Source organism: Peribacillus sp. SIMBA_075, assembly GCF_046534585.1.
In genome coordinates this window covers 57,672-106,611 of the sequence record NZ_JAWRYN010000015.1, presented here as the reverse complement: position 1 = coordinate 106,611, position 48,940 = coordinate 57,672, and the positions used below count along the sequence as shown (strand labels likewise).

At 40.6% G+C, this 48,940-nt stretch carries 54 protein-coding genes and 3 pseudogenes (1 of these 57 running past the window's edge); 42 read left to right on the top strand and 15 right to left on the bottom strand.

What is annotated here, in order from left to right; genetic code table 11:
• Positions 1-35: 35 nt before the first annotated feature.
• A complete protein-coding gene (locus tag SB775_RS13620) occupies positions 36-212 on the bottom strand; it encodes a nuclease-related domain-containing protein (protein ID WP_410861892.1) in 177 nt (58 codons plus the stop codon).
• A 336-nt stretch (positions 213-548) separates the two neighbouring features.
• Here SB775_RS13620 and cymR point away from each other — a divergent pair, with 336 nt between their 5' ends.
• The 14 genes from cymR (at position 549) to SB775_RS13550 (ending at position 14,125) form a co-directional block, all read left to right on the top strand.
• Positions 549-968 carry a cysteine metabolism transcriptional regulator CymR gene (cymR, locus tag SB775_RS13615; RefSeq protein WP_089361582.1) on the top strand — a complete coding sequence of 140 codons (420 nt, stop codon included), beginning with the start codon at positions 549-551 and terminating at the stop codon, positions 966-968.
• A gap of 60 nt (positions 969-1,028) precedes the next feature.
• Entirely contained in the window at positions 1,029-2,174 is a 1,146-nt protein-coding gene (locus tag SB775_RS13610) for a cysteine desulfurase family protein (RefSeq protein WP_410861886.1), read from the top strand.
• Positions 2,175-2,203: 29 nt separating this feature from the next.
• Positions 2,204-3,319: a tRNA 2-thiouridine(34) synthase MnmA gene (gene mnmA / locus SB775_RS13605; RefSeq protein WP_317777383.1), complete on the top strand. Its 1,116-nt coding sequence runs from the start codon at positions 2,204-2,206 to the stop codon at positions 3,317-3,319.
• A gap of 124 nt (positions 3,320-3,443) precedes the next feature.
• Positions 3,444-4,109: a tetratricopeptide repeat protein gene (locus SB775_RS13600; protein ID WP_410861885.1), complete on the top strand. Its 666-nt coding sequence runs from the start codon at positions 3,444-3,446 to the stop codon at positions 4,107-4,109.
• Between the two features lie 36 nt (positions 4,110-4,145).
• On the top strand, positions 4,146-6,554 hold the full coding sequence (gene recD2 / locus SB775_RS13595; protein WP_410861884.1) for an SF1B family DNA helicase RecD2: 2,409 nt from the start codon (positions 4,146-4,148) through the stop codon (positions 6,552-6,554).
• Positions 6,555-6,669: 115 nt separating this feature from the next.
• A complete protein-coding gene (locus tag SB775_RS13590; protein ID WP_410861883.1) occupies positions 6,670-7,236 on the top strand; it encodes a LemA family protein in 567 nt (188 codons plus the stop codon).
• Positions 7,236-8,006: a TPM domain-containing protein gene (locus SB775_RS13585; protein ID WP_410861882.1), complete on the top strand. Its 771-nt coding sequence runs from the start codon at positions 7,236-7,238 to the stop codon at positions 8,004-8,006. The genes SB775_RS13590 and SB775_RS13585 overlap by 1 nt, the downstream gene beginning before the upstream one ends.
• Positions 7,933-8,607, top strand: a complete 675-nt coding sequence (locus SB775_RS13580) for a PRC-barrel domain-containing protein (protein ID WP_410861881.1) — start codon at positions 7,933-7,935, stop codon at positions 8,605-8,607. The genes SB775_RS13585 and SB775_RS13580 overlap by 74 nt, the downstream gene beginning before the upstream one ends.
• Positions 8,608-8,623: 16 nt before the next feature.
• Positions 8,624-8,812: a hypothetical protein gene (locus tag SB775_RS13575; protein WP_089361771.1), complete on the top strand. Its 189-nt coding sequence runs from the start codon at positions 8,624-8,626 to the stop codon at positions 8,810-8,812.
• A 227-nt stretch (positions 8,813-9,039) separates the two neighbouring features.
• A complete protein-coding gene (locus tag SB775_RS13570) occupies positions 9,040-10,116 on the top strand; it encodes an AI-2E family transporter (protein ID WP_089361577.1) in 1,077 nt (358 codons plus the stop codon).
• Between the two features lie 308 nt (positions 10,117-10,424).
• On the top strand, positions 10,425-13,061 hold the full coding sequence (gene alaS, locus SB775_RS13565) for an alanine--tRNA ligase (RefSeq protein WP_089361576.1): 2,637 nt from the start codon (positions 10,425-10,427) through the stop codon (positions 13,059-13,061).
• A 66-nt stretch (positions 13,062-13,127) separates the two neighbouring features.
• Entirely contained in the window at positions 13,128-13,397 is a 270-nt protein-coding gene (locus tag SB775_RS13560; protein ID WP_034311358.1) for an IreB family regulatory phosphoprotein, read from the top strand.
• Positions 13,397-13,822, top strand: a complete 426-nt coding sequence (gene ruvX, locus SB775_RS13555) for a Holliday junction resolvase RuvX (protein ID WP_061464156.1) — start codon at positions 13,397-13,399, stop codon at positions 13,820-13,822. The genes SB775_RS13560 and ruvX overlap by 1 nt, the downstream gene beginning before the upstream one ends.
• A 12-nt stretch (positions 13,823-13,834) precedes the next feature.
• Positions 13,835-14,125, top strand: a complete 291-nt coding sequence (locus tag SB775_RS13550; protein WP_034308630.1) for a DUF1292 domain-containing protein — start codon at positions 13,835-13,837, stop codon at positions 14,123-14,125.
• A 56-nt stretch (positions 14,126-14,181) separates the two neighbouring features.
• Here the strand turns inward: SB775_RS13550 and SB775_RS13545 are convergent, their stop codons facing one another.
• Positions 14,182-14,337, bottom strand: coding sequence for a hypothetical protein (locus SB775_RS13545; protein WP_176431779.1), 156 nt, complete (start codon positions 14,335-14,337; stop codon positions 14,182-14,184).
• A 337-nt stretch (positions 14,338-14,674) separates the two neighbouring features.
• On the opposite strand from SB775_RS13545, the gene mltG reads away from it, so the two are divergent.
• From mltG to udk, 5 genes are all read left to right on the top strand, one after another.
• Complete coding sequence (mltG, locus tag SB775_RS13540; protein ID WP_410861880.1) at positions 14,675-15,811, top strand: endolytic transglycosylase MltG; 1,137 nt, start codon at positions 14,675-14,677, stop codon at positions 15,809-15,811.
• A gap of 284 nt (positions 15,812-16,095) precedes the next feature.
• On the top strand, positions 16,096-16,761 hold the full coding sequence (locus SB775_RS13535; RefSeq protein WP_176431778.1) for an O-methyltransferase: 666 nt from the start codon (positions 16,096-16,098) through the stop codon (positions 16,759-16,761).
• Entirely contained in the window at positions 16,748-17,677 is a 930-nt protein-coding gene (locus tag SB775_RS13530) for a peptidase U32 family protein (RefSeq protein WP_410861879.1), read from the top strand. Before SB775_RS13535 ends, SB775_RS13530 begins: the two co-directional genes overlap by 14 nt.
• A 32-nt stretch (positions 17,678-17,709) precedes the next feature.
• The gene (locus SB775_RS13525) at positions 17,710-18,981 is read left to right on the top strand and encodes a peptidase U32 family protein (protein WP_061464151.1); all 1,272 of its coding nucleotides are present in this window, start codon (positions 17,710-17,712) and stop codon (positions 18,979-18,981) included.
• 1 nt (position 18,982) lies between these two features.
• Positions 18,983-19,618: a uridine kinase gene (gene udk / locus SB775_RS13520; protein WP_061464150.1), complete on the top strand. Its 636-nt coding sequence runs from the start codon at positions 18,983-18,985 to the stop codon at positions 19,616-19,618.
• A gap of 128 nt (positions 19,619-19,746) precedes the next feature.
• On the opposite strand, the gene SB775_RS13515 is transcribed toward udk, so the two are convergent.
• The 3 genes from SB775_RS13515 to SB775_RS13505 all read right to left on the bottom strand — a co-directional run bounded on the left by SB775_RS13515 (position 19,747) and on the right by SB775_RS13505 (position 21,679).
• Entirely contained in the window at positions 19,747-20,139 is a 393-nt protein-coding gene (locus tag SB775_RS13515) for a tyrosine-type recombinase/integrase (protein WP_410861891.1), read from the bottom strand.
• Between the two features lie 622 nt (positions 20,140-20,761).
• Entirely contained in the window at positions 20,762-21,259 is a 498-nt protein-coding gene (locus tag SB775_RS13510) for a hypothetical protein (RefSeq protein WP_410861878.1), read from the bottom strand.
• Positions 21,260-21,265: 6 nt separating this feature from the next.
• The gene (locus tag SB775_RS13505; protein ID WP_318681110.1) at positions 21,266-21,679 is read right to left on the bottom strand and encodes a hypothetical protein; all 414 of its coding nucleotides are present in this window, start codon (positions 21,677-21,679) and stop codon (positions 21,266-21,268) included.
• A 1,454-nt stretch (positions 21,680-23,133) separates the two neighbouring features.
• Here SB775_RS13505 and greA point away from each other — a divergent pair.
• The 3 genes from greA (at position 23,134) to SB775_RS13490 (ending at position 26,260) form a co-directional block, all read left to right on the top strand.
• A complete protein-coding gene (greA, locus tag SB775_RS13500; protein ID WP_056528546.1) occupies positions 23,134-23,610 on the top strand; it encodes a transcription elongation factor GreA in 477 nt (158 codons plus the stop codon).
• 121 nt (positions 23,611-23,731) lie between these two features.
• A complete protein-coding gene (locus SB775_RS13495) occupies positions 23,732-25,483 on the top strand; it encodes a peptidoglycan D,D-transpeptidase FtsI family protein (protein ID WP_410861877.1) in 1,752 nt (583 codons plus the stop codon).
• Between the two features lie 87 nt (positions 25,484-25,570).
• The gene (locus SB775_RS13490) at positions 25,571-26,260 is read left to right on the top strand and encodes a YrrS family protein (protein WP_410861876.1); all 690 of its coding nucleotides are present in this window, start codon (positions 25,571-25,573) and stop codon (positions 26,258-26,260) included.
• A 67-nt stretch (positions 26,261-26,327) separates the two neighbouring features.
• On the opposite strand, the gene SB775_RS13485 is transcribed toward SB775_RS13490, so the two are convergent.
• Positions 26,328-26,540 carry a DUF2536 family protein gene (locus SB775_RS13485; protein ID WP_061464144.1) on the bottom strand — a complete coding sequence of 71 codons (213 nt, stop codon included), beginning with the start codon at positions 26,538-26,540 and terminating at the stop codon, positions 26,328-26,330.
• Between the two features lie 623 nt (positions 26,541-27,163).
• Here SB775_RS13485 and SB775_RS13480 point away from each other — a divergent pair.
• From SB775_RS13480 to SB775_RS13450, 7 genes are all read left to right on the top strand, one after another.
• Positions 27,164-27,289 carry a hypothetical protein gene (locus SB775_RS13480; RefSeq protein WP_410861875.1) on the top strand — a complete coding sequence of 42 codons (126 nt, stop codon included), beginning with the start codon at positions 27,164-27,166 and terminating at the stop codon, positions 27,287-27,289.
• A 40-nt stretch (positions 27,290-27,329) separates the two neighbouring features.
• Entirely contained in the window at positions 27,330-27,968 is a 639-nt protein-coding gene (locus tag SB775_RS13475; protein WP_410861874.1) for a class I SAM-dependent DNA methyltransferase, read from the top strand.
• Between the two features lie 16 nt (positions 27,969-27,984).
• A complete protein-coding gene (mtnN, locus tag SB775_RS13470) occupies positions 27,985-28,680 on the top strand; it encodes a 5'-methylthioadenosine/S-adenosylhomocysteine nucleosidase (protein WP_410861873.1) in 696 nt (231 codons plus the stop codon).
• Between the two features lie 94 nt (positions 28,681-28,774).
• Positions 28,775-29,701 carry a PLP-dependent cysteine synthase family protein gene (locus SB775_RS13465; RefSeq protein ID WP_089361566.1) on the top strand — a complete coding sequence of 309 codons (927 nt, stop codon included), beginning with the start codon at positions 28,775-28,777 and terminating at the stop codon, positions 29,699-29,701.
• 1 nt (position 29,702) lies between these two features.
• Positions 29,703-30,839: a bifunctional cystathionine gamma-lyase/homocysteine desulfhydrase gene (locus SB775_RS13460; protein WP_089361565.1), complete on the top strand. Its 1,137-nt coding sequence runs from the start codon at positions 29,703-29,705 to the stop codon at positions 30,837-30,839.
• Positions 30,840-30,954: 115 nt separating this feature from the next.
• On the top strand, positions 30,955-31,221 hold the full coding sequence (locus tag SB775_RS13455; RefSeq protein ID WP_284470189.1) for a YrhC family protein: 267 nt from the start codon (positions 30,955-30,957) through the stop codon (positions 31,219-31,221).
• A gap of 73 nt (positions 31,222-31,294) precedes the next feature.
• On the top strand, positions 31,295-31,453 hold the full coding sequence (locus SB775_RS13450) for a dihydrodipicolinate synthase family protein (RefSeq protein ID WP_410861890.1): 159 nt from the start codon (positions 31,295-31,297) through the stop codon (positions 31,451-31,453).
• 886 nt (positions 31,454-32,339) lie between these two features.
• Here the strand turns inward: SB775_RS13450 and SB775_RS13445 are convergent.
• Positions 32,340-32,639 (bottom strand): spore coat protein, encoded by a 300-nt coding sequence (locus SB775_RS13445; protein WP_410861872.1) that lies wholly within the window; start codon positions 32,637-32,639, stop codon positions 32,340-32,342.
• A complete protein-coding gene (locus SB775_RS13440; protein ID WP_192204848.1) occupies positions 32,639-32,842 on the bottom strand; it encodes a hypothetical protein in 204 nt (67 codons plus the stop codon). The genes SB775_RS13445 and SB775_RS13440 overlap by 1 nt, the downstream gene beginning before the upstream one ends.
• 189 nt (positions 32,843-33,031) lie before the next feature.
• Between SB775_RS13440 and SB775_RS13435 the strand changes: the two genes are divergently transcribed.
• From SB775_RS13435 to SB775_RS13425, 3 genes are read left to right on the top strand one after another with little or no spacing between them, the layout of a single operon-like run.
• A complete protein-coding gene (locus SB775_RS13435) occupies positions 33,032-33,247 on the top strand; it encodes a spore coat protein (protein ID WP_410861871.1) in 216 nt (71 codons plus the stop codon).
• Between the two features lie 12 nt (positions 33,248-33,259).
• Complete coding sequence (locus SB775_RS13430) at positions 33,260-33,622, top strand: spore coat protein (protein WP_241589722.1); 363 nt, start codon at positions 33,260-33,262, stop codon at positions 33,620-33,622.
• Positions 33,623-33,637: 15 nt separating this feature from the next.
• A complete protein-coding gene (locus tag SB775_RS13425; protein WP_410861870.1) occupies positions 33,638-34,774 on the top strand; it encodes a zinc-dependent alcohol dehydrogenase in 1,137 nt (378 codons plus the stop codon).
• Positions 34,775-35,354: 580 nt separating this feature from the next.
• On the opposite strand, the gene SB775_RS13420 is transcribed toward SB775_RS13425, so the two are convergent.
• A complete protein-coding gene (locus SB775_RS13420; RefSeq protein WP_410861869.1) occupies positions 35,355-35,606 on the bottom strand; it encodes a hypothetical protein in 252 nt (83 codons plus the stop codon).
• Complete coding sequence (locus SB775_RS13415) at positions 35,584-35,685, bottom strand: transposase (protein ID WP_410861889.1); 102 nt, start codon at positions 35,683-35,685, stop codon at positions 35,584-35,586. Before SB775_RS13415 ends, SB775_RS13420 begins: the two co-directional genes overlap by 23 nt.
• 352 nt (positions 35,686-36,037) lie before the next feature.
• Between SB775_RS13415 and SB775_RS13410 the strand changes: the two genes are divergently transcribed.
• The 7 genes and pseudogenes from SB775_RS13410 to SB775_RS13380 all read left to right on the top strand — a co-directional run bounded on the left by SB775_RS13410 (position 36,038) and on the right by SB775_RS13380 (position 42,852).
• Positions 36,038-36,535: an LURP-one-related/scramblase family protein gene (locus tag SB775_RS13410; protein ID WP_063236216.1), complete on the top strand. Its 498-nt coding sequence runs from the start codon at positions 36,038-36,040 to the stop codon at positions 36,533-36,535.
• Positions 36,536-37,020: 485 nt separating this feature from the next.
• Positions 37,021-38,118 (top strand): L-dopachrome tautomerase-related protein, encoded by a 1,098-nt coding sequence (locus SB775_RS13405; protein ID WP_410861868.1) that lies wholly within the window; start codon positions 37,021-37,023, stop codon positions 38,116-38,118.
• A gap of 216 nt (positions 38,119-38,334) precedes the next feature.
• Positions 38,335-38,613, top strand: a pseudogene (locus SB775_RS13400) (VOC family protein); the annotation flags it as partial.
• Between the two features lie 359 nt (positions 38,614-38,972).
• Positions 38,973-39,309, top strand: a pseudogene (locus tag SB775_RS13395) (IS110 family transposase); the annotation flags it as partial.
• An 81-nt stretch (positions 39,310-39,390) separates the two neighbouring features.
• On the top strand, positions 39,391-40,719 hold the full coding sequence (locus tag SB775_RS13390; RefSeq protein WP_410861867.1) for a spore germination protein: 1,329 nt from the start codon (positions 39,391-39,393) through the stop codon (positions 40,717-40,719).
• Entirely contained in the window at positions 40,712-41,776 is a 1,065-nt protein-coding gene (locus SB775_RS13385; RefSeq protein ID WP_410861866.1) for a GerAB/ArcD/ProY family transporter, read from the top strand. The genes SB775_RS13390 and SB775_RS13385 overlap by 8 nt, the downstream gene beginning before the upstream one ends.
• Positions 41,773-42,852 (top strand): Ger(x)C family spore germination protein, encoded by a 1,080-nt coding sequence (locus tag SB775_RS13380; RefSeq protein WP_410861865.1) that lies wholly within the window; start codon positions 41,773-41,775, stop codon positions 42,850-42,852. The genes SB775_RS13385 and SB775_RS13380 overlap by 4 nt, the downstream gene beginning before the upstream one ends.
• Before the next feature lie 482 nt (positions 42,853-43,334).
• Here SB775_RS13380 and SB775_RS13375 read toward each other — a convergent pair whose 3' ends face one another.
• Entirely contained in the window at positions 43,335-44,048 is a 714-nt protein-coding gene (locus SB775_RS13375) for an FCD domain-containing protein (RefSeq protein ID WP_410861864.1), read from the bottom strand.
• A gap of 36 nt (positions 44,049-44,084) precedes the next feature.
• Positions 44,085-44,285: pseudogene (locus SB775_RS13370) on the bottom strand (GntR family transcriptional regulator); the annotation flags it as partial.
• 439 nt (positions 44,286-44,724) lie between these two features.
• Here SB775_RS13370 and SB775_RS13365 point away from each other — a divergent pair.
• Positions 44,725-44,865: a YrzI family small protein gene (locus SB775_RS13365; protein ID WP_081108862.1), complete on the top strand. Its 141-nt coding sequence runs from the start codon at positions 44,725-44,727 to the stop codon at positions 44,863-44,865.
• Positions 44,866-45,246: 381 nt separating this feature from the next.
• Here the strand turns inward: SB775_RS13365 and SB775_RS13360 are convergent, their stop codons facing one another.
• A complete protein-coding gene (locus SB775_RS13360; protein WP_141133596.1) occupies positions 45,247-45,435 on the bottom strand; it encodes a hypothetical protein in 189 nt (62 codons plus the stop codon).
• A gap of 188 nt (positions 45,436-45,623) precedes the next feature.
• Here SB775_RS13360 and sigK point away from each other — a divergent pair, with 188 nt between their 5' ends.
• The gene (sigK, locus tag SB775_RS13355; RefSeq protein ID WP_061464138.1) at positions 45,624-46,346 is read left to right on the top strand and encodes an RNA polymerase sporulation sigma factor SigK; all 723 of its coding nucleotides are present in this window, start codon (positions 45,624-45,626) and stop codon (positions 46,344-46,346) included.
• A 193-nt stretch (positions 46,347-46,539) separates the two neighbouring features.
• On the opposite strand, the gene SB775_RS13350 is transcribed toward sigK, so the two are convergent.
• The gene (locus tag SB775_RS13350) at positions 46,540-46,842 is read right to left on the bottom strand and encodes a hypothetical protein (protein WP_410861863.1); all 303 of its coding nucleotides are present in this window, start codon (positions 46,840-46,842) and stop codon (positions 46,540-46,542) included.
• A 160-nt stretch (positions 46,843-47,002) separates the two neighbouring features.
• Here SB775_RS13350 and SB775_RS13345 point away from each other — a divergent pair, with 160 nt between their 5' ends.
• Positions 47,003-48,793 carry a M3 family oligoendopeptidase gene (locus SB775_RS13345; RefSeq protein ID WP_410861862.1) on the top strand — a complete coding sequence of 597 codons (1,791 nt, stop codon included), beginning with the start codon at positions 47,003-47,005 and terminating at the stop codon, positions 48,791-48,793.
• Between the two features lie 66 nt (positions 48,794-48,859).
• Here SB775_RS13345 and pssA read toward each other — a convergent pair whose 3' ends face one another.
• Positions 48,860-48,940, bottom strand: partial view of a CDP-diacylglycerol--serine O-phosphatidyltransferase gene (pssA, locus tag SB775_RS13340; RefSeq protein WP_061464135.1) — the 3' end only. The gene runs 459 nt beyond the window's last position; the window shows 81 of its 540 coding nt (coding positions 460-540); its start codon lies beyond the right edge, outside the window — the gene reads right to left on this strand; the stop codon is at positions 48,860-48,862.

The window sequence follows — 48,940 nt, the reverse complement described above, 5'->3', positions numbered from 1 at the left end:
AGCGAGCATCTGGAGGGGAAATCAACCACAACTCACTACCTGGTAAATAGCAACAAAGTATGTGAAAACAGCCTTAATAAAAAATAAGAAGTGACAATGAGGATGTCGATTTGGAAGGGGAAGGGTGATCCAATTAGACGGAGGTCATGAAAAAATAGATACTCTTTTTCAGGAAGGGTATTTAGAGAGGATAAGACTCTATATTCCCCTATATCCAGCTTTGATTTTTTTGATGTCTTTAGTTTTCTATTAATGATAGGTTTCCTGTATTTTTAGTAAAAGTAAATGTGTCAAAGAACAGAACTTTCATTTGGAAAATGTACGTTGTCTTACAAAGAAGTTAATTCGTCCCTTGATAGATAATAATTCGTCCTTGGCGTAGATAATTCGTCCTTGACACTGGATAATCCGTCTTTTAACAATATATTCCCCACCTCTCCAATTAGGATAATTTGACAAATGAAGGGAGGTTGAATGCATTTCTGGCGGGAATATGCTATAATTTCAAAAGAATTTAGAAACGGATAAATAATTTGAGGTGTATATGTATGAAGATATCTACTAAAGGCCGTTATGGTTTAACGATTATGATCGAGCTTGCTAAACACTATGGAGAAGGCCCGAAAAGTTTGAAATCGATTGCCCAGACGCATAATCTGTCGGAGCATTATTTGGAGCAGTTGATTGCGCCGCTACGTAATGCAGGGCTGGTGAAGAGTGTCCGTGGTGCGTATGGCGGGTATGTCTTGTCTAAAGATCCTCAGGAGATTACTTCGGGTGATGTCATTCGCGTATTGGAAGGGCCGATTACCCCTGTTGAAGGCATTGAGGATGAAGAGCCGGTGAAGCGCCAGCTTTGGATCCGGATCCGCGATGCTGTGAAGGATGTATTGGATAATACGACGCTTATGGATTTGGCGAACTATAAGGATACGGGTGAAATCAACTCTTATATGTACTATATTTAAGTGATCAGCAATGCGCCTATTATGTGGGCGCTTGCGTTTTTTAATGGAGGCGACAATAAAGTGGACAGAATATATTTAGATCATGCTGCGACTTCACCGATGCATCCGAATGTGATCGATAGAATGATGACAGTCATGAGCCATGACTTTGGTAATCCGTCGAGCATTCATGCTTTCGGGCGGGAGGCTCGCCATGTTTTAGATGAGGCGCGTTCGAGTATTGCAAAAAGCATCGGTGCCGGGCGGAATGAAATCATTTTCACGAGCGGCGGAACCGAGGCGGATAATACGGCGATCATTGGTGTTGCGAATGCTTATGAAGAAAAAGGAAAGCACATCATAACGACGGAGATCGAGCATCATGCGGTTTTGCATACATGCCAATTCCTTGAGAAGTCTGGCTTTGAAATCACATATTTACCTGTGAATGAAGCGGGGCTTATTTCCATTGCCGATTTAAAGGCGGCATTGCGGGACGATACGATTTTGGTTTCGGTCATGTTCGGCAATAATGAGGTCGGAACGATCCAGCCGATTGCTGAAATTGGACAATTGCTCAAAGGTCATCAAGCCATTTTCCACACGGACGCCGTTCAGGCATATGGTTTGATCTCTATCGATGTTCGTGAATTGGGTGTGGATTTGCTGAGTGTAACAGCGCATAAAATCAACGGTCCCAAAGGAATCGGCTTTCTATATATACGTGAAGGCTTGAAGCTGAATCCGCATTTATATGGCGGGGAACAAGAACGCAAACGCCGAGCGGGTACGGAGAGTGTGCCGGCTATTGCCGGTTTTTCAGAAGCTGTTTTAATTGCACAAAGCATGATGGAAAAGAAAAAGGAGCAATACAAGCAATATAAAGACGTATTGCTTGCCGTCCTTGATGGGGCGGATGTACAATATGAAATTAACGGATCAATGGAACAGTCGCTGCCACATGTGCTGAATATTAGTTTCCCGGGTACGAATGTGGAATCGATGCTCGTTAATATGGACTTGGCAGGTGTTGCGGTATCGAGCGGATCCGCTTGTACAGCAGGGTCAATCGATCCGTCGCATGTGCTTGTGGCGATGTTCGGGAAAGATTCGGAGCGGACGAAGAATTCGATTCGTTTCAGCTTCGGTTTGAACAACACGGAAGAGGAAGTCAGGCATGCTGCTGAAACCATCGTGAAAATCGTTAAAAGATTAGTTGGAAGATAATTCCTTCTTTAAATAAATGAGGTGACAGAATGAATAAAGCACCACAAGATACACGCGTCGTCGTGGGTATGTCAGGAGGCGTGGATTCTTCTGTGTCAGCCCTGCTATTGAAGAATCAAGGCTATGATGTGGTCGGGATATTCATGAAGAACTGGGATGATACAGATGAAAACGGAGTCTGTACGGCAACGGAAGATTACAATGATGTAATTGCCGTTTGTAATCAAATCGGCATCCCTTATTATGCGGTCAATTTCGAAAAGCAATATTGGGATAAAGTATTCACTTATTTCTTGGATGAGTATAAAGCGGGCCGCACCCCGAATCCGGATGTAATGTGCAATAAGGAAATCAAATTCAAGGCATTTTTAGAACATGCGGTAAGCCTTGGTGCCGATTATGTGGCTACAGGCCATTACGCACAGGTTGAATACCGGGATGGCGAATACAAGATGCTTCGCGGTATTGATAATAATAAGGATCAAACCTACTTCTTGAACCAGCTTACTCAAGAACAATTGGAAAAAGTCATGTTTCCGCTTGGACATATTGATAAGAAGGAAGTCCGAGAGATTGCGAAAGAAGCGGGTCTTGCTACGGCAACGAAAAAAGATTCAACAGGCATCTGTTTTATCGGTGAACGCAATTTCAAAGAGTTTTTAAGCAATTACCTACCAGCACAGCCCGGTGATATGGTCACGATGGATGGAAAGGTCATGGGCAAGCATGACGGATTGATGTATTACACGATTGGTCAGCGTCACGGTCTAGGGATTGGCGGAAGCGGCGAACCTTGGTTTGTTGCGGGAAAAGACTTGAAGCGCAATCTATTATATGTGTGTCAAGGCTTTGATAATGATGTGCTGTATTCCAATTCCCTTCGTGCAGTGAATGTCAGCTGGGTAGCGGAACATATACCTGCTGGTGAATTTACATGTACGGCAAAGTTCAGGTACCGTCAAGAGGATAGCGGTGTTAAGGTGAAGGTTCTGGAAAATGGTGATGTCGAAGTCATCTTTGACGAGCCAGTCCGCGCGATCACACCTGGACAGGCAGTCGTATTCTATGATGGAGAAGTGTGCCTGGGTGGCGGTACGATTGATGAAGTATTTAAAAAAGGTGAAAAACTGACTTACGTAGGGTAAAATAAGCATGTCCCCAGCTGTGTTTGCGGTTGGGGACTTCTTTTGGATTAAGGGTGTGCTGTCTGAATTCGACCGATGGCTTATGCTATACTTTTTAATATGAAAAATGGAGTGTGAAATGATCATGGATAAGAATCAACAAGGAATTGAGTTTATGCAGCAAGGAAAATACGAAGAAGCGGCGAAAGTTTTTAATGAGGCAATCGAGGAAAATCCAAATGAGCCTGTTGCCTACATAAACTTTGGGAATGTACTGACTGCCGTGGGTGAAACGGATAAAGCGGTCAAGTTTTACAAAAAGGCGATCGAGCTGGATGAAAATGCAGCTGCGGCATACTATTCATTAGGAAACTTATACTATGAAACCGATACTAAATTAATCGAAGCGAAGGATATGTTTGAAAAGGCTATTCGTTTGGGACTGGAGAACAGCGATGCTTACTTTATGCTTGGATTGACATTGATGGCGTTAGATCAACCTAAATTGGCGATGCCTTATTTACAGAGAACGGTGGAGCTGAGCCCTGAGGACGTTGATGCGAGATTCCAATATGCGCTATGTCTTGCAAATGCGGAATTATATGATGAATTGATCAATCAGCTGAATTTAGTCGTGGAACAAGATCCAGGCCATGCGGATGCTTATTATAATTTAGGTGTTGCGTTTGCCGGGTATCGTGAGGATGCGCAGGCGGCGATGGCTTATTTTGATAAAGCTTTGGAAGCACAGCCTGAACATATGCTTGCGGCACATGGTAAGAAACTGATGGAAGAAATGAATGCTGAGTAAATAGACTGCATATGCATGGAAAGGTGGGGAGAAGCGTTGAGCCAGCAAGATTCATTGGATTTGTTTTCAGAAGAGAAAATGTTCATGAAAGGAAGTCATTTGGTGACGATCTTTCATAATGAAGAAAATATGTACTCGGTTGTAAGAATTCGTGTGCATGAAACGAATCTGAATTATGAAGAGAAGGAAGCTGTCGTGACAGGTTACTTTCCGAGGATGCATGAGGATGAGATCTATATTTTTTATGGGGCGATGAAGGAACATCCGCGTTTTGGCCTCCAATTTCATGTAGAGCATTTTCGCAAGGATTTGCCCCAATCAAAGGAAGGCATCGTCAGTTATTTATCCGGTGACCTGTTCAAAGGCATTGGGAAAAAAACAGCCGAGAGCATTGTTGATACACTAGGGGAAAAGGCAATTTCCAAAATTCTGGCTCAGCCTTCGTTACTTGATGATATCCCGAAGCTATCCGGGGAAAAGGCAAAGGGCCTCTATGATACATTAGTCGAGCATCAAGGTCTGGAGCAGGTAATGATCGCCCTGAATCAATATGGCTTCGGTCCGCAGCTGTCGATGAAGATTTATCAATTGTATAAACAGGATACGATCACGATGGTTCAGGGAAATCCATATAAGCTCGTAGAGGATATTGAAGGGATCGGTTTTGGACGGGCGGATGAGCTTGGGCATCAGCTTGGCATTTCCGGCAGCCATCCCGACCGAATCAAGGCTGCGTGCTTGTATACACTTGAATCACAATGCCTTCAGGATGGAAATATCTACATAGAAGCCGAGCAGCTATTGGAAGCGGTCAAGCGATTGCTTGAGGAAAATAAACGGGATCGCATAGAGTTCACGAACATTTCCTCGGAAATAATCGAATTGACGGAAGAGGGGAAAATCGTTGTCGAGGATCAACGAATTTATCCGCCTTCACTTTACTATTCTGAAAAGGGAATTGTTACGAACATCAAGCGGATACTCGCACAAACCGAGTATGAAGACCAGTTCCCGGAATCGGAATTTTTACTGGCCCTTGGGAAGCTGGAAGAGCGTCTAAATGTTTCTTATGCCTCAGCTCAAAAAGAGGCGATACAAACAGCCCTGCAGTCGCCCATGTTGATCTTGACGGGGGGACCTGGTACTGGTAAGACGACGGTAATCAAAGGGATTGTTGAGCTATATGCAGAGCTGCATGGTGTATCCATGGACATTAATGATTATAAAAAAGAGGGAAGCGATCCATTTCCATTCGTTCTTGCGGCTCCTACTGGCCGTGCAGCGAAACGAATGGCCGAATCGACTGGACTCCCCGCTGTTACGATCCACCGTTTGCTGGGGTGGAACGGGAGTGAAGGCTTTTCCCATGATGAGGATAATCAGTTGGATGGCCGGATCGTGATCATCGATGAGGTTTCCATGGTGGATACATGGCTGGCCAATCAACTGTTTAAGGCTTTGCCGGAAAATGTCCAAGTGATATTGGTAGGTGATGAAGATCAACTGCCATCGGTTGGCCCTGGGCAGGTTTTAAAGGATTTGCTTGCATCGAATTGTGTGCCTACTGTCAGTCTGGAACATATTTATCGTCAAGCTGATGGCTCATCGATCATTGAATTAGCCCATGGTATCAAAAAAGGAAAGCTTCCGGATGATGTGACGAAGCAGCAAGAAGATCGATCGTTCATTCGCTGCCAGACCGGGCAAATCGCTCAAGTAATCGAGAAAGTGGTTGCGAATGCGAGGACGAAGGGTTTCACCGCCAGGGATATACAGGTGCTGGCTCCCATGTATAGAGGGCCTGCCGGGATTGATGCACTGAATAAAATGCTTCAGGAAGTGTTCAATAGCAATGCGGATGAAAAGCGGCGGGAAATTAAATTCGGAGACGTGATATACAGAACGGGAGATAAGGTGCTTCAACTGGTTAACCAGCCAGAGGAGGGTGTCTTTAACGGCGATATGGGTGAAATCGTGTCCATATTGTTCGCTAAGGAAAATACCGATCATGTCGATAAAGTAATCATATCGTTCGAGGGAATCGAAGTGACATACACGAAACAGGACTTGAACCAGATTACACATGCGTATTGCTGCTCCATCCATAAGTCGCAGGGAAGCGAGTTCCCCATTGTCATTTTACCTGTAGTGAGAAGTTATTATCGGATGCTCCGCCGTAATTTATTGTATACGGCGATTACCCGCAGTAAAAATTTCTTGATCCTTTGCGGTGAAGAAGATGCATTCCGTCTAGGGATCGAGCGTAATGATGAGATGCGCCGGAAAACGACTTTGCATGAAAAGCTGCGGGAGATTTTGAGTGAAGAGGATATGCCGGTGGAAAAGGGAGAGGTGCAAGAGCGTGAAGCAAGTTATCTTGAAATCTTCACGAATGCTGACCCGATGATCGGGATGGAGGATGTCACGCCTTATGATTTTATGTAGCTGATGATCAATGTTTGGTTCTTCATTTTGATAAATTTTGTTTGAAATTCATAGTTTTGGTGGAACTAATATAGAATATAACTTATATGAATGTGAAAGAGCAGGGGGGATTTGGATGAAAAAAGGTTGGATAATAGGAATAGTCGTTGTCGTTTTACTTGTCATTTATGGGGCATCTTCTTACAACGGTCTTGTAAGCGCCAATGAAGACGTAGACAATAAGTGGTCACAGGTGGATAACCAATTGAAACGCAGAGCGGATTTGATTCCGAATCTTGTCGAAACGGTGAAGGGTTATGCTTCGCATGAAACGGAAGCCATTAAAGCGGTGAGTGATGCACGCTCGAAGTTGGCAGGTGCCAATTCGACTAAAGATGCTATTGATGCGAACCAAGAATTGAGTGGGGCTTTAAGCCGTCTTTTGGTGGTTGTCGAGAACTATCCGGATCTAAAGGCCAATGAAAACTTCAAGGGTCTCATGGATAGCTTGGAGGGGACGGAAAATCGCTTGGCGGTAGCACGGAAAGACTATAATGATGAAGTTACCAACTATAATAAGACGATTAAACGTTTTCCAAAGAATATGATGGCAGGCGCGTTCGGGTTCGATACCAAACCATATTTTGAAGTGACCGATCAAGAAAAAGAAACGCCAAAGGTTGATTTCGGGAGCGATAAATAATGAAAAGACTCGCTGTGTTTGCGCTATTTTTCATTCTCACGTTCAGTTTAGCAAACGTAGTCGCAGCACAACCTAAAATTCCTGAACCAGTTGGGGATATATATGTCCAGGACTTTGCCGGAGTCCTGGATGATCAGGAAAAATCCGAACTCATCGAGCTTGGGAAACGGTTGGATGATGCCACAAAAGCACAAATTTCCGTTTTGACGGTGGATTCGTTGGAAGGATCTGAGATTGAAGAGTACTCGGTACAGGCATTTAGGTCATTCAAGCTTGGTGATGCAGAACTGAACAATGGAGTCCTCATCGTTCTGGCCAAGAAAGAACGGAAAATCCGTATTGAAGTGGGGTACGGTTTGGAAGGTGCCATTACCGACATAAGATCGGGACAGATTTTGGACAATGTGGCTATCCCCGAGCTGAAGGCGGGTAATTCCGACCTTGCCCTAACTGAAACCTATAAGGCCGTATATAACGATGTCACGAAAGAATATAACTTAGGTGACGAGTTTCATCAAGATCTATCCGTTCAGCCCGAGTCAGAAACTTTTCGGCCATCAGGTTTACAGATTTTTCTCATTATCATCGTTGTCATCATCGTATTCATCATCGATGCGAAGTTCTTTAAAGGGTTTTTCCTTCAAATATTACTCAATATCCTCTTGATGTTCATCAGTCGCGGAGGTGGCGGTGGCCGTGGAGGCGGCAGCGGTCCACGGGACGGCGGCGGCGGAAGTTCCGGCGGCGGAGGTTCCAGCAGAGGATGGTAAGGTGGATCTGACCGGGAAACCGGTCTTTTTTTATGCCCGCTCACTGGATATCGGTAAGGTCGAGCAACAATGGAAAACCTTTCAGCACATCTATTTTCATGATGAAAGAGATAATAAAAATGTTCGGAAAGGCGGGATGACCTTGCGGACGTTTTCTTTATTGAAAGGGCTGCCGGTTTTTACAACCAAAGGAGAAAGGATCGGCACGGTCCACGATTTATCGATATCTGAATCGGGTCAGGTAACAGGCTTGGTCATTCATCAACAGGCATTGTTCAAAAGAGCTTTTCATTTAAAACTGGACGAAATATCTTCTTTCGGTCCAGATGGGATCTTCATCGTCCATCAGGATTCAGCCCTAGGGAAAGTGCCTGCGGATTCCATGTGCTTAACGAAGGACGAATTATTGGGACGCATGCTTTTTTCAGAAATGGGTGAGGAGCTTGGTTTACTGCAGGATGTATATTTCAGGGAAAAAATGGGCACGATTATAGCGTATGAAACAACGGATGGGTTTTTCTCGGAGTCGACAGTGATAGAATCAAAACAGCCGCCTGCATTTGGGAAGGATACCATCATTGTTTCAGTTTATGAACAGTGAGGTGTCCATTTTGGAAATGAAATGTCCGAATTGCCGCAGTAAAGATGTTGGGAAGATTGGCGTTAATCAATATTATTGTTGGAATTGCTTTATTGAAATGACCTTATCCGAAGGGATCATTAATACGCACCAAGTCGAGGAAGATGGAAGTTTAAGCTCTTTGGACGATTTGTTTGATGAAAATGACCGCCGCTTCAGTATGTAATTAACGGAAGAGGTGTTTGCAATGGCTAGACGTTCACGCAATAATCTAATGAATATGGGTTCGGACTTGATGAACTCGAAGATGATCAAACGGAATATGAAGAAAATACGCAAAAGATTAAAATCATTATTATAATCCGAATGGGTGTCCTGATAATGAGGGCACTCTTTTTTATGTATGAAAACCTTCCGCCTTTCGAAGAATAAATGAGCGGGAGGTGTTTAATTGTGAGTATTCGTCTAAAGTGGTTTTATCGCCTGGGTTTTTTATTGCTCTTATTTTTCGTTATCTATATTTTTATGAAACTTAAGCCCATGTGGGGACCTGTCGTTACTGTTTGTGTGACGGTACTGCTGCCTTTTTTTGTTGGTGCGTTCATCAGTTATTTGCTGCACCCGGTAGTGGAATATTTAAATGAGAAAGGGATGCGTCGCTGGCTTTCGATTACGATCATCTATTTGCTGTTTTTCGGAGGGGCTGGTTTTGCTGTTTATAAAGGCATTCCTGTAATGGTCAGTCAGGTTCGAGAGCTGTCGGAAAGCGTACCGGAACTGGTTGAACAGTACAGGAGCCGGATAGATAAGCTTAATCATCAAACGGCAGCTTGGCCGTTCGGAATTCATGAAAGATTCGAAGAAGGTGTCATCCTTTTTGAAGCCTGGCTGAAGCGTATGCCCGAAAAGGCAATGGAGTATGCAATGAAGATGATTGATTTCATCTTACTGATTGCGTTGATTCCATTCATTGCTTTTTATATCCTGAAAGATTTCACGGCATTAAAAAAAATGGCATGGTATATGACACCGAAAAAATGGCGAAAGCAGGGACGGGCATTCGTTCGTGATGTGGATGCGTCACTTGGAGGCTATATCCGCGGACAAATCATCGTCTGTGCCGTGATCGGTTTAATTTCCTCGCTGCTTTTCTGGATAGTCGGAATGCAATATCCGCTGCTTTTGGGGGCGATAATCGGAATAACGAATGTCATTCCCTATTTCGGTCCCATAATCGGGGCCATTCCTGCAGTGATTATCGCCGCGACAATGTCAGTGAAAATGGTATTGATCATTGCGGTCATCGTGCTTGCACTCCAATTCCTTGAGGGGAATATCCTGTCGCCGCTAATAGTCGGTAAAAGCCTTCATATGCATCCGCTGTTCATCATGCTTGCATTATTGGCCGGTGGTGAAATAGGCGGGATCGCGGGCATGGTCCTTTCGATTCCCATTTTGGCAGTGTTGAAAGTTTTTGTTCTGCACGCCCGCGTTCACTTTAGAAAGAAGCCGTCCCTTGTTGACAAATAAAAGTCTTGTGAATATAATCCATTACATAAGATAATTCGTTGAAGGATGAAGTATGCTGAAGTCCATCTAAAAGAGAGGGGTCCCCTAGGCTGAAAGGGACTGCAAGGTGAAGAGCAGCAGAAAGCTAGTCCTGAGAGCAGCTAATACCTGCCGTCATGCCGCGTTAAGGCTTTTATGAAGGTGATGGACATGGGATTTCCCTGCGTCCATAATCAGGGTGGTACCGCGAGTCAACTCTCGTCCCTGTTTTTGGGATGGGAGTTTTTTGTGTGCTCAAAATTACATAATTTTAAAAGGAGGATATATATATGAAGTATTTAACTGGTGCTCAAATCCGCCAAATGTATTTAGATTTTTTTAGTGAAAAAGGCCATAACATCGAACCAAGTGCGTCATTGGTTCCTCATGAAGATCCATCACTGCTTTGGATAAATTCAGGTGTCGCTACTTTAAAGAAATATTTTGATGGACGGGTGATTCCTGAAAATCCAAGGATTACAAATGCACAGAAGGCAATCCGTACAAACGATATTGAAAACGTGGGGAAAACTGCACGTCATCATACGTTTTTCGAAATGCTCGGTAACTTTTCCATTGGTGAATACTTCAAAGAAGAAGCCATCACATGGGCATGGGAGTTTTTGACGGATGAAAAATGGATTGGGTTCGACAAAGAGAAATTGGCTGTGACAATCCATCCAGAAGATGATGAAGCATTCGAACTCTGGAATAAAAAAATCGGTGTTCCTGCTGAAAGAATCATTCGTCTGGAAGAAAACTTCTGGGATATCGGTGAGGGTCCAAGTGGCCCGAATACAGAGATTTTCTATGACCGCGGACCAGCATACGGCGATGATCCGAATGACCCGGAACTATATCCAGGCGGGGAAAATGAACGTCATCTAGAAGTCTGGAATCTTGTGTTTTCTCAATTCAACCATAATCCTGACGGCTCTTATACACCTCTTCCAAAGAAAAATATCGATACGGGCATGGGACTTGAACGTATGGCTTCCGTCGTTCAAGATGTGGCGACGAACTATGATACGGATTTATTCATGCCTATCATCCGGGCAGTCGAAGAAATCTCCGATGTGAAATATGGTGTCGATGCAGAAAAAGATGTTGCATTCAAAGTCATTGCCGACCATATTCGTACGGTAGCCTTTGCGGTAGGTGACGGTGCTCTTCCATCCAACGAAGGGCGCGGTTATGTATTACGCCGTTTGCTTCGAAGAGCGGTTCGTTATGCTAAGCAAATCAACATCAATCGTCCATTCATGTTCGAGCTTGTGACGGTCGTTGGCGAAATCATGAAAGACTTCTACCCTGAAGTCCTCAAGAATAAAGAGTTCATTGCAAAAGTTATCAAGAATGAAGAGGAACGCTTCCATGAAACTCTAAATGATGGACTGTCCATCCTTTCTGAAGTCATAAAAAAGGAAAAGGAAAAAGGCGGTACGACCATTCCGGGCAGTGATGCATTCCGTTTATATGACACATATGGTTTCCCGATCGAGTTAACGGAGGAATATGCAGAAGAAGAAGGCATGACGGTCGATCAAGCTGGATTTGAAAAAGAAATGGATGCACAGCGCGAACGTGCCCGTTCAGCGCGTCAAGATGTTGATTCCATGCAAATCCAAGGCGGGGTATTGGGAGATATTAAAGTTGAAAGTGAGTTTGTCGGCTATGATCAAATTGCGGTCGAAGCCAAAGTTTCTGCCATCATTAAAAATGGCGAGCTTGTAACGGACGCACAAGAAGGTGAGGAAGTTCAGGTAATACTGAACAAGACTCCTTTCTACGCGGAAAGCGGGGGTCAAATAGCTGATAAAGGAACGATGGCTAATGAATCCGTTAAGTTGGATGTCCATGATGTTCAAAAAGCTCCAAATGGCCAAAATCTGCACCGTGTAACTGTGGCTGCCGGCACTTTAATGTCAGGTTCCGATATCGTTGCTTCGGTAAATCATGAAAATCGCATCCATATCACAAAAAATCATACAGCGACACATCTTCTGCATCAGGCGTTGAAAGATGTGCTAGGTACACATGTCAATCAGGCAGGTTCACTCGTACAAGCTGAGCGCCTTCGCTTCGATTTCTCTCATTTTGGCCAGATAACGGCGGAAGAGATTGAGCGGATCGAAACGATTGTAAATGAAAAGATTTGGCAAAGCCTTCAAGTGAACACTGATTATAAAAACATTGAAGAAGCCAAAGCGATGGGCGCAATGGCCCTGTTCGGCGAAAAATACGGCAAGATTGTCCGTGTCGTGCAAATAGGCGATTATAGTCTTGAACTTTGCGGTGGCGTTCACGTCCCGAATACCGCGGTAATAGGCTTGTTCAAGATCGTTTCAGAAAGCGGCATCGGAGCGGGAACTCGCCGGATAGAAGCGGTAACGGGTGCAGGAGCATACAAATTGATGACTGATCAAATTGGTGTCTTGAAAGACGCGGCTGCTAAACTGAAAACGAACTTGAAAGATGTACCGTCAAGAATTGAAACGGTCTTGGCTGAAGTGAAGGATCTTCATCGTGAGAATGAAAGCCTGACTGCAAAATTAAGTAATATTGAAGCAGGAAGCCTTGTTTCTAACGTAAAAGACATAAATGGGGTTCAAGTATTGGTGGCGAAGGTTCAAGCTACCGACATGAATAATCTTCGTGCCATGGCGGATGATTTGAAACAAAAGCTCGATTCTGTCATTATCGTATTAGGATCGGCTCAAGGTGATAAAGTCAATTTGATTGCCGGAGTCACGAAGGATTATATCGATCGCGGTTTCCATGCAGGTAAATTGATCAAAGAAGTTGCTTCCCGTTGCGGCGGAGGCGGTGGCGGACGTCCAGATATGGCCCAAGCCGGCGGAAAAGACCCAGAAAAATTGGATGCAGCACTTAATTTTGTTGAAGAATGGGTCTTATCGATTTCATAATCAATGGAAAGTGTTGTACAATGTAGGTATTAGTGGATTCTGGACGCTGAGGAGAGGTGCATGTTAATGAGTTCCTTTGATAAAACGATGAAATTTAATTTTCCCGAAGAACCATTCGAAAGAGATGTACAAGAAGTATTGTCTCAAGTGTATGTTGCACTTCAGGAAAAAGGTTATAACCCGATCAACCAGATTGTCGGTTATCTATTATCTGGTGACCCGGCCTATATCCCGCGCCATATGGATGCTCGAAACATTATTCGTAAGCTTGAACGCGATGAAATCATCGAAGAATTGGTTAAGTCGTATCTTAAGAACCATCGAGAGGAATACTAATGCGCACAATGGGACTTGATTTAGGTTCAAAAACCATCGGCGTTGCCGTGAGTGACGCGATGGGTTGGACTGCACAAGGATTGGAAACGATCAAAATTAACGAAGCTGGTAATGACTTCGGCTTTAAACGTCTCAATGAAATAATAAAAGAGCATGAAATTTCTAAAATTGTCCTAGGTTTACCTAAAAACATGAATGGAACCGTTGGACCGCGAGGCGAGATCAGTCAAGATTTCGCCAAACGATTAGAAAAAAAATTCAAGCTGCCTGTGTTTCTCTGGGATGAACGGTTGACAACTATGGCAGCTGAACGTGTCCTTCTTGAGGCGGACGTGAGCCGAAGCAAACGCAAGAAAGTCATTGATAAAATGGCAGCTGTCATGATTCTGCAAGGTTTCTTGGACAGACAAACAAATTCAATATGAGGTGGAATACAAATGGAACACGGCGAAAACAACATTACAGTAGTAGATGAAAACGGAAACGAGCAGCTTTGCGAAATCCTTTTCACATTCGACTCAGATAAATTCAACAAATCTTATGTACTTTATTATCCGATGTCTGCAGAAGATGAAGAGGAAGAAATTGAAATCCACGCTTCATCATTCGTACCTAGCGAAGATAATAAAGATGGTGAACTTACACCGATCGAAACCGAAGAAGAATGGGATCTTGTCGAAGAAATGTTAAATACATTCCTTGACCAAGAAGAAGCTGAAGAAGAATAAGATTAGAAAAAACCGACCTCGATCAGGTCGGTTTTTTTCATTTATGTACCAGCAATTTATCTTCTCTCTACGAATAAAAGAATAAAAGTAGCGAGCGGACCCAAAAATAATGATAGCAAGAACCAATTCAACGCCGTTCTATTTTTACCTTGAGCAAGTCCGGCGTTTATGAGTGCCAATGTCCCCCACCCTACAAAATAAGAATTATCCAACTCCTTCACACCTTTCTTCAGCTTATAATTAATAATAGCATTCCTTCATGCGTATTCCAGTCATTGCCTGAAAATTCCTTACACATGCAGGGGGGGAAATTGGGGGCGTTTTTTAAGCTAAAGAGAAAAGATGTCACTATTTTCATGGAGAATTACATCTGTATATTGACAAAACTAGTGCATTTTTGCCATAAATAGAGTAGAAATGAATGTAGTTTTGCAAAAACCATGTAATTATTTGTTGATTTTAGTATAATGTTCGAAGCAAAGTTTAATTAAAGAAAGCATCACCTAGAAACCATTCTGTAGTTGGTGTGAGTTTGCAGGGGGAATGAAAATGGATGAAAAAGATAAAAATCTATCTAAAAAGGAACATATCCGAATGAAATTGTTAGAACGGCAAGGAGAAGCCAAGCTGGTACGTAAAATCATCATGATTACGATAGCTTCGCTTATTTTATTAATTGGAATAGTTGGTCTTGTGGGCTTTTTATATATCAACTCAGCCATGAAACCAGTCGATCCTGATGATGACACGATCAAAAAAGTGAAAATCCCAATCGGATCTTCCGTGAACGAAATTTCAACACTGCTTGAAGAGCAAGGAATAATCAAGGACGCACGCGTATTCAAATATTATATTAAATTTCGGAATGAATCCGGTTTTCAGGCAGGTGAGTATAAATTGTCACCTTCCATGCCAATTGAAGATATTGTCACAAGCATCAAAACCGGGAAACTCATGAAAGAGGCTGTATTGAAGATAACGATTCCTGAAGGAAAGCAGCTTATCCAGATTGCCGATATCATTGCAATGAAGACGGATGAGGATCCGAAAAAGGTCTTTAAGGAATTGAATGATAAGAAATTCGTTAAGTCCATGGAAAAGAAATTTCCGGAGCTCTTGACGTCGGAAATTGAAAATAAAAAGGTTTTATATCCGCTTGAAGGGTACCTTTTCCCAGCTACATATGACTTTTATGAGAAAAAGCCGACATTGGAATCCATAGTCACCGAGATGCTGAAGAAAACGGAAGAGACATTGCAGGCATACGAGCCCCAGATGGACAAAAGCAATTATTCCGTACACCAGATGCTGACTTTCGCTTCGCTTGTCGAAGAAGAAGCCACGGCAAAAGTTGATCGCGGAAAGATAGCTTCCGTCTTTTATAATCGGATGAAGGAAGGTATGCCGCTTCAAACAGATCCGACCGTTCTGTATGCAAAAGGTTCACATAAGAGTAAGGTGTACTACAAAGACCTTGAGGTGAAGTCCCCGTATAATACGTATAAGAACAAGGGGCTGCCGCCAGGACCGATTGCCAATGCCGGAAAGACCTCGATTGATGCGGTTTTGAAACCTCAGAAAACGGATTTCCTATACTTTTTGGCAACACCTGAAGGGGAAGTCCTTTACTCCAAAACTTTGGATGACCATAATAACAAAAAGGCAGAGCATATTTCCAATAAATAAATAAAAAAATGGCAAAGCGACTGAGGGGGGAGAGATATTACTTTCCCCTTGTTTTTATGATAGAATAGTACAAGTGAATTTTAGATCCGATTTTTATCGGTGACGTAACTCGGCGAATGCCGGGTTTTATTTTGAAAGATAAGGAAATGTAGATCGTCAAGCATACTTGTTTCAGCTCCTTGTGAAAAATTGTAGGCATTTGAAGATGAAATCTTTTTTGACCGATCAATTTCTTCATGTACTGACCAAGCGCTTTCGTTTTTCTTATAATTGGAGGAAACGTTTTGAACGGAAAAATAGAACAATATCTTCATTCCTTAATTCCGGAGCGTACGGGTTTGATTAAGGAGTTGGAAGACTTTGCAATTGAAAATAGTGTGCCGATCATGGAGCCGGAAGGTATTGAGGTGCTGCTTCAGATTTTAAGGCTTCATCAGCCTAAGGCGATTCTGGAGGTGGGTTCGGCCATTGGCTATTCGGCCATAAGGATGGCTGAGACCCTTCCGGAGGCTCAAATCGTTACACTTGAACGAAATGAAGCCCGTATTGAGCAGGCAAGAACTAACTTCGAGAAGGCTGGACTGTCCAAAAGGATTACCCTTATTGAAGGTGATGCCCTTGAAGCGGGTCCGAAAGTCATGGAACATGGTCCGTTTGATATCATCTTCGTTGATGCAGCTAAAGGGCAGTACAAGCGATTCTTTGAACTATTTGAACCAATGCTTGCAGATGCTGGCATTATCATTACGGATAATGTTTTATTTAAAGGATTGGTTGCCGAAAATATTGAAGAAATGGAAATGACGAGACGAAAGCGAGCTCTCATCAAAAAAATCAGAGACTTTAACATCTGGTTACATGACCATCCTCATTTCGATACCGTAATTTTGCCGATTGGTGATGGTGTGGCCATAAGTAAACATAGAGGTGACAAAAATGAAAAAACCTGAATTACTCGTGACTCCAACAAGTGTCAGTCATATAACAGAACTCATCGATGCAGGAGCAGACGCCTTCGTCATTGGCGAACAACGTTATGCGCTTAGGCTGGCAGGGGAGTTCAAACGTGAGGATGTCAAGAAGGCGATTGAGCTTGCACATGCCGCAGGCAAGAAAGTGTACGTGTCAATGAACGCCATTTTCCATAATGAAAAAGTGGACGAGCTTGAAGAGTATGTCACATTCCTTAAAGAGACTGGTGCTGACCGGATCATATTCGGTGATCCAGCAGTCTTAATGGCTGTCCGTGCAGCGGCACCTGATATGCCCCTGCACTGGAATACAGAGATGACGGTAACGAACTGGTACACATGTAATTATTGGGGAAAACGCGGTGCTGTCCGTGCCGTGGCTGCCCGTGAAATTAGCCTGGACGAGATAGTGGAAATGAAAGAAAATGCCGAAGTGGAGATTGAAGTGCAAGTGCACGGCATGACGTGTATGTTCCAATCCAAGCGTACGCTTCTGGGGAATTACTTTGAATATCAAGGCAAGGCATTGGAAGTGGAAAATCGGAAGGAACATAGAAATATGTTCTTGCATGATAAGGAACGTGAAAATAAATACCCGATTTATGAAGATGAAAATGGTACACATATCATGAGTCCGAATGATATGTGCATGATTGATGAACTTCAGGAATTGATTGAAGCGGAAATTGATTCCTTGAAAATCGAAGGGTTATTACAAACACCGGAATATATCATCGAGATGACAAAGTTATATCGGGAAGCGATTGACGTATGTGCAGATGACCCTGACCGTTATGATGATATGAAATCGGAACTATTTGAAAGGGTCAAAGCGGTTCAGCCGGATAGTCGTGAGTTGGATACAGGATTCTTCTTTAAAGAATCGGTTTATTAAAGAAAAGGGTAAGAGAAAGAGGAGGAATAGCCTTGAATGCTATTGCTGATAAAATTTCCAAGATCGTTGATGGAAAGAGAGTCATTGTAAAAAAACCGGAATTGCTGGCTCCGGCCGGCAACCTGGAAAAATTAAAAATCGCCGTCCATTACGGCGCGGATGCCGTATTCATTGGCGGGCAGGAATATGGTCTTCGTTCCAATGCAGGCAACTTCACGTTTGAGGAAATGAAGGAAGGCGTCGAATTCGCTAAAAAGTATGGTGCTAAAGTATATGTAACAACAAATATCTTCGCACATAATGAAAATATCGATGGTCTTGATGAATACCTGGAAGGTCTTCAGGAGGCTGGTGTTCATGGAATCATCGTCGCCGATCCATTAATCATCGAAACTTGTAAACGGGTCGCTCCTAACGTAGAAATCCATTTAAGCACACAGCAATCGCTGTCGAACTGGAAGGCTGTTCAGTACTGGAAAGAGGAAGGCCTGGAGCGGGTTGTTTTGGCACGTGAGACGAGTGCTGATGAAATCCGTGAAATGAAGGAGAAGGTTGATATCGAAATCGAGGCTTTCGTTCACGGGGCCATGTGCATTGCCTATTCTGGACGCTGCACCCTTTCGAACCATATGACGGCGCGTGATTCGAACCGTGGCGGCTGCTGTCAGTCATGCCGTTGGGATTACGATTTATATGAGTTGGATCAAGATGGGGAAAAGGCTCTATTCGATAAAGAAGATGCTCCATTCGCAATGAGTCCAAAAGACCTGAAGCTTATTGAATCCTTGCCAGGCATGATTGAAATTGGCATTGATAGCTTGAAAGTCGAAGGAAGAATGAAGTCCATTCATTATATTGCTACAGTTGTCAGTGTCTATCGTAAAGTGATTGATGCGTATTGTGCCGATCCGGACAATTTCAAGATTAAAAAAGAATGGCTCGAGGAGCTTGATAAGTGTGCGAACCGTGAGACGGCATCTTCGTTCATGGAAGGGGAAATTCCTGGGTATAAACAGCAAATGTTCGGGAATCATACCGTAAAGACTCGCTTCGACTTCGCGGGATTGGTGCTTGAATATAACGAGGAAACTCAAATCGCCACCATGCAGCAACGTAACTTCTTCAAGCCTGGAGATGAAGTGGAGTTTTTTGGACCGGAAATCGAAAACTTCACTCAAAAAATCGGTACGATCTGGGATGAGTCAGGTAAGGAGCTGGAGGCAGCTCGCCATCCGCTTCAAATTGTCCGCATTCAAGTAGATAATCGAGTATATGTGAACAATATGATGCGGAAGGAGAATTGACATGACAAGGAAAAAACCAGTGGTCATCGGAGTTACCGGAGGGTCAGGATCAGGTAAAACAAGTGTTACCCGTTCCATTTTTGAATTCTTTCAAGGACATTCGATCTTGATGATCGAACAAGATTATTACTACAAAGATCAAAGTCATTTGCCTTTTGAAGAACGGTTGAAAACGAATTATGATCACCCTCTGGCATTTGATAATGATTTGTTAATCGATCACATTAACGCATTGCTGCGCTATGAAACGATAGAAAAACCAGTTTATGATTATTCGATCCATACACGTTCAGAAGAAGTCATTACAGTTGAGCCCCAGGATGTCATCATCCTTGAAGGGATTCTTGTGCTGGAGGATGAGCGCCTCCGGGATCTGATGGATATGAAACTGTATGTTGATACTGACGCAGACTTGCGGATACTCCGTCGGATGACCCGTGATATTAAAGAACGCGGCCGTTCCATAGATTCCGTCATCGATCAATACATCAGTGTCGTTCGCCCGATGCATAATCAATTCATAGAACCGACGAAGCGTTATGCCGATATCATCATTCCAGAAGGCGGTCAAAACCATGTGGCGATTGACCTTATGGTGACAAAAATAAGGGACATACTTGAAACATCATTGCTGTAACAACGTTTTAACAAAAATATTACCTGAAAATTGAATAGCAGCCCACTCCTTGCCCACCAAGTAAAGGATGTGGGCTGCAAAATCATTAACTTGCATAATTGAGTTTATTTGTTTATTTATCTCTTTACTTATATGAGGTATACGTTTAATGTAGCCTTTATAGATGCGTGTCCGACCCTTAATTGTATTCCTGGAACTGTTTTCTTCGCTTCTATTAATAAGGCCGTATGAGTGTGCCTGAGGCCGTGTGGAGTGATTTTGGGAACTCCTGCTTTTTTAAATAGTATTAAGTTGATACCCGAAATTCGAGCTGGGTCAGGTTTGTCCGGTTTATCGGAAAAGATAAAATTAAAATCCTTATAAACATTTCCACTTTTCATCCTAATTTGATTATGAATATGATGCCACGATTTCAATTGTTTAATTACTAGTGGCGGAATAGGCATCTTACGTTTTAGAGCTGATATATACTCATTTCTTAAGTCGTTTTTTTGAAATAATGTCTTATTAACATTAAGAATCGCACTTTCAAAATCAATAGCAGCCCACTTTAACCAACAGCCTCACCAATCCTTAATCCAGAAAAGGCCAATACAAGAAATAAAGTTAATTCTTTTTTTGATTTTCAACTTAAGCTCTCCTTTGCCCAATACCCTTTATTACCTTCTCCAGTTTAAATGTATTTCTCTCTTGGTAATTTTGCCTCCACTATTTAATTTTTCAACTGAACATTTCCTACTCTTTTCTTGATCACTTTTATGCTTATATTGTGGATTAATCGACGAGGGGTCCCTTCGAATATCTTCATTACATTAATTAAATTTACCTACTTCTGGATTTTGTTTATAAAGGCTTTCTTATAAGGATATAGAAAAAACCCGAATAATAAGGGGACTTTTTTTACGTGTCCATTATTCGAGGATAGTACAAGACCGAAAGGGAGCTTTTCTTAATTCGTGTTCAAGGATTGAAAGGTGAATTTCTTTTTGAAAGTTTATTATAGATTGAAAGGCTACTCCCGCTGCAATAAATGAACCAATAAAGCAGTGCCTCCTAGTGTAAACAACCTCCCTATTCAATTTGCGAAATGTCGTTATATGATTGCCTCCAACTTAGACTTTAATATGATTATACAGGCAAGATTTACTGTTGATGAAAATTGGGATAAACGTAGTTTTGTAAGAAAATCACTTCTCTTTTTAGTGATTCGGTAATAGAAATTAAAGACTCCATATTCTGCTGTAATGAATTGATTTGTTTTTCCATTTTTCTTATTTTTCTACTTTGTTCCTTTGCTTCTTTTTCTGCTTGTTTCTCTACTAAAGCGGATTGTTCAATTTCAAGTGCAACACCTCCTGATGCAACCAAATCCCCAATGGTAACGATTATGGCTCCGACCAATGCTAATATAAATCCAGCATTAGACTCAGATTCTGCTTCTGATTTTGTATTTTTTGAGTTGTTAGTTAATCCCTGTTCAACTTCTTCAATTTGTTCAACTTCTTGGGCCTCTAATGCAATTCCCAAAATAGTGAGAATGTTTCCTATGTTTACAATCATCGAACCAAAAAAACTAATCTTATCCCCAGCATGAGCAGGTAAGGAATACAATATATTATTTTCCTCAGGTCTTTGGTCCAAAGCTTCTCACCCTCTTGGTTGTGAATTTATTTTTTCAATTAAACACATTGTAATGTCAGTTAATGAGTCCTGAATCACTAAAAATTTGGAAATTTCCTCTTTAATATCATTTTCTTTTAATTCTGTTGGTACAACATTTTCTACCCTGGATATTAAACTATTTAGACAATCTACTATATCATTGAATGTTTTGATTAATAATTCATGTTCCGTTACTAAGATATATGGAGGGGAAATGGTCTCAAGAGATTGTAAACTGCTTTGACTTACACTTATCGCATTTTTTATATCTAAACAATATTGATTATGATCAGAAATGATTCCATTCGAATAAATAGGATAAATCATATTAGATACATATACTAAATTCCCTCCAACGAGATGGAGAGTTTGACCGTATTGCTTGAAACTTTTTCTCATTAGAATCCCCCTTGATTAACCGAAAGACTTTGGGCTTATTACTTAAATAATGTATGTGAAAGTAAATAAAATGGTTCAATATAAAAGTAATGTTGGTAAATAATTAGACCTGTTAGAAAATCGATTTTCTCTCTTTTTTGTCAGCACAACATACCCCTGCCGATTAAAGTGAATTAGGTGGTATAAAAAAGGTGATTATATTCATGGCCCATGAAATCCACATCAAAATGCGAACTTGTCCATCAGTTTATTCACAATTCCATTAAAGTTCATGCATCCAGAATTCCTGTATGGTTTCAGCTTTTCCGCAGAAGGAACTTACAGGTTCTATAAATACATTTAGAACCCAATGGGCTGCGTAATTTGCTTGTTTTAAAGAATTTTCTCGAGAATTATCCACATGAGAGAATTGAGCAATGGCTTTACGTTTATTTTTTTAAGGCTGGACACTTTCACAGGGGTCTTGCGGGACATTTCATCTTTCAAAGGTTGAATAATGATGGCAGTGGCTGTCAGCATCATATCCTTTTTCTCTTCTTTGGTACTTTTCGGATCATGCCGAGGTCTTCAAGTTTTTTCATTAAACGAGTGCCTGTTTTATATGAACCTCCGAGGTTAAAAGCAATCGTATTTTTACACATGTAGCTCACACCGATTTGCTTGCAGCTGTGGCGTTTTAAAACCTCCGGCGAAGCCAATTAGTCTATCCTGTACGTCCGCACGCTTAAGACGCACGTATAGTGTCTCTATAAGTAAGCACGTACTGCTTTATTCATTACTTTTCTTTCTGTGAAAGGTGATAGGTTTTTATTTGATTCTTCATTGGATAGTACATCGATTCGTTTCTTCATTAATATAATGTCTCTTGCTTGGAAACAAAAAAGCAACGTTCACCATAATAAATCATGGCAAACCATCACTTATGCACGCTGTGCTTTTTTGTATTTGGGGGAATGGTCTGCCCACCTATTGCCCACCGATTATCAATTCATATCTATAATCGTCTGAAGAGAAGAGGTAATTGGTGTTCATGAAACTTTGATGTATTGCATCTTGATTTAGATGGAATACTACCCCTTATCCCATATAACGTTTGACCTTATGGTGACAAAAATTCAAACAATCCTTGAACAAAAGTCTTTTTTGTAATAACATAGCATAAATAATGATATGTGCCATTTTCCTCCGTTTTTTAAAAAAATCCCATTTATTTATTGGGAAAGACTGGACAAATGTTGGAAAACGCAATACTCTATTCTTGATATAGAACGAACCGGCTGCTCACCGCAGTCGGTTTATATACTAAGGAACGGATGTTTCCTTAGTATCAATGCGCGTACTTTTTTATTCGCGCAATTATATATTTTGACTCGAGTATTAGAGTTAAGCACTTATAGTACATAAACTTGTCACAGCGAATGCTTGCTGTAAAGAATTAGAAGGAGTGAAGGGTTTTGGCAATTGAAAAAGAGTATCCAATGACTAAAGAAGGAAAGTTAAAGCTTGAACAGGAACTGGAACAATTAAAAACGGTTAAACGTAAAGAAGTGGTGGAGAGAATTAAAATCGCCCGCAGTTTTGGGGATCTTTCCGAGAACTCGGAGTACGATTCCGCAAAAGAAGAGCAGGCATTCGTTGAAGGACGAATTACTACAATCGAAAACATGATCCGTAATGCTAAAATCATTGAAGGCAATGATTCGAATACAGATACAGTTTCACTTGGGAAGTCGGTAACATTCGTAGAACTTCCAAATGGTGACGAAGAAACATACTCCATCGTAGGTAGTGTTGAAGCGGACCCATTCGAAGGGAAAATTTCCAATGATTCTCCAATCGCGAAAAGCCTAATAGGGAAAAGGGTCGGCGACAAGGTATCGATCATGACACCTGGCGGCGAAATGAGCGTCAAGATTGTTTCCATCAGCTAAATTGGCTTAAGAGGGTGTCCATAGGGGCATCCTCTTTTTTATCGGAAAAATGAATTGATAAATTTGTTCATAATTGTTTAAAAATTCGCACCTCGTCAACAATGGTTACGAGGTGTATTTTATGAAAAAGAAACGAATGAGGTTGCTGGCTATTTTATTGACCACTTTCATGCTGATGCTCATAGGAAGGCTCGCCTACATCCAACTTGTATCGACAGAATCTTTTTCAAAGCATGATGTGAACCTAATAGAAGCAAGTGTGAATCAGCGTTCACAGATATTAAAGATTGATGATGGGCGTGGAAAGTTTTATGACAGAAATGGGGCACCACTTGCACATGAAGAGATCCCGACGCTCGTCCTATTTCCATTTTTGAAAAAAATGACATGGCCTATAGATGAAATTGCCTCGATAATAGGCAGATCGGAAGCGGAGTTGAAACGGGCAATTGAACAAGCGGATGAACCATTTGTATTTGGCGGAGATGAACCGATAGAGTTGACGCCAAGCCAATCGAAGGCAATCAATCAATTGAAGATTCCCGGGGTCTTTGCCGTGAACGAGAAATTATATCACGATCAAACCCCTGCAGCGCAATTGATCGGCACGACGAATATATCAGATGCGGAAAAGAAAAAACGTTATCCCGACTTGAATTTATCCCCTGAAACGAAAATCGGCAATACGGGACTGCAAAGGACCTTTGATGAGTTCTTGCTTTCCGCTGGGGAATCGAAGCTCGTTTTTCACGTGGATGCCAGCGGAGGCCCAATGTTCGGTGTCGATGTTAAATATGTGGAACCAGCGAATCCCCTCTACCCAGTCAAGGTCGTAACGACCATTGATAAAGAGATTCAGGAAAGAGCGGAGAAGCTCGTCGATGAACGCGGGATAAAAAAAGGCGGTCTCGTACTGATCGATATCGAAAAAAGTGAAATCGTTGCAATGGTATCACGCCCGGCGCTTAATATAAAAGATCCGAATGGCGAAGGGGCCGTCAATATGATGCTGACTCAAAAAACGCCAGGTTCCGTCTTTAAAACGGTCACGGCAGCAGCGGCCATCGATTATGAAGCGGCTAGTCCTACCAGGACATTTAATTGTAATTTAACGATTGACGGGAAAACGGATAAACAGAGGGAACTGGGCATGCTTAATTTTGAAAATAGCTTTGCCCAAAGCTGTAACAGGACGTTTGCCGAATTGTCACAGGAAATTTCTAAGAAGAATCCTGACTTTTTGGATAAATACGCAAAAATGCTAGGGTTGATTGGCGAAACGGGCTGGCAAGGGGATGTTTATCACACGAAAGTTACCCAGTTGCATCATGAACAAACCGGGAAGGTCTGGCATGATGACGGCTTAAAAAAGGACCCCAAAATGATTGCCAAAACAGCAATTGGCCAGCAGGATGTCCAGACGACACCGCTCGCTATAGCGAATATGATGGCAACGATTGCCCGCGGTGGCAAGAAGGAACAGGTCAAAGCCGTTTCTAGGGTCGAATTTAACAATAGTACGACCGTAGTCGATTTCCCCGATCAAAGTATTGGCGGTGAGACACTTTCCCCATATACAACGATGAAAATGCAGCATCTTCTGAGGAAGGTCGTAACGGAAGAAAAAGGGACGGGTGCTTCCTTGAGAGATTTGCCTGTGGAGGTAGCTGGCAAGTCTGGTACAGCTCAGACGAATATTGAAAAAGGGGAGCTCAATAAATGGTTTGCAGGCTACTTTCCATATAAGAATCCCAAATATGCTCTAGTTACCGTAAGTTTTGAAACGAAGGAAAACAGTTCCAGCATGACGCCTCTTTTTTCAGATATTGTAAAAGTCTTATACTCCAAGGACCAGGACAATAGCAAGAATTGACGAAAAGTGTAGGAAACCCTTCCCTTCTATCTCTAGCTAAATCATGTTAAAATGAGGCAGTAAGAAATGGTAAGGGAGGAATGGACCTTGGGTTCACGTTTTAATCAGAGAGATCAAAAAAGAAAAGTAAATAAAATATATAATATTGCAATCACCATCGTTTCCATTTTAATCGTCATTGTTGCTGTCACCATTTTCTTAAGTGATGGTGGCACTGAATCGAAAAAAACCACGACTGAACAAAAGCAAATCGCCGATAAACAGGGGAAAGTAGTGGACAAACCTGCTGGGAAAGAGGAAGAAACCGATTCAGGGAAGGAAGTGGCAGAAGAAGATAGTAAAGCAACAGAAGAAGATGGCAAAGCAACGGAGGAAGATACCGGAGAGAAGTCTGAAGATGGAACAGACCCAGAAAAAGCGGGGGATGCCAAACTTGTGGAAGTGGAAGGCAGCGGAGATGGCAATGTCGCGGCTACATATACGAGTGAGGGCTGGAAACCAGTTGGAACTGAACAAACCGGGGAACACACCACAAGCTTTCAAAAAGGCTCAGTCGATTGGAATGAAATGAGTAAGGCCATTGCTCTTGGAGCCGGAATCGATGAAGGAAGCATGAGACTTTGGTGGCTTCAAAACGGCGGTTCGCCTAATACGGCGATCGGTACCGTTTCTGAGGGGAACAGTCCAAAAACCTTCCGGGTCCATATCGAATGGGTGGACGGATCAGGTTGGAAGCCTGTAAAAGTCGAAGAGCTGAAAACAAACGATAAAAGGTAATGGATAAAAAAATATTAACGAAAAACCCCCGAAAGGAATTCCACTTTTCGGGGGTTTTTCATTGTGGTCACTTTTTTGCTTTAAAGTGTACTACTGCACTGTAAAAACGTCTGCCTTCCTCGCTTACATACATTTGGTGTGATACGGATTGAACCTGAAGCATGATCGCTTTATTGATTTCAATTTGTGATTGAATTTTTTCCTCGAGGTTTTTAATGCTTTCTGCCTCGAAAAATTCTATTTTATCTTCGAATAAGTTTAAGTCTAGTTGAAAACTCATGACTGTTCCCCTCCAACATTTAGATACTGTTAGTTTAACACCAATCTGAACTGAATGAATGGATTTGCCTAAAAAACAAGAACTGTTTTTGTGTTTATTTCATATTATGCTGATAGGTTTTATTATCTAATCATAGGGGCAGAGAAATTTATAGATTTATTTGAAGAATGGTCGAAATCGTATGATGATACCGGTGGTGGACACGATATGGAGTATCAAGACGTTATTAAACATTTTGATAGGCTATTGGAAAGTTCATCAATTAGGCTTATGGTCACGTGCTACAAGGCCTGCGTAGGTACAAGGAATCTATTGAACAGCGGAAGCCTTTCCGCCGATTATTCTATATTGCATAAACCTCATTAAACTGGTAGGATAACTTAGAAAGGTATCCTGATATGACTGTCCTTCCTAACATCCATGAGTTGATTGGGGAGAAGACGGTGATTTGAAATCACGCATTTCCGGTTACTGAATGAAGTCCGTATCTTTGGCTAACTGGAATACTTTAATCCGGGAGGAAACCAAGGGGATATGGATGGCATTTTTACCTATCTATATGGATGAAACGAATTTTGATCATTCGATAAGCGATCGTGAAGCTTTTCCATATGGTGAAGGAATTGACGATTAAAGAAGGCCTGTTTATAGGCAATTCTTTTGGCGCGGCATTTTCAGCGGCCATGAAGGATTCGGCCAAGGCTTCAAGTGGGGGCGAATATCGTTGTGATATTCCCGGATTCCAGTGAATGATACTTTAGAAAAAAATTTATCAGGGTGGTATATAAAATGGGCAGAGAATTTATAGATTTATTTGAGGAATGGTCGAAATCGTATGATGATACGGTTGGTGGACACGATATTGAGTATCAAGAGGTTTTTAAACATTATGATAGGATATTGGACAGCGTCACCAATCGGGTTCATGGCCATGTGCTTGAGTTTGGCGTAGGCACCGGGAATTTGACGGAAAGGCTTTTGAAGAAAGGCCTGAAGGTATCGGGAATCGAGCCATCACCTGCCATGAGGGAAATAGCGGTAAGCAAGTTGCAAGGGAAAACAGAAATTATAGATGGCGATTTTATCGATTTTCCGAAGCCGGAACAGGTTGATTCGATCGTGAGTACGTACGCGTTTCATCATTTAACCGATGAAGAAAAAGAAAAAGCGATAGCCAGCTATGGAAAGTTACTGAATACTGGTGGTAAAATAGTGTTTGCGGATACGATGTATCAATCCAGGGAAGCGCATGAACAAGCGATTTCTGATGCAAGGCAGGCGGGCTTTCATAATTTGGCGAACGATTTGCAAACGGAATATTATACGACGATTCCTTTTTTGGAAAAAGCACTTGAAGCAAATGGATATAAAGTGAACTTCGAGCGCTGCAATCAATTTGTCTGGATTATGGAGGCGGAAAAATTATAGGAAGAGGTTTTTACTAATGAAAGTAGCCATAATCGGAGCAATGGAAGAAGAAGTTACAATTTTACGTGATAAATTGGAAGGTTTGGAGCAGGTGACCATTGCCGGTTCCGAGTTCAATACAGGCACACTGAATGGTATCGAGGTCATTTTGCTTAAATCGGGAATAGGTAAAGTGAATGCGGCAATGTCCACTACGATCCTTTTAGAAAAATTCAAACCGGACGCGGTCATCAATACTGGCTCTGCCGGCGGTTATCATACAGCACTGAATGTCGGGGATGTGGTCATATCCTCGGAAGTTCGCCATCATGATGTGGACGTGACGATTTTTGGATATGAGTACGGTCAAGTCCCTCAGCTGCCTGCAGCTTTCATCCCTGATGAAAAACTTCTTGCAATCGCAGAAGAAGCAGCTAAAGAAATAGAGAATATGCAAGTGGCGAAAGGGCTGATCGTGACGGGGGATTCTTTCATGAATGATCCTGACAGGGTTGAATTCGTCAGAGGGAAATTTTCCGATTTATACGCGGTGGAAATGGAAGCGGCAGCCATTGCACAGGTAGCCTTCCAATTCAAAACACCATTTGTCATCATTCGTTCCCTTTCGGATATCGCAGGTAAGGAGTCCAATATTTCCTTTGATAAATTCCTGGAAACGGCGGCTCTACATTCAGCGGCACTGATTTTGAAAATGATTGAAAAAATGAAATGAATGATTAGTGATCAGCGGAAGTCTTTCCGCTGATTATTCTTTATTGCATAATTCTTATTAAATTGGTAGGATAACTATGAAAGGATGTCCGAATATGAAAGTCTTTAAAAACATTCATGAGTTGATCGGGGAAACGCCGATGATGGAAATAACCCATTTCCCGCTTCCAGATGAAGTCCGTATCTTTGCCAAACTGGAATACTTTAATCCGGGAGGCAGTGTGAAGGACCGGCTTGGTCAAGAACTTTTAGCCCAAGCGTTACAGACAGGGAAGGTGAAAAAGGGTGGGACAATCATTGAACCGACTGCCGGAAATACTGGGATTGGCTTGGCGTTGGCGGCAATAAACAGTGGAGTAGACGTGATATTTTGTGTTCCGGAGAAATTCAGTGCCGAGAAACAGGAATTGATGCGTGCCCTTGGGGCCAAAGTGATCCAGACCCCGACAGAGGAAGGAATGACAGGAGCGATTGCGAAGGCTAAGGAACTGCTGGCTGAAATTCCAGGATCTTATTGTCCCCAACAGTTTGCCAATCCATCCAATCCTGATGCCTATTATAAAACGCTGGGACCTGAAATATGGGAACAGATGGATGGCGATGTAGATGTGTTTGTTGCCGGAGCAGGAACGGGAGGGACATTCATGGGAACATCGCGATATTTAAAAGAAAAGAATGCAGCTTCTGTCAAAACGGTCATAGTCGAACCAGAAGGATCGATTTTAAACGGAGGCAAAGCAGGACCCCATAAAACCGAGGGGATAGGGATGGAATTTTTACCAGCTTATATGGATGAGACGTATTTTGATCAGATTCATACGATAAGTGATCGTGACGCTTTCCACATGGTGAAGGAATTGGCGATGAAAGAAGGCTTGCTTGTCGGCAGTTCTTCCGGCGCGGCATTTGCAGCGGCCATGAAAGAAGCGGCCAAGGCTGACCGGGGGACGAATATCGTCGTCGTATTTCCGGATTCCAGTGAACGGTACTTAAGCAAAAAAATTTATCAGGGAGGTATATAAAATGAGAAAAAAAACACAATTGATCCATGGCGGCATTTTTGGTGATGAAAAAACAGGCGCGGTTTCGGTGCCGATTTATCAAGTGAGCACCTATAAGCAGGATGGTCCGGGGAATCATCGGGGATATGAATATTCCCGTACGGGCAACCCAACCCGCCATGCCCTCGAGGAATTGATCAAGGACCTCGAAGAAGGAGAAAGAGGATTCGCCTTCGGGTCAGGAATGGCAGCGATGACGGCGGTCATGATGCTGTTCAGTCAAGGTGATCATGTATTGATGACAGATGACGTTTATGGAGGGTCCTTCCGGGTCATCACGAAAGTTCTTAACCGCTTCGGGGTGGAAGCTACGTTCATCAATACGAGTGACATACACTCGATCGAAAAAGAGATCAGGGATAATACGAAGGCACTTTTCATTGAAACCCCGACGAACCCATTATTGAAGATCACTGATCTAGAAGCGGTATCAAAAATAGCTAAAGAAAACGGCATCCTCACCATTGTGGATAATACCTTCAGTACGCCATATTGGCAAAATCCACTTACACTTGGAGCCGATATCGTGCTTCATAGCGCTACGAAGTACCTGGGGGGACACAGCGATGTTGTAGCGGGCCTTGTCGTGGTGAATGATGAAAAACTTGGCAATGACCTTCATTTCATCCAGAACTCTACAGGGGGCGTGCTAGGGCCCCAAGATTCATGGTTGCTAATGCGTGGAATTAAAACGCTGGGAATTCGAATGGAAGAACATGAAAAAAATACATCTCGTATCGTCCGTTTCCTATCCGGGCATGAAGGCGTTTCGAAAATCTATTACCCAGGTCTTGAAAACCATCCAAACCATGATATTGCAAAAAAACAATCGCGTGGCTTCGGCGGTATGGTTTCATTCGATGTCGGCAGTGCCGAAAAAGCCGAATCGGTTTTGAGTAAAGTGAAATTCTTCACACTTGCTGAAAGTCTAGGGGCAGTGGAAAGCTTAATTTCGATTCCGGCCTTGATGACGCATGCCTCGATTCCGGCAGAGCGCCGTGCAGAGCTTGGAATAACAGATGGGCTGATTCGTATTTCAGTTGGTCTGGAAGACGTTGAAGACTTATTGGAAGACTTGGAACAAGCGCTAAAAGGATAAATCGGAAGAGGGACCGCTTCATAGCTTGCTGCCATTATTTACACCCTGTCATTTGGAATGAATATGGTAAAATGAGATATCGATATCTTATTAGCTTGAAAGAAGGTGGAATGGCATGAAAAACCGCAAAAAACAAACGGCTGCAATGCTGCGTTCGAAAATGGTCGATTTTAAACAATTTGCGATTACCTTGCTATGTGTCGGCTCGTTCTTCTATTTAGGAACCATCCTTCCCACTGGCGACAAAGCGATGATTGACACATATGTCTATATGGGAGCGACAATAATGTTCCTTGGCATATCCATAGTATTTTTCCGATTATCCAAAAAATATAAAAAGACCCTGGCGGAAATGGATGACCAGGACTCTTTACAACAATAGAAAAAAACCTGATTCTTTCAAGAATCAGGTTTTTTTGTTTATCTTATTTAACTATGTAGCAAAAGTTTGATCAATTACTACTTTACCAATCATGATCTATAATAACCCTTTAAGAACTGGGTTTAATTCACAAGTTAAAAAATTAATAAGATTAGTAAAAAGATTCCCTCAAATTGTAGCATTTAAAGAAGCTGGTGACTCGACTAGTGTACCAATTGTAAAAAAAAACTAGGTTCAGAATTTATCGTATTATCTGGATTTGATTAAAATATATTTGAAGAGGCTGAACTTGGATTTAACGGTATTACTAGCATTTTGGGAAATGTATTTCCCAAAGAAATAAAAGAAATTATTAAAATTATACAATCAGGTAATAAAGAAGAAGGGCAAACAATTTTCTAAACTTCTGCCATATATGCAGTCTATGACAGAAATGGGAACACTTCGTACAATTAAGTGTCTATTAGAAAAACAAAATATACAGGTTGAAATTTGCCGAGAACCTCTTTCAACATTAAATAATGAAAGAAAAACTTAGAAAAAAATAGCTGTTGCTTCAATTAACCATGGAACAAAGGTGGTAGCATTTGCAAGATGATTCAACATTTCTCGTTTTGTGACAAGGATAATAAATTCCCTTGACGGTAAGTTGTTTCCGGAAGGGGATAAAAATCTGCTTCCAATATACTTTCTAAGGTTTTTTCGGGATTGCTTTTTCACTAAATTTAGTAATTTCACGTCTGTTTTGAATAGCTTCTAGTACCCGCATGAGATCATTCTCCCTTTCTTAGTTGTAGTGACAGGTAGACCATATATCAGTTCACTATCTTGGCTTTCAGGATTTACAGATAATCAGCGAAATGAAATACTTGATGTAATCTTTACTTATTTAGTAAAAGAATACGGAGACATTCAACATAGAATCCAACATAGATGCTTTATAACTATATTGAATCATTTATAAATGTCTCTTTAATTTAGGGGGTTAATATGATTATTGTCTTATAATATTCCCCTAAAAAAAAGCAATGTATCTCAAGTTCGAGAAATTCATTGCTTTTTTACCATTTGCCCGTACCTCTGTGTGATCTGTCTGTTTTCACATTCATGAGTTGACTTTATTGTTGAGGAAGGTTTAGGGCTGTATTTGATGTATTTATATCAACTTGTAATTGTTCACTTAAATCATGTGGATGATAGTAACCTGTTGAAATCATATAGTTACTTATCTCTCCGTGTCTTTCTACAGCAACACGAAGCTGTTCTCTTAAGGCTGCTTTCAATTCAGGTGTTTTTGTTTCTGTAATGGCAAATGCAATATTTCTAATTCCTGATTTTGCGGATATTAAGAAGTCCGTTGCAATCACCTGATCAGTCATGCCACCAATACCCGCCATATTTTGCAAAAAATTTGTCATTACTGTTCCCCTCGATTCGTCAGAATTTCCTGCAGTTTTTGAATATCTTGTGTTCCAGTGCTCATGTCTTTTAATAGAATATTTTGTAGTTCTGTATCCTGCACTAAACTGCTCATTGTAGAGGACTTTGTTAGACAAAGACTCTTGAAAGTTAAAATTTCGTGCGCCTCTAAAGTCTCATGCAGTCCTAAATTTTCAGTCATGATTTTTCACTCCATTTCTTTGAGAATTCACTTACATATCTTTCGTAATACAATAGTTTTTATACATCATCATTTGCAAAGGTAACGTGTATTTTGGGAAATAAACTACCTATCTGTCAATAATCCGTATAACAAACAGATGAACTGGGAAAGGTATTTTTGTTATATATAGATTAGGGAGGTGAACGTATGGAAAATGAAAGCTTGGGATTTCATGAAACCATGGAAACGCATGAAATTTTAAATTTTAAAACAATAGGTTTAATGAGATCAAAATTAATGCAAGGTATTTGCTTTGACAATGACTTAAAAGCATTAATGGAAAAAGACGTACAACAATCTATAGCTGCTATAAACGAGCTAAAGGGTTTTTATACAGAAGCCCGAACAAACTATGAAAAATGAGGTGAAATTTAAATGGAAATGGATTTTTTAGATCCTCAAGGCGCTGAACATATGCCGGAAATGGCTGATTCCTCTTTCGCGCTAGATTTTCTACTCTCTATCAAAAGTGGGATTCATACGTATGGTATTGCATTATCTGAAACAGCGAATCCCGCATTGCGAAAAGCATTGTACCAGCAAATGGAGCAATCTATTGACTTACATGGTGAGTTATCCGATTTAATGATCAGCAAGGGCTGGCTTTATCCGAACGATGTAGGTAAACAGGTGGAATTAGATTTGAAATCAGCCGATATGGCGGTTAGTATCGCTGGAATGAATCTTTTCCCGAATGATACTGACAGACTCGGCATGTTCGCAACGCCGAATAAATAAAGGAGGAAAAGCATCATGAAAGCCGTAACTTACCAGGGCAATAAAAATGTACAAGTTAAAGAAGTTAAAGACCCTAACATCAAAAATTCGGATGATATTATTGTAAAAGTCACTACTTCAGCGATTTGCGGCTCTGATTTGCACTTAATTCATCAATTAATTCCCAATATGCCTACAGATTATGTGATTGGTCATGAGCCGATGGGGGTTGTAGAGGAAGTTGGACCAGGGGTAACTAAGGTAAAGAAGGGAGACCGGGTCATTATCCCCTTTAACGTTAGCTGCGGGAGCTGCTGGTATTGCGACCACGACCTAACAAGTCAGTGCGATAATTCAAATCCTCATGGGGAAATGGGTGGTTTTTTTGGATACTCAGAAACAACTGGTGGGTATGCGGGCGGGCAAGCTGAATATATGCGTGTTCCTTATGGAAACTTTACCCCTTTCAAAATCCCAGAAGACTGCGAGGTAGAAGATGAAAAATTGGTGTTGCTCGCTGATGCAGCATCCACAGCATTCTGGAGTGTAGATCACGCAGGTGTCAAATCTGGCGATACGGTTATCGTTTTAGGCTGTGGTCCTGTAGGTCTACTTACTCAAAAATTCGCTTGGTTTAAAGGGGCGAAAAGGGTGATTGCTGTCGACCATCTAGATTATCGTTTAGAGCATGCAAAAAGGACGAATAAAGTCGAAACCGTTAATTTTGCACAATATGAAAACACTGGCGAATACCTTAGAGAAATCACTAAAGGTGGTGCTGATATCGTAATTGACTGTTCCGGGATGAGTGGCAAAATGACTCCGATGGAATATCTTGCATCGGGTCTTAAATTACATGGAGGAGCCATGGGTGGGATTGTAATTGCGTCCCAAGCCGTGCGTAAGGCGGGAACCATACAAATAACAGGCGTTTATGGCGGCCGTTATAATGGATTCCCCCTAGGAGATATTTTCCAAAGAAACGTGGATATTAAAACCGGACAGGCACCTGTTATTCCTTATATGCCCTACCTTTATAAACTAATATCAGAAGGAAAAGTAGATCCTGGCGATGTTGTAACCCATGTACTTCCAATTGACCAAGCAAAGCATGGGTATGAAGTATTTGATACAAGGACAGATGGATGTATTAAAGTGGTCCTTAAGCCATAAAGATGGTTGTTTTCATTTGGAAAAATAGATTTTACAACTATGGATATGGACTATAAGTAAGAAGGGTAGGTATCAACCCCTTTTTTTAACTTTTTGGAGTAATTTTTACTTCTGGATGAATTACGCATAGAAGATTTAAGAAAAGTGAACACCCCAGACTTGAGAGCTACATTTACCTTATTCAAATTAAGCACCAGAAAAGACGATTTTGCCCAAGGGAAAATCGTTTTTTTGGTGCTCTAAGCTATCTTTTTTTCATAGAAGTTTTTTTCATTAAGAATGTTTATGTAACTAAAGAAAATGAAGCTAATATATATTACCTTGACAATTGAGGTTTAAATCTTTGATCCAATTAAAGGGTGCATTACTTCTATATGGGGCTGGAAACAGCTCTTTTTTGTATGAAAACACATTAGTAAAAAAGCCATGCTAAAATAACCCCTCCATATTCTTATTTTTTTTGATGGGGGTAAATGTACTATTTCGTTATTTTAACTGGTTATGCAGTTTGTTGTTTAGATGGGGCGATTGTATAGCCTTTCTTTTTTAGGTATTCGTTCATTTTTAATTCTTTGTTATTTTATTTTTCTTCAAGGTAATTTGAGCCTAGTTCATGATAAGGTTCTCCTGTTTTAAAGATGTTGTAAGCAATCGTTACTAGTAAATGGGCAGAAGCGATTCGTCCCTTCATTTTTCCTTGCCGTTTGGTAATCCTTTTTCGATGTGAAGCTTTTCGATTATTTTGCCTTGATGTCGCTAATACACATTTTACGGCCATCGTTTTTAAAGCTTTATTCCCTTGTGTGGTTTTACTCGTTTTTTTTACCAGCACTTTCGTAATTTCTAGGACTCACACCAGCCCAAGAGGCAAGATGTTTAGCTGACTTAAATACGGACATATCTACGCCCATCTCCGCAATAAAAGTAGCTGCGGCAGCTTTGTTCACACCAGGTATACCATCCAATAATTCTACTTCCCTACGATAAAGGTGGCGGCGAGGAGCGCCCCCATAGGAGTGTCTTATGGCACTATCGGGGCAGCTAGTTGAAGGGTACATAAGGAGTTATTCAACCATTGGGCCAGATTGCGAAGGAAGAATTGCTGACTTTACAAAAGGTAAATTAGTAATGATTAATAGTGGTGAACCGAAAAGAAGGCGCTTTTGAGTGAAGCTGTTATTTGGAATTTAATGCATAATATTGGAACAGATGCTCATTTCAAACGTAAGTAATGTAAAAGACTTAAGGTTGGGAGGCAAAAGTATGAGGCAGCTTTATATAAAGCAGAAGGTATTCAGTCTTAGCGGGAAATTTACAGTAAAGGATCAGCAGGAGAAGGATATATATTACGTGGAGGGAAGTTTTATGCAAGTTCCAAAGACTTTCTCCATTATGAATACAGCAAGAGATGAAGTAGCACTTATTACGAAAAAGGTGTTCAGCTTTTTACCAAAGTTTTTGGTTGAGGTGAATGGTCGAGAGGTATTAACAATAAAGAAGGAATTTTCCTTCTTAAAAGCACGATATACAATTGATGCGGCAGGCATTGAAGTACATGGTAATTGGTGGGATATGGATTTTCAAGTTTTACAGCATGGTAAAATCGTAGGAAAAGTGGGCAAGGAGTGGTTCACTTGGGGCGATAGCTACAAGGTTCAAATAATAGATGAAGAGATGGAAACCATTATTATTGCACTCGTTGTTGCCATTGATTGTGTGAAGGCTGATCAAGCAGCTGCTTCCTCAGCAGCATCGATTTAAAGTAGAAGTGTAAAATTAAAAGGCTGACAGTTTTTAAAAAATCACTGCTTGGATAGGTGCGGTGAACCTATCATAAGCTAAATGAGGTTCTTAAATAATCTATATTAAATGAATATCCGCCCACTTTATAGGCTTCTAAAAATTCTTACTTATGCTCAGGATGAAAAAGTTACACTAAACTTAAAAATACTCCCCTTTAAAGGAGACAGATTTATTTTCTAACCAGGCTGTTGGACGGGAGCAAATCATAATAGTTTTTATGTTAGTTCTAAAATTGACTGCAAACGTAAATTCAGATGCTCTCATTCCCCGTCTTTGGAGAGCCAGTGGAAGTTTGAATCACTTTATCGAAACTCCCATGTTTCTCCTGGACTAATAAACCCACAGCATCCATCGCGATAGAAAAATTTATCAAGAACCAGGCACTACAAAAAATTTTCATCATATATAGGTGATATCCGTTCGGATTTGATGAGGAGGATATCATGCAACCTATGTTACCTATGGAAAAATATTTTGGGCAGTTTGAACTGGTGCAGGCTTTTTATGGGGCTATGCCTACAGGTGTCAGCGTTTCCGAAACCGGTCGTATTTTTGTATGCTTTCCGAAATGGGGAGACGACGTTCAATTTACTGTGGCGGAAATTGTTGAGGGTGAATTGCAGCCTTATCCCAGTTTAGAAACCAATTTAGTTAATACTGGGAATATTACGATGTCTTTCGTCAGTGTCCAAAGTATCGTTGCTGATGGAAGAGGAACACTTTGGGTATTAGATACAGGGGCACCAAATTTTTCTGAACCTATTCAAGGGGGAGCAAAATTAGTTGCTGTTGATTTAAGCACGAATACAATAAGGAGAGTATATACCTTTACAGAAGATGTTGTCTTGCCAACAACTTATCTGAATGATGTCCGTTTGGATTTTCGGGTTGGAAGAGCAGGCTATGCATATATAACGGATTCTTCTTCCAGAGGGCCAGGGGCTATCATCGTCGTAGATTTAGAAAATGGGAACGCGTTTAGACGGTTAAATGGGGAAATATCAACTTCACCTGATCCCTATTTTTTACCGAAAGTAGAAGGTGAAATTTTGATGAATCGAAACCCGGACGGCTCGACTTTCCCTTTTAGATTGGCTTCCGATAGTTTAGCGATTTCTCCTGATGGAAAGGTTTTATTTTATGCTCCGCTAACCAGCCGTCAGCTGTTCTCGATCTCAACAGAAGCCCTAAGAGACAGAAGGATACAGGACCTGAATTTATCCCAATATGTTCAGTATTGGGGGGAAAAAGGTGCGTCTGATGGAATGATCACCGGCGCAAAAGGAACCGTTTATGCGGGAGACTATGAAAACAATAGTATCCGGAAGATATTGCCGAATGGCGCAATGGAAACCATCGCACATGACTCGAGAATATTATGGCCGGATACTTTTTCGATTGGCCCCGATCAATACTTATATGTCATTGTGAATCAATTACATCGGCAGGCGAGATTTCATTATGGAAGAGACCTGCGGGAAAAACCATATAGTTTACTTCGTATGAGAATTGATGAATTCCCTGCTCCTACCTTTTCATAGTAATCGTAAACGAAGGTAGCTATCCCCCATCAGGGAGCTGCCTTTTTTGTCAGATATTCCCGCAAATGTCCTATAATAAAGAAGTGACTTAACTCAAATTGAAAAGCCTGCTTCATCTTAGATTTAAAAATATAAATAAAGCACCATAGGCATGAAGCTACATAAGTATCAACTGATGGTAAGAGGAAAAATTTTGAACAAAACTAGGAGGTAATCATGGGAAGATTAGTTCACTTCGAAATTCATGTGGATGACATGGAACGGGCAAAGAAATTTTATGGTGAGGTATTTTGATGGTCATTTCAAGATAGGAGTGATTTCGCAGGAATGCCTAACTTGGGAGCGGTGACTGGCGATGAGAATGAACCTGGGATTAATGGTGCTTTGATGCAGCGTCAAAGTCCTTCGCCGGAAGCAGGCCAAGCTCTTAATGGGTATGCTTGTACAATGGGTGTCGATAATTATTACGAAGCGGAAGCCAAAATTCTTGAGAATAGAAAATAGGATCCATGTTTGGTGAATAAGATTGATCGGGAACCACCCTTTTGTTTCCTACCCGGGGTGGTTTTCTTTGCTGAGAAAGAGATATGAGATTGCCTGGAAACAATCCCTTCCAACACTTCTTTTAGAAATTCCACTATAATCACCCCAATTTCCATAATGGAGACAAGAGAAACTTCTAACCACCAAATGGAGATGAAACTTTCTTTATTAATAAAAAATGACAGTGCATTGCGCCCACAGAAGTAGACATGAATAAATTCGGGAAAACCTGCCCACCAAGTTTTTATTTTCGTTCTCGGGCGCGATTCTTGAAAAGGTTCGCTTTTCTTATAGAACTAACAGGCTGAAAACGTGGAATTGTAGTCGGAGATCCACTTGCATTTGAAAATAATGAAGATGGATAAGCTTCAAAGATTAAATAAACTGGATGCAACCATCGTGGGAATGGAACCTACAGGGCATTACTGGATTAATCTTTCAAAATGGCTATTTAAACAAGGAATTGAGGTAGTAACAGTAAAACCTCACTTAGTAAAAGGGAATAAAGAAAACCGTGATAATACTCAGTCCAAAAGTGATAAGAAAGATGCCCTGGCCATCGCTGATATGGTGAAGAGCAGTTACTACTCCTTTGTCAGGAACACTTCAGAATCATTTGAAATACTTAGGGTCCTTATGTCTAATCAAGTTTGGTATTTGTATAAATGACAAGCAAAGGGGGAAAACGAAATAAGGAATAATGAAATTTGAAAGGGAAGATGAGAAGTCATGAACTCAATAATAGTAGAAATAAATGAGGCTTTTAAAGATGCAGAAGACTTTTTCATAGAACCTTTTATTTTGGATGGTGAAGCAGTCCTTTTACTTGGTTTACATTCAATAGTTAACCTTATAAAAACAAAAGAAATATTAAAAAAAGATATGGATACCAGTGAAGTGATTCATTCAATAAAAGTAAAAAGAACTTTTTTCAACAGAAAAGGTGTTGAAATAAATAGTGAAGAAGCAATAGAGTCTATTCTTCAGGGTAAACTCATTGTTTACTCAAAAGAAAAAAATATAATGTTTCAATTTGAACCACTTCCCAAAGAATTGAATCGGTCAATTGAACCGCCGGCTAATGAAAACGTATTACAAGGTCCTTTAGATTCTTTTATTGAAGATATGTCAACAAATATAGGAATAGTGAGAAAAAAAGTTTCCTCTGCTCAGCTCTCAGTTAAAACCTATACGGTAGGAAGTGATCAAAAAAAGAAATTATCAATAGTTTATTTGGACGACCGAGCAGATAAAGGTGTGATCAAAAAGATCATTTCACATATTGAAATGAATCAACATACAAATATTCTCTATCTTCAGCATCTTTATCGTTTTATGGGTGTGCGAAAATGGGAGGTTATCCCTCAGTTTAATAACACAGAAATGCCATTGGAAGCAGTAGATGGTTTAAACAAAGGAAGGGTCATTCTATTCGTTGACGGTTTTCCCTTTGCGCTTATCTTGCCACATTTATTATGGGATATGTTCGCCCAGGCGAATGACCGTAACTATGCTTACCCAATTATGAGCGGAATCCGATTTTTACGTGTTCTTGGCGCTCTGGTTACCCTTATATTTCCAGCTCTCTATGTGGCCCTTGTTGCTGTAAATCCTGAGATATTAAAAATTGAACTGGCTCTATCGATTGCTCAGAGCAGGGAGGGAATACCCTATCCCCCTTTTGTTGAAATTACAATTATGCTCCTTATTATAGAGTTAATTATTGAAGCGAGTATAAGGCTTCCGCTCAGTATCGGTCCAACGGTAACAATGGTAGGGGGAATTGTCATCGGACAAGCAGTAGTAGACGCAAAGCTGGTTAGCAACCTGTTAATTATCATCGTAGCAGCAACTTCGATAGCGAATTCAAGCGTTGTAGGGTTTCATAATGCGTTAATCCTGCGCTTACTTAAATATGTAGTTGTTATTTTTGCTTCAATCTATGGCGTGTTGGGCATATTATCCGGTCTGGTATTCATAAGCGCTTACTTTGCAAGTCGAGAGATATTTGGAATTCCATACACTAGTTTAACTAAGGGGAGCGGGGGAATTGGATAAAAGCCTTCAGGTTATATGCATGGGGTTAATGTCTCATTTTGGTCTTATTTTTTTCATTTATCCGGAAAGAATTATTGCCAGCACACAAAAAGGTCATTGGGAACCGATTTTAATTCAATGTGTCATATTTATTCTATTTTTATGGCTTTACCTAAAGGGTTTATCTTATTTTCCAAAACAGGATATTATCGATATTTTAAAGACCTTAGGTAAAGCTTTTTCTTTCACATTACTTTTTCCTGTTCTTCTTTACTTAATCATAACTACTATTGAACTTGTTAGCGCATATGCAGAAGTGACCAATATTATCTTTTTAGCGAATACTCCTCCATGGGCAATTATTACATTAATGATTCTTATTGCAACTTATATCGCCGTAAAAGGAATCGAAACCATCTTACGTACAGCCTTATTAATATTCTGTATCTTTTTCCCGTTAATCTTACTTATGGTTTCGATTTGCTTTCAAGACGTTGATTGGCATAATGCATTTCCGATTATGGATACCGGCTTTAATTTTTTTCGAGAACCTCCCTTTTATACAAGTTTTTTTTCTTTCGCCATTGTTTTTTCATTTTTAGGTTTTATTCCAAAAAAAATATCGTATAACTCTAAAAAAATTATGTTTGCAGTCTTTTTGCTTATCCCATTTTTTTTCTTATCCGTTTATTTACCTCTTTTAACCTTTGGAAATGAAACGGCTAGTACGCTGCTTTTTCCCTTTATAACCACATTGGATAAAGTTCAGCTTCAATGGCTTGTATTTGACAGGGCTACCTTGTTTTTTGCGTTAAGCCTAGTTACCTTTATCATGTTGCTTACTTCTTTACTTTTATGGCAGTCCTCTATAATAATGAGTCAGTATTTCCCGGGATTAAAGCAAAAATATCATATTGTAGCCTTATCTGTTAGCATTTTTATCATTTGCTTATGTATTCCTAGTTGGCAAGAGACTGAGAAGTTGCTATGGTGGAATACTGCTTTCCGATTTTATATTTTAATCGTACTCCCTTTAATTATATTCCTAATCGGTGTAAGGAGAAAAAGACTATCATGAGAAGTATTATGATTTGTTTTAAACTAGTACTTAGTCTATGTATATTGATGCCATTAAGTGGTTGCTGGGATATTAAAGACATTAATCATCGAGCCTTTCCGATTGCAATGGGAATTACTAAAGAGGGAGAAAAATTCAAAGTCTTACTTCAAATTCCTGTTTCTTCAGAGGGTGTTCAGAAACAGACAATTGTCAAAGGAACAGGATTAACCATTTTAAAGGCTGTAGAGGACATTAGAACTAATATGCAAAGCAGTTTAGACTTATTGCACATAAGGATAATCATATTTGATAAAAAATTAGTAGAAGAAGGAGGGATGGAAGAACCGATTAACACGTTTATGAGAATTCGTGAAATATCTTCAAAAACATTAATCGCAATATGTGATGATAATATAGATGCTTTTTTCTTAACACTCAAAAAAAATCTAGAAAAAGGGATAAATCTTTATGACTTTTTTGAGAAATATGCAGGTTGGACCCCACAAATATCTTTAACACGTCTATGGCATGTTTATCGAGCTCTTAATTCCTACACTCAAAATGCAGCAATTCCTATGGTCAAATCGGGGGAAAACACCCCAGTTACATATATAGGTTCTGCAGTGATGAAAAGAGGAAAAATCGTTTCTAAAATGGATCCTAAAGAAACCCTCCTTTTTAATGCCTTTCATGGGAACAGTATGAAGGGAAGGGTAGAAGTAATGGAACATGCAACCATCATGATTGTTGGAAATACAGGTTTTCATAAAGGTGAACTAAGAAATCATATTCCATATATGTTCTCAACGATTCGTTTAAATGTAGTTATTCAAGAGAGAAGAGGAAAAGTTTCCAATGCAATAATAAAAAAAGAGCTGGAAAAGGTAATGGCAAATCGTTTTGATGGAATGCTGAAACGATTTCAAAAGCAAGAAACAGATGTCTTCGGTTTGGGACAATACTACAGAAATAAAATTCCTTATGAGGAATTGAAGGACTGGCGAAAGAAATATTATCCCAATCTAGAAATGAAGCTTACCATTCATACTACTATACAAAACGAGGGAAATATCAAAACTATAATTGACAAATAGATTTTGGATATCATACAAAAAATGGATAGGTATGGACTATGAGTAAGAAGGGAAGGTATCAAACCCTTTTTTAACTTTTTTGAGTAATTTTTACTTCTGTATGAAATACGCATAGAAGAAGATTTAAGAAAAGTGAACACCCCTGTCTTGAGAGCCTTATTCAAATTAAGCACCAGAAAAGACGATTTTGCCCACGTTAAGGGAAAATCGTTTTTTTTGGTGCTCTAAGCTATCTTTTTTTTAAAGAGTTTTTTTTCATTAAGTAAAACCCACACCTACAAAAACTATTAGTGGCAAATTAGTTATAGGGTTTTTTTTATTTTTTACTTTTTTCGTTTGGATTTATCACATATACTCTTTCTTTTCTTTGGAGATCAAAATCAGAAAAGGTTATAGCAGTAAGTGGATTCATTCAGCGAATCATTCGGCATATACTCTTTCATAGTAAAATCCCTAACAATTGTAATAGGGATTTTCGTTTGTTATTTTGATTTAGCAAATGTTTTTTTTGAAAATGCAAATCCAATCGATCCATCATCTTTCAAAACAAGGAAAGCATCAAAAGGCTTCTTTTCTTTTGCCTTTGGTTTCATCCCTTTGATCACACTTGCTTTCTTCTTGGTGCATAAATCTTTCACATGTTTTTCTGTCACTTTCTTTAAGCATTTGAGAGGGGAATGTCTGTTTACACCCACTTGCATATTCCGAGCATCCATGTGAAATGAAATGTGATCAAAGCCATACGATGACTTATATCCGAAGAAGATTATCCTCAATAGCTTCCAAGTATTATAGCGATCTATGGAATCCTGTATGTGGCTGGAGATCGCAATCTCGGCTCTGTATACATCCCTTGTCCGGATGGCCTCAATGATTTCCATATGTTCCGATGGTGCGTCTTTTTGGTCGATCTCACCTTTGACGTGATAAAACCGGCCTATATGAAGATGACAGTGCATGCCTTTATATGCTTCAAATAAAAACGGGTTTCCTCCAGCGTTCATGATGGCATGATGAAATTGATGATCTAAATGAGTAAAATCTAGTATTTTTTTGTTGGAAGCACCTGTGTTTGTGGAAAACATTTCATCTGTAAGCGCGGCCATTTCTTCCGTCACGCTTACATTATTTAAGCGGATAATATTCCGGACCGCATGCGTCTCCAGTAATATCCGGGCCTCTAACATTTTCGCCATATTTTCAGTATCTAATATGTCACTGACCCGATACCCCTTATTTGGTTCTAAGATGACTAAGTTCTCAGAGTTCAGACGAGATAATGCTTCTCTGAGAGGTATGGCGCTAATGTTGATTTCCCGGGTTAAGTGGCTGATATTGATTTTTTGTCCCGGCGATAAATCCCATTCAAAAATCTTTTCTTTTAATAAATTGTAGACATATTCCGTTGCCTCTCCGCGTTCTTTTTCCTTTATTGCCCGTTATATAGGCAGATATATCCTACCCATTGCCTCATTTAAGTGATAATGGCTAAGTGAAAATAGGAAGAAAGAAAGAAATTTCAAAAAAGTGGGCAAAAGCCGTTTACAAATATCGAATTTGTGGATATACTTACCAGGTAATATAAAATATTCCAAAGGGAGGTCGAGGAAAATGAAATTGTATTTATATGGAATCGTCACAAATCAGATCAGCCGGTCCGTTTCAAATAACAATCACATACCATTCGACCTGTGCCAAGCGGAATATTTCTAAAGCAATTTGGCTTTATTAATCATTCAGACATAGCGGCCGCAGGGAGAAGTGTTTTATCCTGCGGCCTTTTTATATTTAAAAAATCCCGCAGGAGGACGTAACTTTCTGCGGCCTTTTTATGCCTTTTTGTTGGGCCGCTCCCTTAAAGGAGGTGATATTATGACACTGAATATGCTTTTCTTCACCATCACGATTAAATTGAAAAAAATGACTGCCGAAGAATGTTTGCAACAGGAGAGAATCCACAAGATCCGAGAAGAACATCTAGATAAAGCGCTGAAGCATCGTCCTTTTTTCTAAAGAGATATGAGGTTGGTATTCCATAAATGATTTTTAAGAAAGGTGGGAGGATAATATGGATAAATTGGTATATGTAAAAGGAGAGAAGCGTTGCTATTGGCAGGAGAAGGATACCGGCTAACGGTTTTGCCGACGTTTCACAGTATAGACATGGTTTGTATAAAAAAATGTTCACCTAAACAGCGGAAAAGGATGCTGGAAACATGATGAATCGCGGTGAGGAGTGATCCATCATGTTCTCAATGCAGATGATGCTAATTAACACTGAGGTCATCGGAACTGAGATATCCGTAAATGTTTCCGTTGAGCCTATCATCCGCTGAAATGAATATGTAAAAGGGGAAACTCGGCACTCTGGCCGAGTTTTTTTCTTTGTTTGGATCAGCAGCACGGACCTGGTCCGCCATAACCAAACCCACATCCCGGGAACCACCAAAACCCGAAAATGAGCAATAAAATCAAGAGGACAATAAACAGGCCATAACTAAACAAGTAACCGGATCCTTCACAACAAGGTGCAGGAGGCGGATAACCATAGCTGCACCCGTATGGTCCAAAGTTATATCCCATCCTAAAACCCCTCCTTTCCTTAAAAATACACTTTCATTATATGTACGTTAGTATTCGTCCGTTTGAGAATTCACCCATTCTGGTTTGAACATTTAATACTTCATGATTTCTTTCAGTGGGACAGACACGTACAAGCCCACAGTTGCATAGGTATGAATAGGGAAGCAAAGAAACGGGGGATGAAACCAATGCCCGGAATACTTACAGCTGTCGGCTATATTATCAAAGAATTTTACTTATTAGTTTCCTATGTGAAAAACAACGCTTTTCCCCAGCCCTTGTCATCTCAGGATGAAAAGAAATATTTGAAGCTTATGAGTGAGGGAGATGGTGATGCCCGTAACATCCTGATCGAGCATAATCTCAGGCTTGTTGCCCATATCGTCAAGAAATTCGAGAATACGGGCGAAGATACAGAGGATTTGATTTCAATAGGAACAATTGGTTTGATAAAGGCCATTGAGAGTTATTCGGATGGGAAGGGTACGAAGCTGGCCACATATGCGGCGCGATGCATTGAGAATGAGATCTTGATGCATTTACGAGCGACTAAGAAAACGAAAAAAGATATTTCCCTGCATGATCCAATCGGTCAGGATAAAGAAGGAAATGAAATCAGTTTAATCGATGTACTGAAATCGGAATCGGAAGATGTCATCGATACGATTCAGCTTAATATGGAAATTGAAAAAGTGAAAAAGTATATTGATATTTTGGATGAACGGGAAAAGGAAGTCATTGTCGGCAGGTTCGGACTGGATTTAAAAAAGGAAAAAACCCAGCGTGAAATCGCTAAAGAGCTTGGCATTTCCCGCAGTTATGTATCAAGGATCGAAAAGCGGGCCTTGATGAAGATGTTTCACGAATTTTACAGGGCAGAAAAAGAGAAGGAAAAGAAAGCAAAAGGATAGGAATGCTAAAATTCAAAAGAGTGCGGGGGAATTCCCCCGCACTCTATTTTTAATATTTATTTCTGATCATATCTGCAAATGCATGATAAATCTCGATCCCCTGAAAAAGGAACATACGTGAAGCGGTTAAAGAAAATACCCCTATCATAATAAGTCTGAACCACATATTAATCACTCCTCGATTTTATTTTTTTTATAAAATGTCAGAGTGTGTGGCAACGTAATTCGCCTGAAAAAAAACTGGACTGAGATATCGTCGGCGAAGATTTGAATGAAAATAAAGGAAACTTAAAATGGAAAATTCAAAAATGATAATAATGATAATGGACTGCCAGGAACTAAGGAAAGGGACGAAAGGCAGTTTCTTGTCGGCCTTTTCCCAGTGATGAACATCAATGTGCTCTTCAAGGGTTAGCTGCTGTCCATGATGATGGAACTGTATCGGCAGTGTCCATAGAATTAGGACGACAGCAGACAAGTGGATAAAGAATTTCATACAATCAACCACCCCTTTCCGAAGAATATATTCATCATATCATGCTTTTATCGCGGGATAAACAAAAATGTTCTGAAGTATACTGAAAATTCTTTAAAATTAGAAAAATATTGAATGAAGCTCTATAATAGGATTATTGATAAAAAGGGGGCAATGCAGTATGGGATATTCTTTGATGTGGGATTTGGATATCTTTTTTAAAGGGGGAAGCTCTTCTAAGGAGTTCCTGCTTTTCTTAAATGGAATTAACGAAGAGGTAGGGGAATTGGACCGGCTTGTTAGCAAAATCAATCCAGAAGGAAACGATGGCGGAAGTTTAATCCAGGCATTTGATTTTTTAAAAAATACAAATATGAAATCGTCTCAGGCAGGTGCTTTCATCGGATGCCTGGAAGCTCAAAATGCGCAGGATAAAAAGGCAGGTCAGCTGCGGATCAAACAAATGAAGATAGTAGCTTCACTAAAAATGGTGTTAAGCAAGCTGGATGAAAAGTTGATACAGCTTGATGATGCGTTTTTTAAAAAAATCCTTGAAAAAGAACCTTTGAATGAATTGAAATTCGTATTGAACGAACGTCGGGAACGGGCAAAGGAAAAGCTTTCAGTTAAGGAAGAATCATTAATCACTCAATTGTCCATGGACGGTTTCGAAGGCTGGAGCCAAATGTATGATACGATCGTTGGTTCAATGACTATCCCTCATAAGGGTGAAAATCTTTCTGTAGGCCAAGCGGCGAATAAATTTTCGGATCCTGATGGAAAGGCCCGGAAAGAATTATTTACTGCTTGGGAACAAGCTTGGGGGGGGAAAAGTGACCTTTTTGCCCGGACTTTGAACCACTTAGCAGGATTTCGTCTCAGTGTGAATGATAAAAGGGGCTGGGATGATATTTTGAAGGAGCCTCTGGAAATAGGGAGGATGAAAAAAGAAACCCTCGAAAGCATGTGGAATGTAATTGCCGATCATAAGGAGCCGCTTGTGCGATTTTTGCAAAGGAAAGCAGAGTTACTTGATTTGGATAAATTAAGTTGGGCGGATTTGGATGCACCGCTCGCTGTTACAGCAGAATCCAAAGTAATGGATTATCAAGAAGGTGCGGACTTCATCGTTCAGCAATTCTCTAAATTCGGCTCTCAATTAGCACATTTCGCCCAAAAAGCTTTTGAGGACAGCTGGATTGAAGCGGAGGACAGACCAGGTAAGAGGCCAGGCGGTTTTTGCACGGGCTTTCCATTAAATAAGCAGTCAAGAATTTTCATGACGTACTCGGGTACCCCTTCAAATGTATCGACATTGGCCCATGAATTGGGGCATGCGTTCCATTCTTATGCGATGAGGGAAATCCATCCATTGAACCGATCATATGCAATGAACGTGGCTGAAACTGCCTCTACTTTTGCTGAAATGGTCGTATCGGATGCAGCTGTGAAGGAAGCGGCCAGTGAGGAAGAAAAGCTGGTTCTTTTAGAAGATAAAATTCAGCGTTCCGTAACATTATTGATGAATGTCCATGCCCGTTTCTTATTCGAGACAAGATTTTATGATGAGAGGAAACAAGGATATGTCAGTGCCGAACGATTGAATGAACTGATGGTTGATGCACAAAAAGAAGCCTATGGTGATGCATTAAGTGATTATAATCCAACGTTCTGGGCTTCAAAGCTTCATTTCTATATTACAGATGTACCATTTTATAATTTTCCGTATACATTCGGCTACTTATTTTCTTTAGGCATTTACGCGAATGCCCTGAAAGAACCGGCAGGATTCGAAGAAAAATATATCGCCCTATTAAAGGATACTGGTTCGATGAAGGTCGAGGATTTGGCGGACAAACATTTAGGCGTCGATTTGACGACCCGGGATTTTTGGGAAGAAGCGGTTAATGCCTGTATGAAGGATGTAGAAGAATTCATGCGTTTGACCGATCCGCTTGTCCGAAAGGCATAAAAAAAGTTTAGGGTGAATATGAACAAAAAAAGCGGATGTCCGAGTTAAGGACATCCGCTTTCTTATTTAAACTTTCTTTAGTTTAAATGGACTGACCATGAGTAATGATAATATAATCATGAGGGATAAGAAAAAGACCGGATGAAA

Excerpts from the sequence above, each read along its gene's own strand:
- cymR (WP_089361582.1), top strand. The coding sequence starts at position 549 with ATGAAGATATCTACTAAAGGCCGTTATGGTTTAACGATTATGATCGAG.
- mnmA (WP_317777383.1), top strand. The coding sequence starts at position 2,204 with ATGAATAAAGCACCACAAGATACACGCGTCGTCGTGGGTATGTCAGGA.
- SB775_RS13600 (WP_410861885.1), top strand. The coding sequence starts at position 3,444 with ATGGATAAGAATCAACAAGGAATTGAGTTTATGCAGCAAGGAAAATAC.
- SB775_RS13590 (WP_410861883.1), top strand. The coding sequence starts at position 6,670 with ATGAAAAAAGGTTGGATAATAGGAATAGTCGTTGTCGTTTTACTTGTC.
- SB775_RS13585 (WP_410861882.1), top strand. The coding sequence starts at position 7,236 with ATGAAAAGACTCGCTGTGTTTGCGCTATTTTTCATTCTCACGTTCAGT.
- SB775_RS13575 (WP_089361771.1), top strand. The coding sequence starts at position 8,624 with ATGAAATGTCCGAATTGCCGCAGTAAAGATGTTGGGAAGATTGGCGTT.
- alaS (WP_089361576.1), top strand. The coding sequence starts at position 10,425 with ATGAAGTATTTAACTGGTGCTCAAATCCGCCAAATGTATTTAGATTTT.
- SB775_RS13560 (WP_034311358.1), top strand. The coding sequence starts at position 13,128 with ATGAGTTCCTTTGATAAAACGATGAAATTTAATTTTCCCGAAGAACCA.
- ruvX (WP_061464156.1), top strand. The coding sequence starts at position 13,397 with ATGCGCACAATGGGACTTGATTTAGGTTCAAAAACCATCGGCGTTGCC.
- SB775_RS13550 (WP_034308630.1), top strand. The coding sequence starts at position 13,835 with ATGGAACACGGCGAAAACAACATTACAGTAGTAGATGAAAACGGAAAC.
- mltG (WP_410861880.1), top strand. The coding sequence starts at position 14,675 with ATGGATGAAAAAGATAAAAATCTATCTAAAAAGGAACATATCCGAATG.
- SB775_RS13530 (WP_410861879.1), top strand. The coding sequence starts at position 16,748 with ATGAAAAAACCTGAATTACTCGTGACTCCAACAAGTGTCAGTCATATA.
- udk (WP_061464150.1), top strand. The coding sequence starts at position 18,983 with ATGACAAGGAAAAAACCAGTGGTCATCGGAGTTACCGGAGGGTCAGGA.
- SB775_RS13505 (WP_318681110.1), bottom strand. The coding sequence starts at position 21,679 with ATGAGAAAAAGTTTCAAGCAATACGGTCAAACTCTCCATCTCGTTGGA.
- SB775_RS13495 (WP_410861877.1), top strand. The coding sequence starts at position 23,732 with ATGAAAAAGAAACGAATGAGGTTGCTGGCTATTTTATTGACCACTTTC.
- SB775_RS13485 (WP_061464144.1), bottom strand. The coding sequence starts at position 26,540 with ATGAGTTTTCAACTAGACTTAAACTTATTCGAAGATAAAATAGAATTT.
- SB775_RS13475 (WP_410861874.1), top strand. The coding sequence starts at position 27,330 with ATGGGCAGAGAATTTATAGATTTATTTGAGGAATGGTCGAAATCGTAT.
- mtnN (WP_410861873.1), top strand. The coding sequence starts at position 27,985 with ATGAAAGTAGCCATAATCGGAGCAATGGAAGAAGAAGTTACAATTTTA.
- SB775_RS13465 (WP_089361566.1), top strand. The coding sequence starts at position 28,775 with ATGAAAGTCTTTAAAAACATTCATGAGTTGATCGGGGAAACGCCGATG.
- SB775_RS13460 (WP_089361565.1), top strand. The coding sequence starts at position 29,703 with ATGAGAAAAAAAACACAATTGATCCATGGCGGCATTTTTGGTGATGAA.
- SB775_RS13455 (WP_284470189.1), top strand. The coding sequence starts at position 30,955 with ATGAAAAACCGCAAAAAACAAACGGCTGCAATGCTGCGTTCGAAAATG.
- SB775_RS13445 (WP_410861872.1), bottom strand. The coding sequence starts at position 32,639 with ATGACAAATTTTTTGCAAAATATGGCGGGTATTGGTGGCATGACTGAT.
- SB775_RS13440 (WP_192204848.1), bottom strand. The coding sequence starts at position 32,842 with ATGACTGAAAATTTAGGACTGCATGAGACTTTAGAGGCGCACGAAATT.
- SB775_RS13435 (WP_410861871.1), top strand. The coding sequence starts at position 33,032 with ATGGAAAATGAAAGCTTGGGATTTCATGAAACCATGGAAACGCATGAA.
- SB775_RS13430 (WP_241589722.1), top strand. The coding sequence starts at position 33,260 with ATGGAAATGGATTTTTTAGATCCTCAAGGCGCTGAACATATGCCGGAA.
- SB775_RS13425 (WP_410861870.1), top strand. The coding sequence starts at position 33,638 with ATGAAAGCCGTAACTTACCAGGGCAATAAAAATGTACAAGTTAAAGAA.
- SB775_RS13415 (WP_410861889.1), bottom strand. The coding sequence starts at position 35,685 with ATGGGCGTAGATATGTCCGTATTTAAGTCAGCTAAACATCTTGCCTCT.
- SB775_RS13410 (WP_063236216.1), top strand. The coding sequence starts at position 36,038 with ATGAGGCAGCTTTATATAAAGCAGAAGGTATTCAGTCTTAGCGGGAAA.
- SB775_RS13405 (WP_410861868.1), top strand. The coding sequence starts at position 37,021 with ATGCAACCTATGTTACCTATGGAAAAATATTTTGGGCAGTTTGAACTG.
- SB775_RS13390 (WP_410861867.1), top strand. The coding sequence starts at position 39,391 with ATGAACTCAATAATAGTAGAAATAAATGAGGCTTTTAAAGATGCAGAA.
- SB775_RS13380 (WP_410861865.1), top strand. The coding sequence starts at position 41,773 with ATGAGAAGTATTATGATTTGTTTTAAACTAGTACTTAGTCTATGTATA.
- SB775_RS13375 (WP_410861864.1), bottom strand. The coding sequence starts at position 44,048 with ATGGCGAAAATGTTAGAGGCCCGGATATTACTGGAGACGCATGCGGTC.
- SB775_RS13365 (WP_081108862.1), top strand. The coding sequence starts at position 44,725 with ATGACACTGAATATGCTTTTCTTCACCATCACGATTAAATTGAAAAAA.
- SB775_RS13360 (WP_141133596.1), bottom strand. The coding sequence starts at position 45,435 with ATGGGATATAACTTTGGACCATACGGGTGCAGCTATGGTTATCCGCCT.
- sigK (WP_061464138.1), top strand. The coding sequence starts at position 45,624 with ATGCCCGGAATACTTACAGCTGTCGGCTATATTATCAAAGAATTTTAC.
- SB775_RS13350 (WP_410861863.1), bottom strand. The coding sequence starts at position 46,842 with ATGAAATTCTTTATCCACTTGTCTGCTGTCGTCCTAATTCTATGGACA.
- SB775_RS13345 (WP_410861862.1), top strand. The coding sequence starts at position 47,003 with ATGGGATATTCTTTGATGTGGGATTTGGATATCTTTTTTAAAGGGGGA.